We start from the raw sequence: 57,671 nt of genomic DNA on the forward strand, positions 1-57,671 counted from the left end.
GCGGGAACGCATCTTTATACATAGAGGCGCGGCCCGTGATCCGTCGTCCCGGCGAAGGCCGGGACCCGGCGACTTGAAGATCTCCAAAGACACTAGGTCCCGGCCTTCGCCGGGACGACGGATTTGGGCGAGTGCAATGTTCGGGAGCGTCAGCCTTCCATGTCATCGATAAGTGCGGCAGCTCTTCGGAGCGCATCGGCATGCTTGCCCGCGACAATTTGTAGCAACCGCAGAACTGCGCGCAGCATTCCGCACATCACAAATCCGTGACAGCCACAAACTGCGCACAGCGCGTATATCCTCGCAAATACTCATGTTTTTGCGCGCGAACAGCGCTGCTGCACGCGCTTCGCATACGCTGCACCCATCCTTGCCCCCTCTTGGCTCGCGGCCTATGATCGGAGCGTTCCAGGCACGCCGGACTTTTCATGATCGTGCTTCGACCAGCCCTCGGCGGCCTGCCGTGCGTGTTGTGGCTAAGGCCCAATCGCGTGCTCAGCCGGCGCGGTCTGCGTCGTTTGATCCTGGTGCTGGCTACCCTGGCGTTGATAACGGCAGGTCTGGGAGCGTGGCAGGGCAATGTGTTTGCCCCGCTGTTCGCCCTGATCGAGGCTTCCGCGGTAGCTATCGCCTTGAGCGTGGCTTGGCGGGCCGGCGACCGCAGCGAACGCATCACCCTCGACGCGGAGTCGCTGGAGGTGCAAACCCTGCCGGGACGCCGTTGCATGCGCTTCCAGCCCTATTGGGTGCGCGTGCTGCTGGAATCAGGGGAGGGGCGTTACCGATTGTTGTTGTCGTCGCATGGACGCAGGCTGGAAGTTGGGGCTTTCCTCGCGGAGGAGGAACGCGCCGAGCTGTTCCGGAAACTCAGGGTGCTGCTGTCGGATGTTCAATCCCAGTCGCGCAGGTAGGTTCAACAAAGGTGCAAACATGAGAGCTGGCGGCATCGGGAAGCACGGCATCAAGTTCAAGGCGAAACACGCAGTCGTGGCATTGGGGTTGGGGGCCCTTGGTATGTTTGGCGGCACCGTCCAGGCGAATCCGCAGCCCGGGCAGTTGAATCTCACGCCAGGCGTGACGACGTATTCCCATGTGCCCTACATGCTCAACAACGTCGCGTTGGGCGTGTGCGTGGTGATCGGCATCCTGGTGTTCGGTGCGATGTTCATCGCCATGTTCCGCTTCCGCAAATCGCGCGGCGCGGTGGCGGAGAAGTGGTCGCACAACACCACGGTCGAAATCATCTGGACCATCATCCCGATTCTTATCCTTATTACGCTGGCGTGGCTGGCGACTGATGGCCTGCGCCAGTTCTCCGACACCACTGGCGCGCAGATGACGGTGAAAGTCACCGGCTATCAGTGGAAGTGGCGTTATGACTACGTCGACTACCAGGGCAAGGCCCTCGACCACGTTGGCTTCATGTCCAAGCTGGATGACCAGAGCAACCAGGTACGTCAGCTCAATTCCGGCCTCGACCCTTGGTCGGTGAAGGCCGATGGCGAGCAAACCTACCTGCTGAATGTGGACCACCCGCTGGTGGTGCCAATCCATACCAAGATCCGTTTCGTGATCACCGCCGACGACGTCATCCATTCCTGGTTCGTGCCCGCGCTAGGCTGGAAGATGGATGCGATCCCGGGCGTGGTGAACGCGGCGTGGACCAATATCAATACGCCAGGCATCTATCGCGGCCAGTGCGCCGAGTTGTGCGGCCAGGATCATGGCTTCATGCCGATCGTGGTGAAGGCTGTGTCGCAGGAGGATTTCGCCAAGTGGCTGGCCGAACAGCAGAAACCTGCTGCAGCGCCGGCGCCGGCCTCCACCGCGGCAGCACCTGCACAGGCGACAGCACAAGTAGCGCCGGCACACGTAACACAAGGTTGATCATTCGGCTGCTTTCGTACCGCAGTTCACGTAAACGCATTCATTTAGGTAGAGGTTCAAGGCTATGGCCCAGGCAGCCACCCACGACCACCACGATGAGCATCACGACGAACACCACGAGCACCAGAACTTCTTTCAGCGCTGGGTGATGTCCACCAATCACAAGGACATCGGCACGCTGTATCTAATCTTCTCGCTACTGATGTTCTTCATTGGCGGCAGCTTCGCCATGGTGATCCGTGCCGAGCTGTTCCAGCCGGGCATGCAGCTGGTGCAGCCGTACTTCTTCAACGAAATGACCACCATGCATGCGCTGGTGATGATCTTCGGCGCGGTGATGCCGGCCTTCGTGGGTCTGGGCAACTGGATGATCCCGATGATGGTCGGTGCGCCGGATATGGCGCTGCCGCGCATGAACAATCTTTCGTTCTGGATTCTGCCGTTTGCCTTCGCGCTGATGCTGTCCACGTTATTCCTGCCGGGCGGCGGCCCCGCCGGTGGTTGGACCATGTATCCGCCGCTGTCGCTGCAGAGCGCCTCGCTGGCCTATGTGGTGTTCGCCGTGCACTTGATGGGTATCAGCTCGATCATGGGCGCGATCAACATCATCGCCACCATCCTCAACATGCGCGCGCCGGGCATGGATCTGCTGAAGATGCCGGTGTTCGTGTGGAGCTGGCTGATCACGGCGTTCCTGCTGATTGCGGTGATGCCGGTGTTGGCGGGCGCAGTGACCATGCTGCTCACCGATAAGTACTTCAATACCCACTTCTTCGATGCCGCCGGTGGTGGTGATCCGATCCTGTTCCAGCATGTGTTCTGGTTCTTCGGTCACCCCGAGGTGTACATCATGATCCTGCCGGCGTTCGGGATCATTTCGGAAATCATTCCGACCTTCTCGCGCAAGCCGATCTTCGGCTACAAGGCGATGGTGTTCGCGATCGCCTCGATCGCCTTCCTGTCGTTCATCGTGTGGGCGCACCACATGTTCGCGGTGGGTCTGCCGCTGGGCGCCGAAATCTTCTTCATGTACGCCACCATGCTGATTGCGGTGCCAACGGGTGTGAAGGTGTTCAACTGGGTCGCCACCATGTGGGGTGGCTCGATGACTTTTGAAACGCCGATGTTGTTCGCTATCGCGTTCGTCATCCTGTTTACCATCGGTGGCTTTTCCGGCCTGATGCTGGCGCTGGTGCCGGCGGACTTCCAGTACCACGACACCTACTTCGTGGTGGCGCACTTCCACTACGTGCTGGTGACGGGTGCGATCTTCGCGATCATGGCCGCGACGTATTACTGGATTCCGAAGTGGACCGGTCATATGTACAGCGAGTTCTGGGGCAAAGTGCACTTCTGGAACTCGGTGGTGTGGGTGAACGTGTTGTTCTTCCCGCAGCACTTCCTGGGATTGGCCGGCATGCCGCGCCGTATTCCGGATTACAACGTGGCCTTCGCCAACTTCAACATGATCAGCTCGATCGGCGGCTTCCTGTTCGGCGCCTCGCAGCTGATCTTCCTTGGTGTGATCATCCATTGCGTGTGGTTCTCCAAGAAGAAAGCCACCGATCGCGTGTGGGAAGGTGCCAGGGGGTTGGAGTGGACGTTGTCGTCGCCGCCGCCGCATCACTCGTTCTCGGTCGCGCCGGTGATTCATGACGAAGAACTGGCGCACGGCCATGTCGAGGATTGATCGATGAAGCTGGATAACCAGACCCTCGACAGCGGACAGACGCAAAGACTGCGTCGTGCACGTCGCACTGCCGCGGTTGTGGGTGCAATTGCCTTTGTGGTGTTTGCCGTATCGATCGCGCAGATGTTCTGGCTTCAGCATCATCCGCAGTTGCATCAACGTGCAGAGGTTGAGGCGCTGTCGCAGTAGGTATTAGAAAGACTCGAAAGCATCCGTACGGATTGTTTTTCGAGGTGTCGCAGCAAGTTGTTGTGCACGTAGGTCACCAGGAACATCTACGGAATACACATCATGAGTCAGCAGCACGACATTTATTACGTACCGAGCAAGAGCCAGTGGCCGATCGTGGCCGCTGTGGTCATGTTCCTCACCGTATTCGGCGCGGCGCACTGGCTCAATGCCGAGCCTGGCGAGAGTGGCTTCGGCAAGACACTGCTGCTGATCGGCTTCGTCGGCATCCTGCTCATGTTCTTCGGCTGGTTCCGCTCGGTAATCCACGAGTCGATGGCCGGGCGCTACAACAGCCAGGTGGATCGCTCGTTCCGCATGGGGATGATGTGGTTCATCTTCTCCGAGGTGATGTTCTTCGGCGCCTTCTTCGGTGCGCTGTTCTACATCCGCATGTTCTCGGTGCCGTGGCTGGGTGGTTATGGCCATGGCGTGCTGACACACCAGTTCCTGTGGAGTGACTACGCCGCTTCGTGGGGCTCGGGTGGCGGCAACGGTCCGGCGCATGTGGGTGGTGCGTTCGAGACGGTGGCGCCGTGGGGCCTTCCGCTGCTCAATACCCTGATCCTGCTCAGCTCCAGCGTTACCGTCACGATTGCGCATCACGCCCTGAAGGCAGGTCATCGTGGCAAGGTGCTGGCGTTCCTGGGCGTGACGGTGTTGCTGGGTGCCAGCTTCCTGTATTGCCAAGCTCATGAATACATGGAGGCGTACAAGGAACTGAACCTCACGCTCGGCTCGGGCGTGTATGGCTGTACCTTCTTCATGCTTACCGGTTTCCACGGCCTGCACGTGACGCTGGGTACGATCATGCTGGCGATCATCTGGCTGCGTGTGCTGGCTGGTCACTTCAGCAAGGAGCACCATTTCGGCTTCGAGGCGGTGGCCTGGTATTGGCACTTTGTGGATGTGGTGTGGCTGGGGCTTTTCATGTTTGTGTACATCCTCTGAGCGCTATCCTGCTTCCATGCAAAAGCCCGCCGAAAGGCGGGCTTTTGCGTTCCTCATGGTGCGAAGTGCCTCGGATCTTTAGTGCCAGGTACGCACGCATCTCACCGTCATTCCGGCGTAGGCCGGAATCCATTTGGAGTCTCGCGCGAAGCACAGGAATGTCGATGGAGCGTCCCATGCGATTCTGTGGAAATAGATTCCGGCCTGCGCCGGAATGACGGTGAGGCGGGATTGAGATTTGTGGCGAGGAGTTCCTGCCCTAAACGTCGCAGCTCACGAGCCGGGGCAGGACGCCCGTTACAATTACTGTCCAACCCCATGCGGGTGAATCCACCCCATCTTGATGCCGACAATGACCATCGCAATCAGCACCAGCGAAAAGCTGATGCGTCGGGTCAGCGCCCATACGGTGCGCTTACCGCCGTCTTTGTCGGTCATCATGAAATACAGCGCCTGGCCGAGGTTGAACACCACCACCAGGAACATGATCACCAGCACGACTTTGTAGATGGTTTCCACGTGATTGACCTGAGCAGGCGCGACATGGCCAGTATAGCCGTCTCATCCGGAGTCACTGCATGAGCTTGATGCGTCGGCCGGCGTGGTGGTCTGTGTTGCTGGTGGTGGCCGGAGTGCTTATTTTTGTGCGCCTGGGCATCTGGCAATTGCATCGCGCTGATGACAAGGAAGAACTTCTGCGACGGTATGCCGCAGCGGCCAGTGCATCGCCACAGGACTTCGCTGTCGTGACAACTAGTCCGCCGGAAGATGTGTATCCGCGCGTGCGTGTGGAAGGGCATTACCTCGCTGATCGGCTGTATCTGCTCGACAACCCCAAGCATGACGAGATGGGTGGTGTCGAAGTGTATGTACCGTTCCAGCCGGAGCATGCTGGCAGACTGCTGCTGGTCGACCTTGGGTTCCTGCCTGGCAATGGCACGGGCAAGGCGCCGCAGCTGCCGCCGTTGCCGACGACTCAGCTGGCGTTGCAGGGCATCTACCAGCCGCCACCCGAACACGGGTTCGAAATGGGTGGCAATGCGCTGGCACAGCAGACGCAGTGGCCGAAAACGTCGATCTATCTCGATATGAACCAGATGGCGGCAGACTTGCACGCTACGCTTTATCCGCGCGTACTGGTGTTGGATGCGGATCCGGCAGCGATCTATGTGCGTGTGCACACGCTGGATCTTTCATCGATGCCGCCAGCACGGCACAGGGCGTATGCGTTTCAGTGGTTCGCGTTTGCTGTCGCAGCAGTGGTGATGTTCGTGGTTTTGCATCGCAAACGCCGCAGGCGAGACAAGTAAATGCAAATGTCGACGCCTCGATACCGTCATTCCCGCTTTCGCGGGGATGATGGTGAGGCAACATGAAGCTCCTCAGGGACAGGTATGAATAGTTCGATTTCTTCTAATCACCGCGCCAGCCGCCTTAAATTCCTATTGGTGGTCTTCATCTTCGCCGCCCCTGTCATCGCGGCGGCCTTGCTCAACCTCAGCGGCTGGCAACCGACCGGTCATGGCTATGGCGAGCCGATCATGCCGCAACGCAATTTCGATCAGGAACACGTACAGATACGACTGGCCAATGGCCAGGACTGGGTTTGGCGCGATACGTCCCCGCGCTTGACCCTGATCGCCCTGGCTGGTCCGGACTGCGCAGCGCATTGCATGGAGGCACTCACCAAGATGGCCGCCGCGCGCATCACCCTCAACAATAATGCGGACCGTCTGCGCCTGCTCTACGTTGGCCAGCCGCCCGCGGACGCCGCCGCCAATGGCATGGAGAACTATTGGAGCCTCGGCAGCGACGTGAACAGCAGCCTCGCCACCTATCGTCCGGCTGCCCCGGATAGCGTCAGCGCGCTGCTGGTGGAATCGGACGGCACGGCGCTGACGCGGTATCCTGCGGGATTCGATCCGAGCGGTTTGCGCAAGGATCTGCAAAAGGTTATTCGGTAATGTCTTTGCGTATTCGGAAAATCGCGCCATATCTGGCCGTACTGGCGGCTGTCTTCGCCTTTGGCCTGGTGATGTTCGGCGCGTTTGTGCGGCTTTCCAATGCGGGTCTGTCCTGTCCTGACTGGCCCACCTGCTATGGCAAGGCCACCTGGCCGCAGCATGCGCAAGCCGTGGCGCAAGCCAATCAGGCCTTCCCGGATCGCCCCTATGAATCGGACAAGGCCTGGCGCGAGCAAGTGCATCGCATGCTGGCCGGCACGCTAGGCGTGCTGGTGGTGTTGCTGGCCCTGATGGCTGCGCGGCGAGATCGCCTCGTGCAATGGGCGATCATCATTAGCGCGGCGCTGGCCGCAGGTGGTGTCACGCTTTACTTGCATGGCGAGCACGAATGGTCGTCGGGTCTGGCCTTGCTCGCGATCCTGCTGCCGATGACCGGCGCACTGTGGCTGCGTGAGCATGCCGCACTCAAGATGAGCGTGCTGGCATTGGCGGTAATCATCTTTCAAGCCATGCTCGGCATGTGGACGGTGACCTTGCTGCTCAAGCCCATCGTCGTGATGGGGCACTTGCTGGGCGGCTTGACCACCTTCGGGCTGCTTGCCTATGTCGCCTTGCGCTACAACGGCGTCGGCGCGCAGGGCAATCACGATGCGTCATTGCGCAGGCTTGTCGTGTTTGGCATCGTGCTGCTTGCATTGCAGATCGCACTCGGCGGGTGGACTTCCGCCAACTATGCGGCGTTGGCTTGCGGTACCGATTTCCCGACCTGCTTGGGACAATGGGCGCCGCCCACCGATTTTCATCAGGGTTTCGTGCTGTGGCGCGAGATTGGTGTGAACTATGAAGGCGGCATTCTCGACATGGCTGCACGTAGCGCCATCCAGATTACGCATCGGATTGGCGCGCTGGTGGTGTTCTGTTATCTGAGCTGGCTGTCGTACCGCTTGGTGCACGGTGGATTTCGACTGGGCGGTATCGCAGTGTTGTTAGCATTGATTCTTCAAGTGGCACTAGGCATCAGCAATGTGCATTTCGGCTTGCCGCTGGCCGTCGCGACGATGCACAACGGTGGTGCGGCACTGCTGCTCTTTGTGTTGCTGGCAAATTTCACGCGTTTGCAACCATGGCGGAATGACGTCGCGGATGTGCTCGCATGAATTTGGTTCGCGAATATATGCAGCTGACCAAGCCGCGCGTCGTGGCGCTGCTGGTGTTCTGTTCGGTAATCGGCATGTTTCTCGCGGTACCCGGCATTCCGCCGTGGCGTGCACTGGTGTTTGGGACGCTCGGCATCTGGATGGCCTCCGGTTCAGCGGCGGCTTTCAATCACCTGATCGATGAGCGCATCGACAAGCTGATGGCGCGCACCGCGCGTCGTCCGCTGGCTACTGGCACACTCAAGCCGCGGCAAGTGCTGCTTTTCGCCATTGTGCTCGGCATCGTCTCGATGCTGGTGCTGGCTTTGCTGGTGAACGGCCTGACCGCATGGCTCACCTTTGGCGGCCTGATCGGCTATGCACTGGTCTATACCGCCTACCTGAAACGCGCCACGCCACAGAACATCGTGATCGGCGGGCTGGCCGGCGCGATTCCGCCGGTGCTGGGCTGGACCGCTGTCACCGACGCGCTACACCCCTTCGCCTTGCAGTTATGCCTGATCATCTTCGTCTGGACACCGCCGCACTTCTGGGCGCTGGCGATCTTCCGTCGTGACGACTACGCCCGCGCCGAAATCCCCATGCTGCCCGTCACCCACGGCGTGCGCTACACCCGCTGGAACATCCTGCTCTACACCATCCTGTTGGTCATCGTAAGTTTGCTGCCAGCTTTCACCGGTTACAGCGGCATGATCTATTTCGGTGGCGCCGCCGTGCTGGGCGTGGGGTTCCTGTATTACGCCTTCCGCATGATGAATCCGCCGGATGAATACTTCGCCATGCGTACGTTCAAGTATTCGATCATCTATTTGATGGCGTTGTTTGCGTTCCTGTTGGCCGATCACTGGATCACCGATACGCACATAGGTGCGAGTCTCGCCATTTGAATCGCTGAATAGGGAAGGTCATTCGTAATGATTTGCGAAGGCCTTCACCCGCTTCTGACGCTCGATTAGAATCGGTGACGCACATTCAGGGGGAATGATTATGTACGCAAGGCTATTGGGCGCAGCACTTGGACTGTGCTGCTTTTCTGCGTATGCGCAATCGGTTGAAGCGCCGGATTTGAAGGCAGGTGACAGTTGGGTGGTCGCCGATACCATCGAGCAAGGCACGCAAGGCTGGGTGCATAAAAATCAAGACATAACCGTCGAGCGCATTCAAAGCGATGGCATGTTGATTGCGACCAAAGAGGAAGGTTCTAACCAGCCGCCGATTGAGAGAATCACCGGCTTGGATTGGAGCCGGTCGCGCGATATCAATGGCAAGCAGGAAGTCGTCAACCGTCCCTTCAATTTTCCGCTGAAACCCGGCAAGAAATGGACGGTCGAGTACACCGAACTCAATCCCAATCAGCGGCATTCAAGCGAAACCCTGCATTGCGATTATGTCGTGACGGGCTGGGAAGACGTGCAGGTTGCCGCGGGCAGCTTTAAGGCCATCAAGGTTGAATGTGATGGCCAGTGGACAGCGGTGATGGCTCCCGCGGTTGCTGCGGGGAGTCGTGCGCTGGTGAACGCGAACGGTGTGACGACAGTGACGCAGACTCAGCGTGTCACGCCGCGTACCTTCAGCGGTCGATTGTACGATGCATTCTGGTATGTGCCCTCACAGAAGCGCTTCGTGAAGTCAGTCGAGGAGTACTACAGCAGCAATGGCGTGCGATCGCAGCGTTTCTCGGAGGAGTTGGTGTCCTCCAAGGTTGCGAACTGACAAAAAGCGCTTTTGATGCAAGGCACTTGATCGTCTGACGGAAAAGACTGCGCGATTTTCCTCATACCTATGACATTTGCGCGGCTGTAAGGAAGATTCCTTTCTTAGGAACGTGCAAATGCTGCGTGCGAATAAAGTGCCCATGGTGGCGGCTGTGATGCTTTTGCTGGCGGTGGCGAATATCGCGATCGCCGATGACGACGCCACTGATGCTTCCAAAGCTCCCGACGCAGCGCTGCTGCACGAACGGATACTTCATGTGGCCAGTGATCCTGGCGATCCGGTGACGCTGGTGATGACGGTCTATACACCGGATGGCCCGGGTCCTTTCCCGCTGGCCGTGATGAATCACGGTTCTACATCGGACATGCCGCCTGCCGAGCAGCCTCGCTATCACCTCACGTTCTCGGCCTATTATTTTCTTTCGCGTGGCTACGCGGTGGCTTTGCCGATGATGCGCGGTTACGCCGGGTCGGGTGGGCATCTGCATGCACATGGTTGTGACGATGCGGCAATGGGTCTTGAGGCTGCCAAAGACATCCGTGCGGTGATCGGATACCTCAAGCAACAGCCGTATATCGACGGCTCACAAATTGTGGTCGCGGGTCAGAGTTTTGGAGGCTGGAACACGTTGGCATTTGGAACTTTGGACGAGCCGGGAGTCAAGGGCCTGGTCAGCTTTGCCGGTGGCATGAAAGCGTCCGATTGCAACGATCCGGACGATGCATTGATAAAGGCTGCCGGCGCACTGGGCTCGCGCACCTCCACGCCATCGATATGGTTTTTCGGCGATAACGACGCACTGTTCGCAACGCCCGTGTGGCATGCGATGTTTGACCATTACACCGCAGAAGGCGCACCCGGCGAACTTGTTGCGTACGGGAATTTCGAAAGCAACTCGCACAATCTGCTCGGCTCCGGCGCGGGGCTGAGTCTTTGGGTGCCAAAGTTGGATGCCTTTCTGGCGAAAGTGAATTTGCCCAACAAACTTTTGCACCCGGAATATCTGCCCACGCCGGCACCGCCGCCCAGCCATTACGCGGCCTTGGATGATGTGCAGGCACTCCCCTATCTGGGTGTGCATGAAGACCAGGCTGCAGCCTTCTATCAGAGGTTCCTCGCCAAACCATTGCCGAGAGCCCTGGCTATCGGCACCCGAAGTGCTGACGATGAGTTTGGCGGGTTTGATCCGGCCGCGCGGGCGCTGGAACGTTGCAGTGAGCGCAGCCCGAACTGCCAGCTCTACGCAGTGGATAACGACGTGGTGTGGACGCGGCCGACACCGGTTCCGCCCCCGTCTCATTTTGCGGCGCTTACAGATGAGAGCGCTGTGCCCTATCTCGATGCGCGAGGGCGCGCCGGGTATGAGGCTTTCTTGGCCATGCATCTGCCGCGTGCTTTCGTTGTCTCTGCCGATGGCGGATGGGATGCCGCGTCGCTGGGGGCCGATCCAGTGGCCAATGCCCTGGCCAGATGCAACGCAAAGCACCAAGGTTGCCGCCTTTACGCCGTGGACCGTGACGTGGTTTGGCAACACTAGGCTCAATCAAGGCGGGTTGAACGGGGTGATTGGCTCCGCAAAAAGTTTGTGACCAAGGGTTGACAGTTCTGCATCGCAGCACGACAATTGCCGCGCCCACCGGCGCATCTTGTGGCTGGCCGGGCCTCTGTCCGAACTAACCAAGGCATATGGACGTTTACCCTAGTCGCAACGTCGACATCCGCGAGCATCGGGTGCCGGCATTGCATAACAAGCTGATCGTTCGCGGCAACCGCCAGCGGTTGGCCGGCGCTTTCCTCGACTAGGGAAGTCCGGCCCGCTCCTAACGGTGCCGTGAGCACCGTTTTAAAGGAGATGGGCCAATGAAGCTCCTTCGCGATTTCTTTCGTCTGCGCACCGCGGGTCGTTTTCCCCTGACCGGCCGCCGTGAGGCCGTGCGTGTTCCCCTGACCGTGACCGTTCCCCAGCCGCTGAATAAGCCGGTCGAGCGCGCGCCGATCGATATGCATTGGCAGATCGAGGCCGCCCAGGGCCGTCCGCTGTCCCGTTGGCATGAGCATCAGGTGGATGCTCTGCGTACGTCCCGTCATCTTCATCTGGTATCTAGCCACTGATGCGCCATTGCGAACTGCGCAAGGGGTGGCCCCCTCCCTGGCCGGTGGCAATCCGGCTCGGGTGGTGTGACCCCGTGCGCGGGTTGCGATAGCGGAAGCAAGTCGTTCCAGACGCTCGCCTCCGAACCGCATGCGACACCTTTCCACGGAAGCGAGACATGATGAAGCAATCCTCCCAGGCTGTGATGGCCAAGGCTGCTGCTAAAACCGCCGCGGCTCCTCCGCGCGTGGCTGCGGCGCAGGATGCGTTCAAGGAGAACGAGGCCCTGCTGATCAGCCTGGACACCAGCCTGGCTGGCCTCAATGAAGAACAGATCACCGAGCGCCTGTCGCGCGATGGTGTAAACGAGGTTTCGCACGAGAAGCCGCCACACTGGACGGTCCAGTTGCTGCGCGCGTTCAAGAACCCGTTCATCATCGTGCTGCTGATCTTGGCGGTGGTGCAGATCTTCCTGACGCCGGATGATCTGTCGGGCCCAATCATCATCGGGGTGATGGTGGGCATCAGCGTACTGCTCAGCTTCACCCAGGAGTACCGCTCCTCGCAGGCGGCAGAGAAGCTGAAGGCGATGGTGCGCAACACTGCCACCGTCACGCGCCGCGCTTCGGATGGCCATAGCGAGCGCATCGAAGTACCGGTGGGTGAGTTGGTGGTGGGCGACATCGTGCATCTGGCTGCGGGGGACATGGTGCCCGCCGACCTGCGTCTGCTGACTGCGAAGGACCTGTTCATCAGCCAAGCCATCCTCACCGGTGAATCGCTGCCGGTGGAAAAGGCCGGCCCGGCGCAGGCACACGTGGTCGAAGGCGGTGCTCAGGGCGTGCAGCAGGGCAATCCGCTGGATCTGCCCACCATCTGCTACATGGGCACCAACGTGGTGAGCGGCACGGCGACGGCGGTGGCAGCGGCGACCGGTTCGCGCACCTACCTGGGTTCGCTGGCGCGCAGCATCGTGGGCGAGCGCGTGCAGACCAGTTTCGATCGCGGTGTCAGCAGCGTGAGCTGGCTGTTGATCCGCTTCATGCTGGTGATGGTGCCGATTGTGCTGGGCATCCAGTGGTACAAGCACGGCTTCCTCGATGCGCTGATGTTCGCGCTGTCGGTGGCGGTAGGTCTGACCCCGGAGATGTTGCCGTTGATCGTCACCGCCAACCTGGCCAAGGGCGCGATGGCGATGTCCAAGCGCAAGGTGGTGGTGAAGCGCCTCAACGCGATCCAGAATTTCGGCGCGATGGACGTGCTGTGCACGGACAAGACCGGCACGCTCACGCTCGACAAAATCGTGCTGGAACGCCATCTCGATCTGGATGGTGAAGATTCGGAAGACGCGCTGGAATACGGTTACCTCAACAGTCACTTCCAGACTGGCCTGAAGAACCTGATGGACAAGGCTGTGCTGGCGCATCGCGATCTCGAACCGATCGTCGCGCGCTACCGCGTGGTGGACGAAATTCCGTTCGATTTCCAGCGTCGGCGCATGTCGGTGGTGCTGGGCAATGGCGACGGTCATGACCTGCTGGTGTGCAAGGGCGCGGTGGAGGAAATGCTCTCCATCTGTGCCACCGAGCGCCGTGGCGACGAGATCGTGCCGATGACCGACGAGCGCCGTCGCGAAATCAAGGCGATGACGCGTCACCTCAACGAAGACGGCCTGCGCGTGCTGGTGGTGGCGATCAAGCAGGAGGAGCCGCACAACCGCGCTTATGGTGTGGCCGATGAAGCCGGTTTGACCGCGGTAGGTTGTTTGGCCTTCCTCGATCCGCCGAAGGACACGGCAGCCACCGCGATCGCCGCGCTGCATCACCACGGCGTCGAAGTGAAGGTGATCACCGGCGACAACGAAGCGGTGACGCGCAAGATCTGCCGTGAGGTGGGCCTGGACGTGGAGCACTCTGCACAGGGCCGCGATATCGAGCCGCTGGATGACACGGCGCTCGACGAGCTGGTCAAGCGCACCACCGTGTTCGCCAAGATGTCGCCGCTGCAGAAGGCGCGCGTGGTGAAGTCGCTGCAGCGTCAGGGTCATACCGTTGGCTTCCTCGGCGACGGCATCAACGATGCACCGGCGCTGCGCGAAGCCGATGTCGGGATTTCGGTGGATACCGCTACCGATATCGCCAAGGAATCGGCCGACATCATCCTGCTGGAAAAGAACCTGATGGTGCTGGAAGAAGGCGTGCTTGAAGGGCGCCTCACCTTCGGCAACATCATCAAGTACATCAAGATGACGGCCAGCTCGAACTTCGGCAACGTGTTCAGCATGGTGATCGCCAGCTTCTTCCTGCCGTTCCTGCCGATGCTGCCGCTGCAGGTGCTGGTGTTGAACTTGCTCTACGACATCTCGCAGTTGTCGATTCCATTCGACCGCATGGATGAGGAATACCTGCGCAAGCCGCGCAAGTGGAATGCCAGCGACATTGGCCGTTTCATGGTGTGGATCGGGCCGACCAGCTCGGTGTTCGATATCACCACCTTCGCTTTGCTGTGGTACGTGTTCGGCGCGAATGGCCCGGATCATCAGTCGCTGTTCCAGTCCGGCTGGTTCATCGAGAGCCTGCTGACCCAGACCCTGGTGGTACACATGATCCGCACGCGCAAGATCCCGTTCTTGCAGAGCGTGGCGGCGGCGCCGGTGCTGGGCCTTACCACGGCGATCATCGTGATCGGCATGTTCATTCCGTTCACGGCGGTGGGCACCAAGATCGGCATGGTGCATCTGCCCGGCGCATACTTCGGCTGGCTGGCCGCGACCGTGATCGCTTACTGCATGCTGACGCAGGTGGCGAAGCTGGTTTATATCCGCCGTTACGGGCACTGGCTCTGAGCTGGCGTCGCGGCTGATCGAATAAGTCATATCCCTCCTTCATCGGGAAGGAGGGAGGGATGAAGGGCAGCGGCATGCCGGCTGGTATGCCAAATGACGGTTTGTCCGTTAACGTGCCCCGTGCCGCTTTCTTTCCGGAAGAGGGAAGATGTAAGTGTTGTCCTGCCTAATGAAAATAAGAGCAGGCGTAGAAAGCATTTGTTTTTTTGGAGTTGCCGAGATGAAAGGCACGTTCGCTTTATTCGACATCGCCGGCTACGTCGCCCTGCTGCTGTGGGGTACGCATATGGTCACCAGCGGCGTGCTGCGTGGCTACGGAAGCGCATTGCGTCGTTCGCTGGGCCGTTTCCTCGGCCGTCGCCCGGCTGCATTTATGTTTGGCGTGTGCATCACGGCGTTGCTGCAGAGCAGTACCGCGACCGGCATGATGGCAACGTCTTTTGCCGCCAACGGCTTTCTCGGCCTTGCGCCGGGTTTGACCGTGATGCTGGGCGCGAATGTCGGTACCACGCTGATCGTGCAGGTGATGTCGTTCAACATCGCGCTGATTGCGCCGGTGCTGATCCTGTTCGGCACCGCTTTGCATCGGCGTAGCGACGATGTGCGCTACGAAAACCTCGGTCGCGTCGGCATCGGTCTCGGGCTGATGCTGTTGTCGCTGCACCTGCTGGTGCTGACCATGGCGCCGATGGAAAACGCGCAGTTGCTGAAGGAAGGCATGCAGGCATTGGCGGGCGAGCCGGTCATCGCCATGCTGGTCGCTGCGGCATTGACCTGGCTGTGCCATTCCAGCGTGGCAGTGGTGTTGTTGATCGTGTCACTGGCGACGGGTGGTGTGATCGATGCACCCGGCGCACTGGCGCTGGTACTCGGTGCGAATCTGGGCGGTACGCTGCCGGCTTTGCTGGAAGCGCATACCCCGGTCGCACGTCGTCTGCCGTTGGGCAATTTGCTGGTGCGCGCGTTTGGCTGCGTCATCTGTCTGCCTTTGCTGCACCCTCTGGCGCATTGGCTGGCAGCACTGGGTGATTCGCCGGCGCGCATTGCGGTGAATTTCCACACCGCGTTCAACCTTGTGTTGGCCATCATCTTCATTTTCCCGATCCAGAAGCTGGCGCAGCTGCTGGTGCGTCTGCTGCCCGAGCCGCCGCGTCCTGCTGATCAGGGCCTGCCTCTTTACCTCGATGAGGCTGCGCTGGAAAGCGCCGGTGTGGCGCTGGTGAATGCCACCCGCGAATCGATGCGCATGGCCGATATGGTCGAAGGTATGTTGAAGGGTCTGGTCGAGATTTTCGGCAAAGACGACACCTCGCGCGCAGCCGCCATCAGCAAGATGGATCCGTTCCTCGATCGCCTCGGCGTCGCCATTCGCCAATACCTGGCCGATCTCGTCGGCGAAGCATTGAATGAAGAGGATGGTGAGCGCAGCCAGGAAATTCATGCGTTCGTGATCAACATCGAGCACATCGGTGATATCACTGCGAACAACCTGATGGAATTTGCCGCCAAGAAGGCCGAACGCGGACAGGATTTTTCGGCAGATGACATCCAGGATCTTGCGGCCATGCACAGCCAGTTGATGGAGAGCCTACGTCTGGCCATTGCGGTTTTCATGCGTGGTGACCTGCGCGCGGCGCAGCATCTGATGGAGCGCAAGGAATTGCTATGGCGTCTCGAAAACGACGCATCTGACCGACATGTGCGCGACCTGCGCCAGCAGCGTGACGGTGGTGGCGGCGACGTGTATCTGCGCATTTTGCGCGATCTGCGCCGGATTCATTCGCACCTTGCTGCGATCGCGTATCTGCCGCTGGAGCGGGCCGGTCTGCTGCAGGGCCGGCTGGTACAACCTCATGCCAACACCCTTGTAGAGGGAAAAGTCTGAAATTGGACAGTCACACGCAAGCCGAACCACCCAGTATTAGCCCGCCTTATTGACCCTGACCCTGCGGTCCCGTGTGCTCCATCAGGAGCCTGCCCGGATGCGGTGGTTTTGGGCGGCCAAACCGCGGTCCGGGGATATGCCTAACAGTCATTTCATGCACTGGAAGGCCTCCCTTCACCGTATTGCAACAGCTCTGTGGCCTCGTGGTCGTGGGGAACGCATTCGAGCGCCAAGCCGAAGGGAAAATTTTTATGTTTCATCAGCTGATCAAAAATGGGTCACGTCTGTCCGTAGCGATTGCCGTCGCATTGAGCATGGCCGCCTGCTCGCACGGAGGAGACGAAACCGGCACGCCGCCTCCCGCCTTCACCGCTGATCATGGTGTTTACAAAGTCCCCGATGGCTCGCCGCTGCGCAAAGAGCTGGTGGTGCAACCGGTAGAGATGCACCAGGCGCCCCACGCCAAGATTTTCCCCGCCAATGTAGAAGCCGATCCGACGCGCACCGCTAACGTGTTACCGCCGCTGACTGGCAAGGTGATGGAATTGAAGGTGGGGCTGGGTGATCACGTGACCCGCGGTCAGCTGCTGGCGGTGATCGATTCGGGCGATCTGGCCCAGGCCTATGCGGACGTCTACAAGGCCAAGGACGCGCTCGATCTCGCCAAGAAGACGCTCGACCGTGCCCGTGCCGTGAAGGCCGCCGGCGGCAATGCGGTGAAGGATCTGGAAGCCGCGCAGAGCGGCTACAACCAGGCACTTTACGAGTTCAATCGTGCGCAGACGCGCCTGCCGGCAGTCGGTGGCACGCAGGGTGCCGAAGCCACGCGTCCAATGCAGATCACGGCGCCGGCCACCGGCTACATCACGGCATTGACGGTAGCGCCGGGCACGTATGTCAACGATCCGACCGCTTCCATGATGACCATCTCGGACCTCAGTTCGGTATGGATCACCTCGAACGTGCCGGAGAGCGATGTTGCCCAAGTCACCAAGGGCGAAAAGATGAGCGCGGTGTTGACGGCTTATCCGAACGAGGTATTTCACGGCAAGGTGACCTTCGTCAATCCGGTGATTCAACCCGATACGCGCCGCGACCTGGTGCGTGCCGTATTCGCCAATCCGGATGCGCGCCTGAAGCCCAACATGTACGCCAATGTCAGCATCGACACTCCGCAGCCGGACGAAGTGTTCGTGCCGCAGTCGGCGCTACTGATGAACAACGACAGCATTACGGTATTCGTCGAGGTGTCGCCATGGACGTTTGAGCGCCGCACCGTGGACCTGAGTTATGACGAAAACGACGGCACTCGCGTACTGAAGGGGTTGAAGGCGGGTGATCGCGTGATCGTCCGGGGCGGAGTGCTGCTCAATGATTAATCAGCTCTTCCGCTTCTGCTTTGAAAAGCGAACGCTATTCATCGTGGTGACGATTCTCGTCATCTGCTTCGGTTACTACTCATGGACCCAGCTGGCGATTGAAGCGTATCCGGAACTGACCGACGTAACCGCGCAGGTCACCACGCAGGTGCCGGGTTTGGCCGCTGAGGAGATCGAACAGGAGATCACGACGCCGCTCGAGCGTGGCTTGGCCGATACGCAGGGTCTGGTCAGCATGCGTTCGAGCAGTACCTTCGGTCTGTCGCTGATCACCCTGGTATTCAAAGACGGCTCGGACGACTATTGGGAACGTCAGCGCGTGATGGAACGCATCAGCCAGGTGACGCTGCCGACGGGCATCACGCCCGGGCTCGATCCGGTGACGGGTCCGGCCGGCGAGATCTATCGCTACACGCTGGAATCGAAAAGCAAGAACCTGATGGAGCTATCGGAGATCCAGAACTGGGTCGTGATTCCGGCACTGAATCAGGTGCCAGGCGTGATCAACGTCGACAACTTCGGCGGCTTCACCAAGGAATTCCAGCTGGAATTGGATCCGCAGCAACTGCTGCACTACGGCGTCAGCGTCAACCAGGTTACCGCAGCGATCTCCGCCAATACCTCCAATGCAGGTGGCGGGCGCATCACGCGCGGCGAGCAGTCGTACATTGTGCGCGGCATCGGCATGGTGCATTCGCTGAAGGACCTGGGCGATATCGTGGTGACGCAAAACAACGGCGTGCCGGTGCTGGTGAAAGACCTGGGCAAGCTGCGTTATGGCCATCAGGTGCGTGAGGGCATCCTGGGCAAGGACAATAACCCCGATACGATCGAAGGCATCTGTGACTTGCTGAAGTATGAAAATGCTTCCAAGGTGCTCGAGGGCATTCATGCCAAAGTTGCCGAGCTAAGCAAGCAACTTAACCCGCAGGACGTTTACATCGTTCCGTACATCGATCGCGACAACTTGGTCAACGCGACGAAGGAAAAAGTCTTCCACACCGTGATGGAAGGCATCGGCCTGGTCTGCATCGTGCTGATTCTGTTCCTCGGCAGTCCGCGTTCTGCGATGGTGGCCGCCGTGGCGATTCCCATGTCGCTGGTGACGGTGTTCATCCTGATGCAGTTCACGCACATGTCGGCGAATCTGTTCTCGCTGGGTGCGATCGACTTCGGCGTGATCGTGGACGGTGCGATCGTGATCACCGAGGCGATTCTGCACAAGCGTGAGCAAAAACCCACCGAAGTGCTGACCGAAGAAGACGTAATGACGGTGACGGGGCATGTCGGCCGCTCGATCTTCTTCGCCACCCTGATCATTGTTACCGCTTATGCGCCGCTGTTCGCCTTCGAGCACGCCGAGGGCAAACTATTCCGCCCGATGGCGTTCACCGTCGGCTACGCATTGCTTGCAGCGTTGCTTTGCACTGTGACGTTGACACCGGCGCTGGCTTATCTCGCCCTTCGCAAGCCGCGCAAGATCTTCCACAACAAGCCGCTTGAGAAGCTGCGGGCTTGGTACACGCATACGTTGGGAAGGCTGATACATAGGCTGCCGATCGTCTATACGACTACCATCGCAGCGTTTCTATGCGTGCTCGTACTGGGTGCGACCATCGGCCGCGAATTCCTGCCCGATCTGGACGAAGGTGCGCTGTGGCTGCAAGTGCAAATGCCCACGGGTCTGTCACTGGATAAAGCCAGCCAGATGACGGCGGAGCTGCGCAAAGTAGTCCGCGAGTTCCCGGAGGTGTCGTACATCGTGACGCAGATGGGTCGCAACGATACGGGTACCGATCCTTGGACGCCGTCGCATGTGGAATCGGCGGTGGGCCTTACGCCCTATAGCGAGTGGCATGGCGAGACCAAGGCGGAGTTCCTGCATAAGTTCAACGCACGCCTGCAACAGATTCCTGGCATCACGGTAGGCATCAGCCAGCCGATCATCGATGGCGAGAACGACATGATCGGCGGTGCGCATGCCCCGTTGGTATTGCGCATCTATGGCGATGACTTCCACGAGATGCGCCGTATCGGCAGCGAGATCGTCGACGTGCTGCATGGCATTCAAGGCACCGCCGATGCGTCGATTTTCCAGGAGCCACCGATTCCTCAGTTGTCGATTACGGCGAACCGTGACGCCGCTGCGCGTTACGGCGTCAACATCAGCGATATCACCAACCTGATCCAGACCGCCATCGGCGGCGCGCCGATCACCCAGGTGTATGTGGCCGATCGCATCTACAACGTCACGGCACGCGTTTCCAACGACGTGGCCAACAGCCTGCAGGCGGTGGGCGAGCTGCCGTTGACGACCACCAGCGGTGCACAGATTCCGCTTAAGGAAGTGGCGGATATCAAACTGGCCATGGGGGAAAGTACCATCGCGCACGAACATGGCAAGCGCGAGTTGACCATCCGCATCGATAACAGTGATCGCGCATTGTCCGAATACCTGGCCGACGCGCAGTCGCAAATCGATAAGAAGGTGCATTTCGACAAGCAGAAATATCAGCTGGAATGGGCCGGCAACTTCCAGAACGCACAGCGTGCGCAGGATCGTTTGATCGTGGTCATGGGCATGGTCATGGCGATCATGTTGGTGTTCCTGTTCTTCGAATTCGGCAAATTCCATCAGGCCGTGCTGGTGCTTGGTGTGGTGCCGTTGGCGACGGTGGGTGGCCTGATCGCATTGCACGTGCGCGGCGACACGCTGAATATCGCCACGGCCGTCGGTTTCATTGCCTTGTTCGGCGTCGCGGTACAGAACGGCATCATCATGGTGTCGAACATCAATCGCATGCGAAAAGAAGAAGGTTTGTCGCTCAACGAAGCCGTGCTGGTCGGTGCCACCGAACGATTCCGTCCGGTGTTGATGACCGCCACCGTGGCCAGCATCGGCATGTTGCCGGCAGCCATGGCGACCGGTGTCGGTACGGATGTGCAGCGCGGTTTGGCAACGGTGGTGGTGGGCGGTTTGCCGATCGCCACGCTGCTGACTCTGTTCATCCTGCCTGCGCTGTACTACGCGATGGAGAACTTCATCCAGAAACGTTGGGGCGTTGCACCGACGGGTGAGGAGATCTGACCATGTACGCTATCCAGATATTCGCATTCAAGCGCACCAGTTGCCGCCTGCTGACGCTCGGCATCGCGCTCGCACTTGGCGCTTGCGCGGTCGGCCCGGATTTCCACCGGCCCGCAGCGCCGGCCAGCCAGGATTACGCGCCGAACGGCACGCCTGCGTCTACTGCATCCACCGCAGGACCTGATGGGGGCGCCCAGCAGTTTGTGCGTGGTATGGATATTCCTGGCCAATGGTGGACGCTGTTCCATTCCGAGCCGCTGAATGCGTTGATTGACGACTCGATCAAGCACAACCCTGATGTGGCCGCCGCACAGGAAGCCTTGCGTTCGGCGATGGAGAACGTGCGCGCGCAGCAGGGCCAGTTCTTCCCGCAGGTGACCGCCAGCGTGGATCCCACCCGTCAGAAGACCGGCTCGGTAATCGCCAGCGGCGTGGTATCCAATGCCACGTTGTATAACCTGACCACGGCGCAGTTGAGCGTTTCCTACACACCGGACCTGTGGGGTGCGAATCGCCGTTCCGTGGAGTCGCTGGTGGCGCAAGCCGATGCGCAACGTTTCCAGCTGGAAGCGACCTACCTCACGCTTACCACCAACGTGGTGAACGCGGCAGTGACCGAAGCGGCATTGCGCGCGCAGATCGTCGCCACACAGGACATGATCGACAGTCAGCAGAAGATCCTCGATGCCAATCGCAAGCAGTTGGCACTGGGTGATATGGGCGATGTGGATATTGCCGCACAGGTCGCCACGCTGGAGCAGACGCGCGCCACCTTGCCACCGCTGCAAAAGCAACTTGCGCAACAGCGTGACTTGCTGGCTGTGCTGAGCGGGCGTACGCCGGATCAGGACATACAGGCGAAGTTTGAGTTGGAAGGCCTGCAACTGCCCGAGGATCTGCCGATGAGCCTCCCAGCTCGCTTGGTGGAACAGCGGCCGGATGTGCGCATGGCCGAAGCAAATCTGCATGCGGCCTGCGCGCAAGTCGGCGTGGCCTTTGCGGCACGCTTGCCAAATATCAGTATCTCGGCCAACGGTGGCAGCGCGGCCGATCAGATGCACGATTTGTTCGGTCACGGCACCAGCTTCTGGAATCTTGGTGCTGCAATCACCGCGCCGATTTTCGATGGCGGCACGCTCAAGCATCGTCAGCGCGCGGCCGAGGCTGCCTATCGGCAGGCGGCGGAGCAGTATCGCAGTACGGTGATGTCTGCTTTGCAGAACATGGCCGATTCGCTGCACGCGACGCAATCGGATGCGGATGCCCTGGTTGCCAGTTCGCGTGCCGAACGCGCTGCTGCCCGCAGCCTGGAGATCTCGCAGCGTCAGTACGCCGTGGGTGACATCAGTATGGTGGCCTTGCTCAATGCCCAGGTTACCTACCGGCAAGCTGAGCTGACTTTGATCCAGGCACGCCAGGCTCGTTATGCCGATAGCGTTGCCTTGTTCCAGGCGGTGGGTGGTGGTTGGTGGAATCGCCAGGACGTGGCGGCGTCGACCGGATTCAACGCCTCCAAATGAGTGTGCTTGGCTCCCTCCCTTGCACGGCAGGGGAGGGCTTGGGGCGGGGGTGCACTGCCTAGTGTTGAGGCCAGGGGACCGGTTCGTTGGGTTACGCTATACACATCCAACCCACCCCGTCGCTACGCAAGATGACGGGAGCAACATGTAAGGACACTGAGGGAACGATGATGTACTTGCTTGATCATCCGGCGGCGCTCTTTATAGCGACATGCGTTGTGTTGCTATTGATACACGAAATCGGCTTTCGCCTACGTGCGTTGGCGAAGGATCGTGACGAGAAAGAGTGGGAGAAGCAGGTCCATGAGACGCGTAACCAGATCGCGTTGCTGCTGAGCCTGCTGCTGGGATTTGCCATGACGATGGCCGTCAGCCGCTTCGACGAGCGCAAGAAACTGGTGATCGATGAAGCCAATGCCATTGGCACGGCTTATCTGCGCGCCACCATGCAAGCCGAACCGATTCGAAGTACGACGCCAGCTTTGCTGCGCGAATACGTCGATTCGCGCATCGCCATGTTCGGCAACGATAACGACGAGCACGCGCAGCAAGGCGCAGCCGAGCGTTCGAAGCAAATCCAGGATGAGCTGTGGAGTAGTGTTACCGCTGCTGCGCAGCAAACGCAGACACCCATCGTGGCGATCTATGTTCAGGCCTTGAACGATGTGATCGATCTGGATAGTGAGCGGGTTGCGGCGGTGCTCAATCGCATCCCCATCGACATCTGGGTGTTGCTGGCGCTGCTGTCGAGCTTGACGTCACTGGTGGTGGGTTATGGTCAGCGGCATCGTTCGATGCTCGCTACCTTCGTACCAGTGTTGATGGTCGCCATTGCAGTGAGCCTGATTGCCGACTTGGACACGCCGGCAAGTGGATTTATCCAGGTGAGTCAGCAGAGTTTGCAGAGTCTTAGCGCGGAGCTGCATATGCAGTTGGCTGGTGTGAAAAAACCGGCGCACTAGAGCACTCCTGGCTTGTGTATATCAGTACCGCCTCAGCGTCATCCCGGCCTTCGCCGGAAGGACGCCGAGGCATGGTGCGCGTCACGAATAGAGACAGGTTCGGTACTTCGTCAGCGACTTTGAACCTGCAGCTTGCGCTGACGTCGCCGCCACCACCACACCAGCAACACGACAAGCCCAATGCCGCCTAGCACCCATAGGCTGCTCTGCCCACGGTGCATCCACATCAACAGCCACTCGCGCCGATTTGCGCCGAAGTAACCCAGGTATACCCAGAACGGCACGCTGATCAGCGCCGCGAAACCATCAAGCAGCAGAAACCGCCAGAAGCTGACGCGGTGTGTCGCGCCGGCGGTGATATAGACCGCCGTGCGCATGCCAGGCAGAAAGCGTGCAAAGAACATCAGTCGATTGCCGTAGCGCTCGAATTTCTCCTGCATCTTTGCGTAGCGGCGTGGCGGCATCAGTAACGCAATCGGCTTCCATTGCAACATGTGTTCGCCGTAATGATGCCCAAGCAGGAACATGGCCGCGTCGCCGATCAGAACGCCTACCATGGTTACGGCAGCCATCGTGTGCACATTGGCGTAGCCGAGTCCGGCGATGACGCCGCCGGCGACGAGAGTGATGTCTTCCGGTAGCGGGATGCCCGCACCGCACAGCAGCAGGGCAATAAACACCGCTGCGTAGCCGTTCTCCGCGAACACCGTGATCAGGCGTTCAAGTAAATCCATGAGCCTTCCTTGTCATTAAACGCATTATGAGTGGCATCCTTTACAGATGACTCAATTGAGGGGAAATGCGGATGGCAAGCAGATCGCGCAGCTCCGCTTTTTCCTCTTCAGTCAGATGGCTTCGTTCCTTGGCCATCAATTCGGCTTTACGTTGAGTGAGCGCTTCGCGCTCCATTTTCGCCAGCGCATCGAAGAATTCCGTGCGCTGGACTTCCGGCTCGCCCACGATGGTGGCGGCCATCAGCTTTTGCAGTGAAGCGTATTCGGCGCGCTCGGCAAAGTGTTCGACCAGCATCGCCGGGTTGATGCCGGGGCGTGAGCGTGCCGTATCCAGCAACTCGGCCAGCAGTTCGACGCCCGGCTTCTGCAGGCGAAGAAAGCTGTAGGGCTTTTCGACCAGATCGGCAATGCCCGGTTGTGCCAGCAGCAGGGAAATGGCGCTGCGCACCAGCGAGCGCTGCACGGCGACCGGCCGCTGCACAGGACGCCGTGCGACGGGATCGGGTTCCAGTACGGCGCGTGCGCCGCTGCGTTTCTCCAACTCCTGCGCCATCAGATCGCGAAACGCGCCATCGGGGAGGCGGGCGATCAGCGGACGAGCGCGTTCGGCCAGGCGTGCGCGTCCGTCGATACTGCCCGTGTCGACATCGTGTGAGAGCTCGCCGAAAAAGTATTCCGACAAGGGCGTTGCCTCGCGTAGGCGCTTTTCGAAACCTTCCTTACTTTCCTTGCGCACCAGCGTGTCCGGATCTTCGCCTTCGGGCAGGAACAGGAAATAGGCCTGGCGCCCATCGCGCAGGCGGGGCAGGGCCGATTCCAGCGCTTTCCATGCTGCAGCGCGGCCGGCGCGGTCGCCGTCGAAACAGAACACGACATCCGGTGCGGCGCGGAACAGCACTTCAGTGTGTTCGGGTGTGGTCGCCGTGCCCAGTGTGGCTACCGCAATCGGCAGGCCGGCCTGATGCAGCGCGATCACGTCCATATAGCCTTCCACCACCACGATGCGCGCGAGGTTGCTGTTGGCTTGCTTAACCTGCCACAGCGCGAATAGTTCGCGCCCTTTGTGGAAGAGTGGCGTTTCGGGTGAGTTGAGGTATTTCGGACCTTGCTCCGATTGCAGTACACGCCCGCCGAAGGCAATGACGCGTCCGCGCCGATCGAGGATCGGAAACATCAACCGCTCACGGAAGCGATCGTATTTGTTGCCACGCTCGTTGCTGGCGACCATGCCGGCTTCGGTCAGCAACTGCATGCGACGTTCGCTGGTGCCGAGGCTGCGGATCACGCCGTCGAAACCGGCCGGTGCCCAGCCGATGCGGAAGCGCGCGATGGTATCGGCATCCAGGCCACGCTTGAGGCAGTAGGCCTTGGCTTCCACGCTTTTGGGCAGCTCACCTTCGTACCAGTGAGTAGCTGCATCGAGCATGGCGTAGAGGTCGGTTTTGTCCTCGCGTGGCGCGTTGTCGCGTGCGCCTTCGTAAGGCACCTTCAGCCCGACCGACTGTGCCAGTTCCTCAACAGCGTCCGGAAATTCCAGCCGCTCGTAATCCATCAGGAACTTGATCGCACTGCCATGCGCGCCGCAGCCGAAGCAATGAAAGAACTGCTTGGCCGGAGTGACGTAGAACGATGGGGTGCGTTCGTTGTGGAACGGGCAGCAGGCCGTCCACTCGCGTCCGGCTTTCTTCAACGGCACGCGTCGCTCGATCACGTCGACGATGTCGACGCGAGCAAGCAGTTCATCGATAAAGGTGTCAGGGATGCGGCCGCGCATGATCCGGTTAGTCTAGCCGGACAGCGGCATGAATCGAGTTTCCTGCGGCCGATATCGGACAGGCGCTACAAGATATGGATCAGCCCGATAACGGCGAGGATCACCAGCAGGAAGATCACCACGAAAATGGCGAATAGCACTTTGGCGATGGTGGCGGTGACGCCGGAGAGTGTGCCGAAACCCATCCAGCCGGAGATCAGCGAGACCAGGCCGAAGATGATGGCCCATTTGATCAGGTGCATGTGTTTTCCCGTTAACCACGGCGCGGATGCGTCGCGCCTAGCCTATCCAAACGGGAGGGCGGTGAACATGGCGTCCCGTTGCGGTGACGCCATGCAGGTTCCGTCGGCGGATCAGCCGCCGAGCTTGACCTTGATGAGAGCCGAGACCTGGCCCATGTCGGCGCGGCCGGCCACCTTGCCTTTCACCACGCCAACCACCTTGCCCATATCGCGCGCGCTGCTGGCGCCCGTCTCGGCGATAGCAGCCTCGATCAGGGCCTCGACTTCGGCGTCGGTGAGCTTGGCTGGCATGTAGGCTTCGATGACGACCATTTCGGCGCGTTCGACGTCCGCCAGATCCTCACGGCCGGCAGCGGCGTACTGGGTGACCGAATCCTTGCGCTGCTTGAGCATCTTTTCCAGCACGGCCAGGATCTGGGCGTCATCCAGCTGAATGCGCTCGTCCACCTCGCGCTGCTTGACGGCCGCCAGGATCAGGCGGATTACGCCCAGACGATCCTTGTCGCCGCCGCGCATGGCGGTCTTCATGTCGTCGGTGAGCTGTTGCTTGAGGCTCATGGGGAAACTCCTCCGGACCTTCGGAAAGCACAAAGCCGACGTTGCAGGGCAACGTCGGCCAGTGCAGGTACCTGCTGACTGGAGCGGCTGCGGGTGAACGCGCCCGGCTGCCAGCCCTTGAGAACCGTTCGGCGCGAGGCGCGCTCGAACCTGAGATCCGCCCAGGGCGGACCCGACTCAGTACAGGCGGGTCTTGCGGGAAACGTCGCGCGACAGACGGCGCAGGTGACGCTTCACGGCAGCAGCGCGCTTGCGCTTGCGCTCCTGGGTCGGCTTCTCGTAGAACTCGCGCTTGCGGGTCTCGGCGAGCACGCCGGCCTTTTCACAGGTGCGCTTGAAGCGACGCAGGGCGAGTTCGAACGGCTCGTTCTCGCGGACTTTTACGCTGGGCATGGAAACTCCGGAAAGGTAAACGGACCCGTTGAACCGGGCGAGCCGCAAAGTATAGCCTCAGACGTGGGGAAATTTCAAAGACTGGGAAGCCCGAAACGGGCGCCTCGGCGCATAGGGTATCGCGCAGTGGGGCTGTATCGGCAAAAATGAGCGTCTGCTACCGAAATCGGTGCGTCTCGATATGCCCTCTGTTTCCCGTTTCCTATCCTCCGTTCCCCGCCCCATCCTGGGCATCGAAACGTCCTGCGACGAGACAGGCGTCGCCCTGCTGCGCTGGGAACCACAGGCGCCGGGGCAGGGGCTGCTGGCGCACGCGCTGTACACCCAGATCAAGCTGCATGCGGATTACGGCGGCGTGGTACCGGAGCTGGCCAGCCGCGACCACGTGCGCAAGCTGTTGCCGCTGGTGCGCGAAGCGCTGTCCCAGGCCGGGCTGACACCGGCCGACCTCGGCGGGGTGGCCTATACCGCCGGTCCCGGCTTGGTGGGTGCCTTGCTGGTCGGTGCCGCCACGGGGCGGGCGATGGCCTGGGCGCTTGGGGTGCCTGCGATCGGCGTGCACCACATGGAAGGGCACCTGCTGGCCCCGCTGCTGGAAGACGATCCGCCGGAACCGCCCTTCGTGGCGCTGCTGGTGTCGGGTGGTCATTCGATGCTGGTGCAAGTAGAGGCCGTGGGCCGCTACCGCATCCTGGGCGACACCCTGGACGATGCCGCCGGCGAAGCCTTTGACAAGACCGCCAAGTTGATGGGCCTGCCTTATCCCGGCGGTCCCGCACTGGCTGCGCTGGCAGGGCAAGGTCGGCCGGGCGCGTTCCGTTTCTCACGGCCGATGACCGATCGCCCCGGCCTCGATTTCAGTTTTTCGGGACTGAAGACCCAGGTGCTGCTCGCTTGGCAGCAATCCGATCAAAGCGAACAGACACGTGCTGACATTGCGCGCGCGTTCGAAGAAGCCATCGTCGACACGCTGTTGATCAAATGCCGCCGAGCCCTGCAAGAAACGGGTGCGAAGCGACTGGTGATTGCAGGGGGCGTTGGTGCCAATCGCCGGCTGCGGGAAGAGCTGGCGGCAGCGGGCGTCAAAGATGGTTTCAAAACGTATTTCCCCCGGCTGCAGTTCTGCACTGACAACGGTGCGATGATCGCACTGGCTGGCGCCATCCGGCTTGCCCACGGTCAGCATCAGGACGAATCGGTGCAGGTGTTTCCCCGCTGGGACCTGCAAACGCTGCCGCCCGCCGCTTGATCGCATCACGGAACATTGCACGCATGGATATTGTTTTCATCGAAGACCTGCGCATCGACGCGGTGATCGGCATCTATGACTGGGAACGGCGCGTGCGCCAGACGCTTTCGCTGGATATCGAAATGGCGTTCGACAACACCGTGCCCGCCGCAAGCGATGACATCGCGCATACGCTCAATTACAAGGATGTATCGAAGCGGCTGATTGCCTACGTCGGCGAATCGCACTTCGGTCTGGTGGAGACGCTGGCCGAAGGCTGCGCCAGGATCATCCGCGAGGAATTCGGCGTGGCGTGGGTGCGCTTGAAGCTTTCCAAGCCCGGTGCCGTTCGCGGCGCCAAGGCAGTGGGTGTTCGTATCGAACGTGGGACTCGGCCCGACTGATGCCACGCGTCTATCTCAGCCTTGGCTCCAACCAGGAGTCGCACCGTTATTTGCGCGTGGCGCTGGATGAATTGCGTGCGCGCTTCGGCAAACTCGATATCTCGCCCGCGTATCGCAGCGCTGCGGTCGGTTTTGATGGCCCCGACTTCATCAATCTTGCCGTGGGCATGGATACCGATCTTTCGCCACCTGCCCTCAACGACTGGCTGCATGCGCTGGAAGATCGCCACGGCCGCCGTCGAGACGTACCTCGTTATGCGGATCGCACACTCGATGTGGATATCGTCCTTTATGACGATCTGGTGACCCAGGGCCCCGGGCATCTGGATATCCCGCGTAAGGAATTGAAGCACGCGTTCGTGCTCAAGCCGATGGTGGATATTGCACCGGAGCTACGGCATCCCGTGAATGGCCACTCGATGGCCGAGCTGTGGGCGGCGTTCCCGGTGGAAAGCGAGCCCTTGTCCGTAGAGCCGTTATAGGTGTCAGGCCGGCGCAGGTGTTGCGCCGCGCCCGCCGTGTGTTCAAGCTAGGGACAGGCAGGATCACAGGGGAGGGCTTGGAATGGCCGGTAAATTTGCACGTAGTTGGGCGTTGTTGAATGCGAGCGCGGATGTCTTGCGTTCGGACAAATCACTGCTGATGTTTCCATTGTTTTCGGGTATCTGCACCTTGCTGGTTGCGGCAACGTTTCTGACGCCGGTGGCTGTGGAGATTCTCGCTGACGAGCGGATACGGTCTTACGGCGTTGCGCATCACGTTTCGCCGCTGCATTACGTCTTTCTGTTCCTGTTTTATCTGGCGCAGTACACCGTCATCATCTTTTTCAACACAGCGTTGGCAGCGGTCGCGACGGCGCGGCTGCGTGGCGATGAGGCCACGGTGAAGGATGGTCTGGCGGTGGCGAGATCGCGCTTCGGCGCCATTCTTGGTTATGCGGTGATTGCCGCTACGGTAGGTATGCTGTTGCGTGCTTTGCAGGAGCGGTTGGGTTTTATCGGCCGTATCGTGGTCGGCATGATCGGCCTGGCCTGGACCGTGGCGACTTTTCTGGTCGTGCCAGTGCTGGCGAATGAAGAAGTAGGGCCGCTGGATGCGGTTCAACGCAGCGTGGATATGCTCAAGCGCACCTGGGGTGAAAACCTGATCGGCAATGCGGGCATTGGTCTGGCCTTCGGCGTGATTACGTTCGTTGCGATACTGGTGTCGGTGGTGCTGGTCGTCCTCGCCGTCGCCTCGCAGTCACTGCCGTTGATCGTGGCGATGGTGGCCATCGTGCTGATCGGTTTGGCGTTGCTCGGCATGATCCAGTCTTCGCTGCAAGGCGTGTACGCGGTGGCCCTTTATCGTTATGTGGATGAGGGCGAAGCGGGTGCCGGTTTCGATCAGGCAGCGTTGGAGCAAGCCTTTCGCAGCAAGTGATGAGTTCTTGCCGGCGCGCAGCGTCGGCGACTCAGTGAAAGTCACTCGGCCCCGGCGAAAGTCGGGGCCGAGTCTCAAGTTTCTCCAGATTTTTCGCTCGTCATCCCAGTGAAAGCCGGGATCTAGCGTCTTTGTTACATCGAAGTCACTGGATCCCAGCTTTCGCTGAGATGACGGTAAGGCGACATACGCATGCCCGGCTAGATGGACACAGAGCGGCCGCCATCTACGCGAATGATCTGCCCCGTGATAAAGGACGCATCGCGTAGCAGCCAGAGCACGGCGCCGGCAACGTCTTCCGGCGTACCGTCGCGGCCGAGTGGCGTGCGTGCCCGCATCGCTTGCTGATCGTCGTAAGGCTTACCCTCGCTGGGCCACATCACGGCACCCGGCGCGACGCCGTTGACGCGCACCTCGGGAGCCAGGTCGAGCGCCAAGGTGCGTGTCATGGCGGCGAGTGCGCCTTTGGCCATCACGTAGATCGGATGATCGGCAATGGCGCGTTCGGCGTAGATGTCCACGATATTGACGATCGCACCGTGTGCCGCGCGCAGCGCAGGTAATGCTGCTTGCGAGAGAAAGAACGGCGCCTGGGCGTTGGATGCGAACAGCTCGTCCCATTGCGCCGATGTGGCTGTACCGATGGGTGTGGCATAAAACGCCGAGGCATTGTTGACCAAGGCGTCGAGGCGTCCGTACTGCGACAGCGTATCCTCGACCAGCCGTGGCAACGCATGCGTGTCTGCCAGTTCGGCCTGCACGACGAGCACGCTTCCCGCTCGCTGTGCGGACAGTTCATCCGCCAATGCAGTGGCTTCACTCAGCGAGCGCCGGCAATGCAAGGCCAAGTCGTAACCGGCGGCATGTAAGGTGCGCGCGATCACTGCGCCGACGCGCTTGGCGCCACCGGTAATCAGGGCAACCGGACGCGGATGGAATGAACTCATGCGGCAGTTCCTGCAAAGTGACGGCAACGGCGCGCAGCTTGCCGCAAACGCTGCACGTCGTCACGTGAAACAGATTCAGTGCGGGCGCGTAGCGGGAACCTCTTGCGCGGTAGCCTGGATAGGCGTGTCATGATCTTCGGCCGTGCCGATTTCACTCTTCAGCATCGCTATGGTGGTGGCTGCAACCTGGCGCGTGTCGTAGTAGGCATAACCGCCAACGCCGATCGCGCCGATCACTGGCATCCAGCGTGACAGACCTTCGCCCAGCGCGCGTTGTGTGACCTTCACGCCAATCTGTTTGGCAACACGCTCGATCACGCTGTAGGACACGCGTCGGAAAATCAGTCGATCGCCGAGGCGTACCACCAGATCGCGAAACGCTTGCGCAGATGTGTGGCGGAACAGGCACCACAGCATCTGCTCGCGCCCAAGTTCGGCATGTCTGCCATAAGCCGCGGCGATGTCGCTGACCAGCTGTGCCTGGATTTTCCAGATCGAAATCAGCTCCGGCAGAATGGTCAGCCAGCCCAGCGGTCCCGGCGGCAACGCCAACGTGCCTGCGGTGATGGCGGCGCGTTGTGCAGCTCGCTTTGCCAGCCGTTTTGCTTCCGCTTCCGGATCGTCCTTGCTGTGCACCTTGCTGTCCGGGATGTGACTGATGAAGTCGAGGATCGCCCGGGTGACCCGGTTGCTGGCGTCGTCCTGGCCGATGACGGCAGGCAGGTTGGCGCCGGTTGGCACTGTCTGGTTGGGCTCGGTCATGCCTCGCTCCATGCTGATTCGTCTGCCGATCATAGGCCGGCAAGGTGTCGGGCTGATGAGGGCGGCATGAATCCGGGAATCGGCCCGCCTGAGCCGCCGATCACGGCGGGCATGACTTCTGGGAGGGGCGCGCGGATGTGAGGGAAATGTTATAACATTTCGGTCTTCGGCTCCGGCCGAACCACTAAATAACGATAACCCGGTACCCGTGCATGAAACTGTCTCCGCTTGCCCTTGGGCTCAGCATCGCCCTGTATGCCGCTGTTGGCTCTGCCGCAACCCCGACGATCGCTCCCGTCCCGGCGGATACGACCTCCACCACGGCTCCGGCCACTGCACCCACCCAGCAACCGGCCAACAGCAATACGGACGACTCGACGTCTGACGATGACTCGCAGGCCTCGCGCAACCGGCGCGCCAAGGAAGCCAAGCAGCTTGGGACGGTAAGTGTGACCGCAGCGCTCGATCAGGCCCGCAACAGCCTTTCGCCGGATACGGGCAGCAGCGAGTACGTCATCACGGCACAGGACATCCAGGCTTTGCCGCTGGGCGCTTCCACGCCGATGAACCAGCTGCTGCTGCAGGCGCCAGGCGTGGCGCAGGATTCCTATGGCCAGGTGCATGTGCGTGGTAATCACGCCAACCTGGAATATCGCATTGATGGCGTGATGATCCCCGAGTCGATCTCCGGTTTCGGTCAGACGCTGGATCCGCGCGTGATCCAGAGCGTATCGCTGCTCGACGGCTCCTTGCCCGCGCAGTACGGCGAGCGCACTGCGGCCGTGGTCAACATGACCACCAAGAGCGGCGCCGACCTTGAGAACGGCGGCAGTGTCGGCATTACCGGTGGTTCGTTCGGTACGGTCAATCCTTATGCGTCGTTCTGGGGCCACTCCGGCAACTGGAGCTATTTCTTCACTGCCAACTACCTGGAAAACAACGTCGGCATCGAAAACCCGACTGCGAGCCGCGATCCGATCCACGACCATACCAACCAGGTCAAGACGTTTGGCGATGTGTCGTATCTGATCAACAGCGATATGCGCCTGACCCTGATGTTCGGTACCACCGACAACCGCTTTCAGCTTCCCAATAATCCGGGCTTGAGCCCGCAGTTCGGCTATCTGGATATCACCAACTTCAACTCCGCGGATTTGAACGAGCGCCAGGACGAACAGACGCGTTTCGGTGCGTTGGCATTGCAAGGCAAGTTCGGTGACACGGCGTATCAGGTGTCGGTGGGGCAGCGTTACAGTGGCTTGCAGTATTACCCCGATGAAATTGGCGACCTGATGTTCAATGGCGTCGCCGGCCAGATCAACCAGGGCGACCGCGCCAGCACCCTGCAAGCCGACTTCTCGATGCCGTGGGCCACCGACCACACCTTGCGCTATGGCTTGTACGGCGAGTTTGATCGCTCGTACACCAACAACTATTCGGAAACCTTCCCGGCGATTGATGGCCAGCAGAGCAGCACCACGCCGATCAGCGTCTTCACAGGCGATCGCATCCTGGCCAAGACGATGGCGGCCTACGTCCAGGATGAGTGGCAGATCAGCGACGCTTGGACCGTCAATTACGGCCTGCGTGGTGATCGCTACGAGGCATTTCGCGAAGAAAGCCAGCTCAGTCCGCGCGTGGGCGTGGTCTGGCAGGCCACCGACAGCACCACGGTGCACGCCGGCTATTCGCGCTACTTCACGCCGCCGCAGACCGAGCTGATTTCCACGGAAAACATCGAAGCGTTTGCCAACACCACCAACGCGGTGAAGAACTACGGCAACAACACGCCGCTGGCCGAGCGCTCCAACTATTACGACCTTGGTGTCTCGCAGAACATCGGTGACCACTGGACCATTGGCCTCGATAACTACTACGAGCAGGCGAGTCGCCTGCAGGACGAAGGTCAGTTCGGCACAGCGCTGATCTATTCCACCTTCAACTACAAGTACGGCAAAGTTCGCGGCAACGAATTGACCCTTACCTACAAGAACGGTCCGTGGTCTGGCTATTTCAACTTCGCCTTCAACCGCGCGATGGGCAAGGAAGTGATTACCAGCCAGTACAACTTCCCGCCGGAGCAGTTGGCTTATATCGCTGACAACTGGATCCATCTGGACCACGATCAGAAATACACTTCATCCGGTGGCCTGGACTACGCCATTACCAGCAACACCAAGGTGGGCGCCGATTATTTGTTCGGCACCGGCCTGCGCGAAGATGGTTTGACGCCGAACGGCGTATCGCTGCCCGATTACTTCCAGCTCAATCTCAGCGTCTCGCACGATTTCAACTTCGACAGCTTTGGCGATCTGCATACCAAGCTCGCGTTGATCAATGCGCTTGACCGGACCTTCGAGTTGCGCAGTGGCACGGGCGTGGGCGTGGGTGCGCCGCAGTTCGGGCCGCGTCGCGGCGTGTATCTGACGTTGGAAAAGGATTTCTGAGTAGCTTGAGACCGACACCCTCTCCCCAAAGGCGAGAGGGTGTTGATGCGCGAGCTGACGATCAGTTCGCGGTGGCCGCAGGTACGCCAGCGTCGTGGCGCAAGGCCAACCCCTTCAAAATGTTCAACGCCTGCGACAACGCATAGTCACTGGTCGCCAGCTTGGCGTTTTCCGCGCTGCCATCATTGTTGATGCTGCCGCCGGAGGTGGAGGCTTCGTTGGCCAGGTGATGCGGCAGATCTGCTTCGGAACTGATCGGTTCCTGGGAGTCATCCACCTTCGCGACGGTCAGATCGGCCAGCGCGATATCCGGCTTGATGCCTTCGGCCTGGATCGAGGTGCCATTCGGGGTGTAGTAGCGCGCTGTGGTCAGTTTCACCGCGTGATCGGCATCCAGTGGCAGCACGGTCTGCACCACGCCTTTGCCGAAGGTGCGACGGCCGACGATCAAGGCGCGGTGGTTGTCCTTGAGTGCACCGGAAACGATCTCTGCCGCAGATGCGGTGCCGTTATCGGCCAGCAGCACCATCGGTGCGCCGTTCAGCAGGTCCCCGCCCGCGTGGGCGGTGAAGGTGAGATTGGAATCGGGCAGGCGGCCGCGCGTAGTGACGATGGTGCCGGAGTTAAGGAAGTCGTTGCTCACGCCCACCGCCGCGGTCAGCAAGCCGCCGGGGTTGGAGCGCAGGTCAAGGACGGCGCCTTTTTGCGATCCGTTCTTCTTGATCAGGTCGCCCAGCTTTTTTTCCAGATCGCTGGTGGTGTCATCCTGGAACTGGCTGATGCGGATATAGGCGTAGCCGGGCTCCAGTTCGCGCACCTTGACGCTGGTCATGGAGATACGTTCGCGGGTCATGGTCAGGGTGACCGGCTGATCGGCTTTTTCGTGCAGGATGCCAAGGGTGATCTTGGTGCCCGGATCGCCGCGCAGGGCGTCGAACATATCGTCGATGTTGTCGGTGGTGACAGCCTTGCCATTCACTGCGGTGATGACATCGCCCGGCTTGATGCCAGCGCGTGAGGCGGGGGTATCGTCGATCGGGGAGACGATGCGCAGCAGGCCATTGTCTTCCATCACCTCGATACCCAGGCCGCCGTACTGGCCGGTGGTGTCTTCGTTGAGTTCCTGCAGGCCGTCCTTGTCGAGGTAGGCACTATGCGGGTCCAGGCCTGACAGCATGCCCTTGATCGCATCGTTCATCAGGGTTTTGTTGTCCACCTTTTCCACATAGGCCTGGCGGATGATCTGGTACACGTGCGCAAAGTTGCGCACATCATCCAGGTCGACCTGATCCGACGCTGCAGCGCTGCTGGACGCTTTGGCCGGGCTGTCGCTGTCGGCGGTTGCTGCTGCGTCTGTGCCGTTGTCGGGCGCTGTTTGCGCATGCAGTAACGGTGCCGCCAACAGCAGGGCGAGCAGGCAATGGCGGGGGAAATGCATGGTGCAAACTCCACAGGAAATGATGTGACGGCGACGTTTGGACCATTCGGCGCCGTCTGAATTCAATGCTCAAAGAATACGCCGATCTCGGTTGCCGGAGTGTTGTCCAGAAGGTGGGGAGATGAGAACCCGGGCTGCAAGTTCACCGATTTCCCGGTGAACAGCCGGCGCGGCCTGCGTCCGGATTGCACGTTTCTTTAACGTCGCTGGCTCAGCCAGCTGCGCGGATCGACCGGCTGGCCATTGTGGCGAAGTTCGAAATAGACCCCGTTGCTGTCACTGGTAGACAGCATCGCGGTGCCCAGTGCCTCGCCGGCCGCCACGTCGTCGCCCACGCCGTGCAACAAGGTTTCATTGTTGCCGTACATGCTGAGCCAGCCGTTGCCGTGACTGAGGATGATCAGCTGACCATAGCCGCGCATGAAGTGCGCGTAGACCACCCGCCCGCTGGCCACGGCATGCACTTCGCTGCCGCGTGGGGAAGCGATCAGCACGCCATTGCCGAAGGTATGCACCGGGCCGACGGCCGGCCATGGCAGATTTCCGCGGATATTGGCCAGCGCCTTGCTCGGGCCGCCGCTGGGGACGGTTGGGTTGGCGCGCGCCCTGCGCTCCGCTTCGCGTGCGGCCTCATCGATGGCTTTCTGCAATTTGACCAGCAGATCATCGAGCGATTGCTCGTTCTGCTTCATCGCCGCAAGTTTCTGTGCCTGGTTCTTGTACTGCGCGTCGATCTGGCTGGCCATCTGCTGCTGCGACTTGCGCTGCTGCTCCAGCGTGCTGGCCTGCTGGGCACGCTGCGCACGTGTCGCCTGCAGGGCTTGCTGCTCGGCGGTGATCTGGGTTTCCAGGTCCTGCAGCTTGGTCAGCTGGGTCATCAGATCCTGTACTTTCTGTACGCGATCCTGCTGGAAATATTTGGAGTAGGCGAGCGAGCGGGCGATACGGGCAATGTCTTCGTCGCCGAGCAGCAGTCGCATGTCCGAGCCCTGGCCGATGGCGTAGGTGGCGCGCAGCAGATCAGCGATGGCCGCGCGTTGGCTGTCCAGACTCTGGCTCAATGTATTTCGTTGCGTTTGCAACTGATCCAGTTCTTGTTGTTTGGCGGCGATCTGCGTATCGGTATCGCGCACGGCCTTCGCTGCACTGGCGACCGCATCGGACTGTTTGGCCAGCGTGGCGTTGGCGCTGTCGCGGCGGGCCGCTGTGTCGGCCTGTTCCTTGGTCAGGGCCTGCATTTTCGCCTGCAGGTCGGTGAGCTGCTGCTTGGCCTCGGCTTGCTGGGTTTCGGCTTTGTTGTCCTGTGCCGCCTGGACGGGTGTGAATACGTTGGCGGAAAGGGTGACCGCACAGGCGATCAGGGGAGCCAGGAGTGGGCGGAAGGTGCGGGAATGTGTCGGCATAGGCGGATTATTGCAGGGATACTCGCGTCTGTGAGGCCCGTCCAAGACAGGCCGGATGTCGATTGGCTTCTTCCGCCGAGGAGGCACAGATGGCGCTCTGGCGCGGCTTCGCGAAGATCGGCACAAGAGTGGTCTGTTAGCGCGTGCGCTAACGATTTACTTCGAATTTTCATTTGGACGTCTAGAAGGCTTTGACGCGACGCACAAGTTGTGCGTAAAGTCGAGGTGCAAGCCTCACCGCATCCGCTTGCCGTTCACGGAACGGCAGGCGTTTTGCGCCCCTGCGAGCCTTGAGGATGGGGTAGGGCATCCTTCGCCAAAGAGGAAACAAGTTATGCCGGTTGAGCCGCGTTTGTACGACGCCAGCTTCGAACACGATAGCTGCGGCTTCGGTCTGGTCGCCCAGATTGATGGCCGTGCCAGCAAATGGGTGGTCGATACGGCGTTTGCGGCACTGGCCAAACTTTCCCACCGCGGCGGCGTGAATGCCGATGGCATCAGCGGCGACGGCTGCGGTGTGCTGATCCATCATCCCCAGGCATGGTTGCGTGCGCTCGCGGTGGAAGCAGGTATTGCCCTGAGCGAACGCTTTGCGGCGGGGCTGGTTTTCCTCGATACGTCAGGCGAGGACGCAGCCCGGGTGCTGGAGCAGCACATCGCTGCGGAAGGCCTGCGCGTTGCCGGCTGGCGCGATGTGGCGGTGAATCCGGACGCCTGCGGGCCGCTGGCGGCGGCAGCCAGGCCACATGTCCGGCAGATCTTCGTCAACGCCGCAGGCGATATGGACGATGCCGCCTTCGATCGTGCGCTGTTCCGTGCACGCCGCCGCGCCGAGACAGCGCTGAGCGACGATCCTCAGTTCTATGTGGTGTCGCTGTCGGCACAGGTGATCGGCTACAAAGCGATGGCCGCACCGGGGCATCTGCGCAATGTATTCGACGATCTGCATCACCCGGCGCTCGTTGCCGATGCCGTGGTGTTCCACCAGCGCTTCTCCACCAACACCACGCCGCAATGGCGTCTGGCGCAACCGTTCCGCCTGCTGGCGCACAACGGCGAAATCAACACTATCCGCGCCAACCGCCGCTGGATGCAGACGCGTGCGGAAATCTGGCGCTCGCAGCTGGTGGAGCTGGGAGATATCGGTCCGTTCGTACGCCAGACCGGTTCGGATTCCGAGAGCCTCGACAACGCGTTGGAATTGCTGCTGGCCGGCGGTCTGGACTTGATTGCCGCCATGCGCGTGCTGGTGCCACCGGCTTTCGCCGCGCGGGAAGGCATCGACGAAGACCTGGCAGCGTTCTACGAGTACTACGCGCTGCACATGGAGCCGTGGGACGGTCCGGCTGGGCTGGTCATGTGTGATGGCCGTTATGCCGCCTGCACGCTGGACCGCAACGGTCTTCGTCCCGCGCGCTGGGCGTTGTCCGATGACAACCATCTGATCGTGGCGTCCGAAGCCGGTCTATGGGATGTGCCCAGTGCACGGGTGATCGCCAAGGGTCGCCTCGCGCCCGGCGAAATGATCGCCGTCGACTTTGCGACGCATCGCTTGCTGCGCGATGCCGATATCGACCAGATCAACCGCAAGCGCGCACCGTATCGCGACTGGTTGCGTGCGGGTGTCAGCTATCTCGAATCCGATCTGATCGATCCGTCGCTGGCTGCCGAACCACTGCCAGCGGACGAATTGCGCTGTTACCAGAAGCTCTATGGCCTTTCGCGTGAAGAACGCGAGACCGTGCTGAAAGTGATCGCCGAGCTGGAAGCTGAAGCCACCGGCTCAATGGGCGACGACACACCCATCGCGGCGATGTCACGCCAGGTGCGTCCGCTATTCGACCGTTTCCGTCAGGCGTTCGCCCAGGTTACCAATCCGCCGATCGATCCACTGCGCGAAAAGCTGGTGATGTCGCTGGTGACTCAGATCGGGCCCGAAGGCAACGTGTTCGAGCTGAAGCCGGAGAACGCGCAGCAGATCCTGATCAATTCGCCGATTCTTTCGCAGCGCAAGCTGCGCCAGTTGCTGGCGATGCCGCAGTACCGGGACGCGCAGCGTTTCGATCTGATGTATGCAGCCGAAGAAGGGCTTGAAGCGGCACTGCGCCGCCTGTGCCGTGAAGTCGCGCAGACGGTGCGCGATGGCTGCTCGCTGGTGTTCATCAGCGACCGTTATCCGCAGCGCGATCGCCTGCCGATTCAATCTCTGCTCGCCACGGGCGCGATCCACGCCTACCTGATCGATCAGGGACTGCGCTGTCAGTGCAACATTGTTGTGGAGACCGCCGCGCCGCGCGATCCGCACCAGTTCGCTTGCCTGATCGGTTTCGGTGCGACGGCCATCTACCCATGGCTCGCGTACCAAAGTCTGTTCGAGCTAGGCCGCGAAGGCCATATCGAAGGCGACCGGCAGGAGATCGGCCGCAGCTACCGGCGCGGCATCCGCAAAGGCCTGCTGAAGATTCTTTCCAAGATGGGCATTTCCACCGTCGCGGGGTATCGCGGCGCGCAGCTGTTCGAGATCGTCGGCCTGGCGCCTGAAGTGGTGGAATTGTGCTTCCCGGGAACACCATCGCGCATCGGCGGCGCAGGTTTTGCCGAACTGGAACACGAACAGCGTCTGCTGGCGGCCGAGGCCTGGAACGAAGCGTTGCCCCTGCGCGCCGGTGGTCTCTATAAATACGTGCACGGCGGCGAGTACCACATGTACAACCCCGACGTGATCGCCAGCCTGCAAAAGGCGGTGCGTACCGGCAATGCCGCCGATTATCGCGTCTACGCCGACTTCGTCGATCGGCGCCCGTCATCCGCGCTGCGCGATCTGCTGGGTGTGAAGCCCGCCGCCGAATCGCTTTCGCTGGAGGCGGTCGAGCCGGTCGAATCCATTCTCAAGCGCTTCGATTCCGCGGGCATGTCGCTCGGTGCGTTGTCGCCCGAGGCGCACGAAGCGCTCGCGATTGCGATGAATCGTCTCGGCGCGCGCAGCAATTCCGGCGAAGGTGGCGAAGATCCCGCGCGTTACGGCACCGAGCGCGCGTCGAAGATCAAGCAGGTGGCGTCAGGGCGCTTCGGCGTCACGCCGGCTTATCTGGTCAACGCCGAAGTACTGCAGATCAAGATTGCGCAGGGCGCAAAGCCGGGCGAGGGCGGTCAGCTGCCGGGCCACAAGGTGGATAGCACCATTGCACGCCTGCGTTACGCCAAACCGGGTATCGGCCTGATTTCGCCGCCGCCGCATCACGATATCTATTCCATCGAAGACCTGGCCGAACTGATTCACGACCTGAAGGAAGTGAATCCCGACGCGTTGGTGTCGGTAAAACTGGTTTCCCATGCGGGCGTCGGCACGGTCGCGGCGGGTGTGGTGAAGGCTGGTGCGGATCTGATCACCGTCAGTGGTCATGATGGCGGCACGGGTGCGAGCCCACTTACCTCGATCAAGTATGCGGGCACACCGTGGGAACTGGGCTTGGCGGAAACACAGCAGACCTTGCGCCGTAACGACCTGCGCGGCCGCGTGCGCCTGCAGACCGACGGTGGTTTGAAAACCGGCCTGGATGTGATCAAGGCTGCGCTGCTTGGCGCGGAAAGCTTCGGCTTCGGCACCGGGCCGATGGTGGCGCTGGGCTGCAAGTACCTGCGCATCTGCCATTTGAACAACTGCGCCACGGGTGTAGCGACTCAGCATCCGGTGTTGCGCAAGGATCACTTCATCGGCTTGCCCGAGATGGTGATGAACTACTTCACCTTCGTCGCGCAGGATGTGCGCCAGCATCTGGCGCAACTCGGTGTAAGCAGTCTGGGCGAGATCGTCGGACGCACCGACCTGCTAGAGCAGCTCGAAGGCGGAACGCCGGTGCAGCACAAGCTGGACCTGACGCCGCTGATCGATGGCACGGGCCTGAGTGCCAGCAGCGATGTGGCATGCACATTGGCGCGCAATCCGATGCGTGACGAGGCCGAACTCGCATCGCGCATTGCCACGGATACCTTGTTCGCCGTAGCAAATAAGGCAGGTGGCAGCTTCAGCTATCCCATCGTCAATACCGATCGCGCCATCGGTGCGCGATTGTCTGGTGAGGTAGCGCGCCGTCATGGTGATCACGGCATGGATGTGCACCCGATCGAGCTGAAACTGGAAGGCGCGGCAGGCCAGAGCCTTGGCGCATGGAATGCCGGCGGCGTGCATATCGAATTGATTGGCGAGGCCAACGACGGCGTCGGCAAAGGCATGGCCGGTGGCCGCATCGTGGTGCGTCCGCCTGCGGATGCACCGTATGCCAGCCAGGATGCCGCGATCATCGGCAACACCTGCCTGTATGGCGCCACCGATGGCGAGCTGTACGCAGCGGGCCGTGCGGGCGAACGCTTCGCCGTGCGCAATTCCGGTGCACTGGCCGTGGTGGAAGGCGCGGGTGATCACTGCTGTGAATACATGACCGGTGGCGTGGTCGCCGTGCTCGGCAAGGTCGGCTTGAATTTCGGTGCTGGCATGACCGGTGGCTTTGCCTACGTGCTCGATCTGGAGCGCGATTTCGTCGACTGCTACAACCACGAACTGGTCGACATCCTGCGTATCTCACCCGAGGGGATGGAAAATTACATGCAGCATCTGCGCCGACTCGTGACGCGTCATGTTGAATTGACCGGCAGCGATTGGGGGCGGCAGATCCTGCGTGATTTCCGCGGGCTGCAATACAAATTCTGGTTAGTGAAACCGAAAGCCGCGAACCTTGCTGTGCTGGCCGAAGAACTGCGGAGAGCAGCATGAGCGCAAAGCTTTTTCAATTCCTCGATGTCCCCCGACAGCCGCCGCGCACCGTCCCGGTGGCGGTGCGCGTGCTGGGTTACGGAGAAATCGGCGGCGACTTTGCATCGCCACAGGCCGCTACGCAGGCGGAACGCTGCATCGATTGCGGCAATCCGTATTGTGAACACGCCTGCCCGGTCCACAACTACATTCCCAACTGGCTGAAGCTGGTGCAGCAAGGGCGCATTCTCGAAGCGGCCACCTTGATGCACGAAACCAATCCGCTGCCGGAAATCTGCGGCCGCGTGTGCCCTCAGGATCGCCTTTGCGAAGGTGCCTGCACCTTGGAGCAGACCGAGTTTGGTTCGGTCACCATTGGCAGCATCGAGCGTTGGGTGACGGATGAAGCCTTGCGACAAGGTTGGCGTCCGGATCTTTCCAAAGTGCGCGAAACCGGACATCGCGTCGCCGTGATCGGCGCGGGTCCGGCGGGTCTTGCGTGTGCAGATCGTTTGCGCCGTGCGGGCATCGCTGTCGATGTCTACGATCGCCAGCGTGACATCGGTGGCCTGCTCACGTTTGGTATTCCGCCTTTCAAGCTCGACAAGGGCGTAGTGAGTACGCGGCGCGCAGTGCTCGAAGACATGGGTGTGCGTTTCCTGCTTGAGAAGGACGTCGGTCGCGACGTCGAATTTGGCACGTTGTTGGACGATTACGATGCCGTCTTTATCGGCACCGGTGCTTACACTTTCGTCGATGGCCAGCTGCCCGGACGCGAGTTGCAGGGCGTGCATGATGCCTTGCCATTCCTGATCGCCAATACGGAGCGTTTGCTGCGTGATGAACCCGCTTCCGTATTCGATTTTCGCGACAAGCATGTGGTGGTGCTGGGCGGTGGCGATACCGGCATGGATTGCAATCGCACCGCGATCCGTCTTGGTGCTGCATCGGTGACGTGCGTCTATCGTCGTGATGAAGCGAGCATGCCGGGCTCGGCACGCGAAGTGAATTACAGCCGCGAAGAAGGCGTCACGTTCCTGTTCCACCGTCAGCCCGTTGCGATTCTCGATAACGGACACGGCCAGGTGCGTGGCGTGCGTGTCGTTGAAACGCGTCTGGTCGACAGCGGTGATGGACGTTCGCGTCCGCAAAACGTGCCTGGCACCGAGTCGGAAGTGGTTGCCGATGTGGTGATTCAATCCTTCGGTTTTCTTCCCAGTCCGCCGAGTTGGCTTGCTGCGCATGGCGTCGAATTGTCGCCGTCCGGCAAGGTGATCACCGGCGCCAACGGACGCTTGCCGCAGCAGACCAGCCACCCCCGGATTTTTGCCGGTGGCGACAATGTCCGCGGTGCCGATCTGGTGGTCCGGGCGGTCTATGACGGTCGTGAAGCAGGGGACAGCATTGCCGCTTTGCTGGCGCAAAAGTCAGCGCTTGGAGTTGCTTCGGCAGGTTAAGCCGTCGTCACATGTATTTCGCAATAAATTACGAATCTATTACACGCCGGTAATATCTGTTACTGGCCTTTTTTTATAAAGACTTTTTTTATCAGCTAAGTAGCGGCGTTATTATCAAGTAAGATCTTATAAATCGATTACGTAATATATTACGTTTTGTTAAGGGCTTGTCGAATTAGTTCGGGGTGTGGAACACTCCGGCGGTGTCCCCACACACCCAACGCCCCATTCCCCCCCGGATTCCCTCGTTGGGTTAATCGAAAAATTAGTTGTCCCTTGGAGGGTATGAAAAATGACTCGTAATAAGCTTGCGCTTTCGTTGGCGGGCTTGCTGCTGGCTCCGATTGCCGGCACCGCATTTGCCCAGAGCGCACCGGCCCAAGATCAGTCGCAACAGCCGACTGCCAGCCAGAGCAATCCCCAACAGTTGCAGACCATCACGGTGACCGGTTCGGCGCTCCCCCGCGTGGATACGGAAACCCCCTCGCCGGTGACGGTGATTACGTCGCAACAGATTGCTCGCAGTGGTTTCACCACCATTTCCGACGTCGTCCGTTCGATCTCCGCCGACAACAGCGGTTCGATTCCTAACGCTTTCACCGGTGGTTTCGCTGCTGGCGCCTCGGGTGTCGCGCTGCGCGGCCTGACCGTGAATTCCACCGTGGTGCTGATCGACGGCCATCGCTCCGCCAGCTACCCGGTTTCCGATGACGGCGAGCGTTCGTTCGTCGATCTGAACACCATTCCGCTTGCTGCTGTCGAGCGCATCGAAGTGCTGAAAGACGGCGCTTCCTCGCTGTACGGCGCTGACGCCATCGCCGGCGTCGTCAACATCATCCTCAAGCCCGGCTACCAGGGCGTGGAAGGCACGGCCGATATCGGCAACTCGCAGCACGGCGGCGGCTTCACCAAGAAGGCCTCCTTCCTGGCGGGCGGCGGCGATCTCGACACCGACCACTACAACGCCTATTTCAGCGCGCAGTACGAGATGGACAACCCCATCTTCAACCGCACGCGCGATTACCCGTATAACACGCACGATCTGAGCGGCATTGGCGGTCCTAACGGCGCGTGGGGCAATCCGACCACGTTCAACGGCTCCACCGTTGGCGCGGTGGCGCCGGGTACGGTGGCTGCAGGCGCCAATCCGTTCACCGGCGCATCGCAGGTGGGTCCCTGGCAGCCGCTCGGCGCATGCGTCGGTGGCATGAACCAGGTGAACACGCCGAACTTGGGCGGCGTCCCGGGCGTGAGCAGCTACTGCCAGCAGAACCAGGTCGCGCAATACGATGAAGTTCAGCCGCAGACCGAGCAAGGTGGCCTGTACGGCCGTGTCACGTTCAAGATCAACGACACCACCAAAGCTTACCTCTCGGTGAGCTATATGGAGTCGAAGATGTGGGCGCAGCTCCCGCCCAGCCAGATTCAGAACTCCACGCCGAACAACACCAACAACATCGCACTGCCGCCGATCCTCACCACCGGTCCGAACGCAGGCAAGCTCAACCCGAACGACCCGTTCGCGGCGCAAGGCGAGTACGCGCTGATCAACTATGCGTTCGGCGACATTCCGCAGAACAACACCTACAACAACCACAACGCACGCGTCGTGGGTGATATCGCAGGTGTGGTCGGCGAGTGGAACTATGACGCGGCCGTGGTCTTGAACCATGACTGGCTCGACACGCAGCAGACGGGTTTCATCAGCTATCCCGCGCTGCTGAACGCGATCACCAGCGGCTCGTACAACTTCATCACGCCGTCGGCGAACAGCGCCGCGGAATTGGCCGCTCTGTCGCCCAACCTGTCCAAGCAGTCGACCTCTGACATGGATTCGTTGGACCTGAGCGCCAACCGCTCGCTGTTTGACCTGCCCGGCGGCTCGGCTGGCCTGGCCGTGGGCGCTCAGTTCCGTTACGAAGCGCAGAACGATCCGGCACTCAACCCGGACGATCTGTACCAGGGCCTGGGCATCGCTCAGACCAAGGGCAATCGCAACGTCAGCGGCGCTTACGCGGAATTCGATCTGCCGCTGCTGGATTCGCTGGAAGTGGATGCCTCCGGCCGCTTCGACCACTACAGCGACGTCGGCAACAACTTCGCGCCGAAAGTGGGCTTCAAGTGGAAGCCGCTTGACTGGGTAGCCATCCGCGGTACGTACTCGAAGGGCTTCCGCGCCCCGAGCTTTGCTGAAAACGGTTCGAGCTCGGCGGAAGGCTTCACCGAGATCAACCCGTCGCAGTATCCGAGCTTCGTGGCGGCACACAACGGCAGTGCCTACTCCACCGTTCCGTACAGCCTGGCCCAGTACACGCTCGCCAACCCGAACATCAAGCCGGAGAAGGCCACCAACTTCACCTTCGGTGTGGTGGTGCAGCCGACCAGCTGGCTGAATGCGTCGTTGGACTACTACGACATCAAGAAGACCAACGTGATCACCGGCCCGAACTTCGGCCAGGCGATTGCCAACTACTTCGCCACCGGCGCGACGGGCGTTCCGGGCGTGACCGTGATCCCCGATGTGGCCGACCCGTCTGCACCCAACGCCCTGGCACGTCCGGCTGAGTTCATTGGCGAGTACATCAATGCCAACTCGCTCAAGACCGATGGTGTCGATCTGGACCTGCAAGGTCATTGGGACTTCGGCAACGGCATCCACTACGTCAGCGAAATTTCGGGCACCGAAATCTTCAACTGGCGCATGGTGCTGCCGAACGGCCAGGTTGAATCCTTTGCGGGTACGCAGGGTCCGTTCAACCTGTCCTCCGGTGCAGGTACGCCTCGTCTGAAGGGTTCGTGGTCGAACACGGTGTCGTATGGTCCGTTGTCGGTCACCGGCACGATCTACTACACCAGTGGCTACGCTGAAATCGCGGAAGACTACGGCGTGTTCCCGGGTTCGTGCTTGGCCTACAACGCGGCAGGTACGCAATTCCTGCCGTCGAATTGCCGCATCGGTTCGTTCACCGATGTCGACCTGACGGCCAGCTACGCGATCAACAACCACGTCAGCATCACGGCCTCGATCATGAACGCGCTGGACCGCCAGCCGCCCTTCGATCCGGCCAACTACGCTGGTGTGAACTACAACCCGACGTACTCCTACTCGGGCATTGTGGGTCGCTTCTACAACCTGGGCGTGAAGGTGAAGTTCTAAGCCCTTTAACGAGCTTGCCGCAGCAATACATGGCTGCGGCAGTTCGGTCCGAGGCTTCGAACCAAGCATTCAAGGCGGCGTGCCGGCTATCCGGTGCGCCGCTTTTTTTATGCGCACTGCGTGGGGCGTTGGCGAGCAGCGTCGTTGTGGCTGACAATGCGGTCATGTCCGTTCGAACTTCCGACATTTTCCGCGCATGCTGAGCCGCCTGTGGTTTGGCCTGTTCATGGTTGCCACGTTGGCGGCGCTGGCGCGCTGGCTGATCGGTGGCGATGAAACAGTGTTTGCCGCGATCGTCGGCTCGTTGTTCGAGATGGCTGATTTGTCAGTGAAGCTCATGCTGATGCTGTTCGGCACGCTGACCCTGTGGCTGGGCTTTCTTGGTATTGCCGAAAGGGCGGGGTTGGTGGATGGTCTGGCGCGCCTCCTCGGGCCGTTATTTGCGCGGTTGATGCCGGAAGTGCCACGTGGGCATCCGGCGATTGGCCTGATCACGCTGAATTTCGCCGCCAATGCGCTGGGGTTGGACAATGCCGCCACGCCGATCGGGCTGCGTGCGATGCGCGAATTGCAGACACTCAATCCCTCCGACACCACAGCCAGCAACGCGCAGATCCTGTTCCTGGTGATGAACGCCTCGTCGCTGACACTCTTGCCGGTGATGGTGTTCATGTATCGCGCGCAGGCCGGTGCGCACGATCCTACGCTGGTGTTCTTACCGATCCTGCTGGCGCACTTTGCATCCAATCTCGTCGGGCTTTTATCCGTTGCTTATATGCAGCGGTTGCGGCTTTGGGATCCGGTGGTGCTGGCGTGGTTGCTCGGCGGCGGTCTGGTGCTGGCCGGTTTTCTTGCCTTCCTCGCCTCGTTGACGGCAGCGGCGCTTGCCTCGCTTTCTTCTTTGCTCGGCAATTTGGCCTTGTTCGGCATCATCATCGTGTTTCTCTGTGCAGGCGCGTACAAGCGCGTGCCGTTGTTCGAGAGCTTTATCGACGGAGCCAAGCAGGGTTTTGATGTTTCCAAGGACATACTGCCTTATCTGGTGGCGATGCTTTGCATGGTCGGTGTGCTGCGCGCATCCGGCGCGCTGGATTTCGCACTGGACGGGATACGCTGGCTGGCGCTGCACGCGGGTTTGGATACACGCTTTGTCGATGCCTTGCCCACCGCGCTGGTGAAGCCATTTTCTGGAAGCGCCGCGCGAGCGATGCTGATCGAAACCATGCATCATTCCGGTGTCGACAGTTTCCCGGCGCTGGTCGCTGCGACGGTGCAAGGCAGTACCGAAACGACGTTCTACGTGGTAGCCGTCTATTTCGGTGCGGTGGGTATCCGGCGCGTGCGTCATACCGTCGGTTGCGCGCTATTGGCCGATCTGACGGGCGTACTTGCCTCGATCGGTGTGTGTTATTGGTTCTTCGGTTAATCATCGTCACAGGGGATACGCATGCGCATGGGTCTGGCCGCCAACGCGATTCATCACGATCACGATGATGCGGCGTTGTTCCGCTGGTTGAGAGCGAGTGAGCGCGGCATCAGAGAGTTGAATCTGAGTCTGCACGCGGTGGGACGCACCTACGCGGCGATCGAACGTGTCGGGCTGCTGGCCGGTTATGCCGGCTTAGTGCGTTATCCCTATGGCCACGAAGGCGGCCTGATGAAGCTGGTGGCCGAGGTGGTGGGCATGCCGCAGCCGGAGCGCGTGCTGGATGGTGCGATTTATCTGATCAATCCGGTCGATCCCTCGTCGACCTTTCCGGAGGCGGTGGCGCTCAAGCGCCAGTGCGTCATTCACCAGAAGCCGTTTATTTCCACGGTCGCCTCGGCGCGGGATTGGATCGAGTGCGAGCGCATTCACGCAGGTTTTGCGCCTGATCCGGGTGCCGATAGTTTGTTCGCGCTGGAAGATCAGACGATTGCACTGATCGCCCACGACGCCATGAAGCCGCAGATGCTGGCCTACGCCACCGATCACTTCGAGCTGCTGTCGCGCTTTGCGCGCCGTGTCGGCACTGGCACCACCGGACAGCATTTGAACGAACTGGCGTGGAGCCGTGGCTGGCCGCAGGACAAGCCATGGGTGGAGCGCTACCAGAGTGGCCCGATGGGTGGTGACGCACAAATTGCCGACATGGTGCTTGAACGTCGCTGTCAACGCGCGATCTTCTTCGAAGATCCACATGTTGCACGCCAGCACGAAGCGGATATTCAGCTGCTGGAGCGCGCTGTCACCACGGTTACGGATGAAACGGTCTGCATGACAGCACCGCGCGTGGCCAATCGCTGGGCGGAGGCCGTGCGGCGGCGTTCGGCGTGGCGATGAGCTAAGATCATAGGCCCTATGTGCCTGATCGCCTTCGCCTGGCAAATCCATCCACGCTGGCGTTTATTGCTGGCTGGCAACCGCGATGAATTTCATGCGCGGCCAAGCGCCCCTTTGGCGCGTTGGAACGATCTGCCCATCATCGGCGGCCGTGATCTGGAAGCCGGTGGCACTTGGCTCGGTATTACCGAAACCGGGCGATGCTGTGTCGTGACCAACGTGCGTGATCCGCGCGATCCGCAGCAGGGTGCCTCGCGTGGGCTGTTGGCGACGGATTTCCTTGCTGGTGTGAACGACGCTCCCACGCATGCACAGTCGCTGCTTGCTACCGCGACAGACTATCGCCCGTTCAACTTGCTGACCTTCGATACCGATCATGGCTTCTATATCGGCAATCGTCCCGAAGCGCGGGCGCAGCTTATCGAGCCGGGTGTGCATGGCTTGTCCAACGCCGATTTCAACACGCCATGGCCCAAGACCAAGGCGCTGATGAATCGTCTGCAAGCGTGGCTGGATGCAGGTCACGAAGTCGATTTCGCGCCGCTGTTTCGCGCCTTGGCCAACGAGGAGCGCGCACCGGATGAAGTGTTGCCAGATACGGGCGTAGGCGTCGAGCGCGAACGCTGGCTTTCCTCTGCATTTATCCGCGGCGAACAGTACGGTACGCGCGCCAGCACCATCGTGGCGATCGGTTATGACGGCAGAGCGTTGATCGTCGAGCAGCGCTTTGGCCCGAACGGCCGCTTTCAGGGGCAGACGGAGCTCCCCGTAGGTTGGGTCAGCGCGGCGTAACTTGACGAATCTGCACGTTGTCCGGCCCCCTATGGCCGTCATTCCCGCGAAAGCGGGAATCCATCTTGCTTTCAGGCATTGAAAAATGGATTCCCGCTTTCGCGGGAATGATGGTCATGGGCGTTGAGGATTCAGTTTTCCGGAAACTGCCCATCCAGGTAATACCAGCGTCCCTGCTCGCGCAGGAAACGGCTGATCTCATGCATGCGCTGCGCCTTGCCGCCGCCATAGCGAAGCCGGGCAATAAATTCCACCGTGGCGTGCGCGCCGTTTTCCTCATGCCGTTTCACATCCAGGCCCAACCAGCTTGGGGCGGGCTGCTGTGCTGCCAGCTTCAAACTCACCGGGCGGGTGCTGGGATGCCAGGTGGCCAGCAGATAGTCCTCGCGTTTCAGCACATAAGCACTGTAGCGCGAGCGCATCAGTGCTTCGGCAGTCACGGCCGTGCCGCCTTCGTGCAATAGGCCGCAACAGCGTGCGTAGCCGGCGTTGTTGCCACAGGGGCAGGGGGTGAGTGTGTCGATGGCTTGCAAGGCTTCATCCGAGGCGTACGAGTCACGCTTTCATCCTGCGCCTGTGAGCCGCAAATGCAAGAGGGTCTGGGGTGCTCCGATCAATTCTGCGCAGGCGTCACCGGCTCTGTCCGTCCGCATCCCTAGGCAAAAAGTCATGCATGGCTTTTCGCGCGGATCGCTTAAAGTCTCCATGCTGCCGGGAGAGCAGCTTTTCCAGACATCGATGGCACCCGCCGTTCCGGGTATGGGCGGCCGTTGCGGAGATCCCCATGTATCCGATCCGTTCCCTGTTTTCCGCCACTGCGCTTGCGGTGGCCTTGTCTGCGGCTGGCCTTCACGCCCAGACCGCGCCGCTGACACCGGACATTCCGCCCAACTTCACGGCGCCGACCACGGCGAACGATTACATCAAGCGCGTGGTGATGATCCCCATGCGCGATGGCGTGAAACTGCATACAGTCATTGTGATACCGAAGGGTGCACATGACGCCCCCATCCTGCTGACCCGCACGCCGTACAACGCCGATGGGCGCACCGAACGCACCAACTCGCCGCACATGCTCGACCTGCTGCCGCAAGGTGACGAGGTGTTCGTGAAGGCCGGTTACATCCGCGTGTTCCAGGATATCCGCGGCAAGTACGGCTCCGAAGGCAATTATGTGATGACCTTGCCGCTGCGTGGGCCGCTCAACGATGGCAAGGTGGATGAATCCACCGATGCCTACGACACCATTGAATGGTTGTCGAAGAATATTCCGGAGTCGAACGGCAAGATCGGCATGCTCGGTTCTTCGTATGAAGGTTTCACCGTGGTGATGGCGCTGATCAATCCGAATCCCGCGCTGAAAGTGGCGGCGCCCGAGAGCCCGATGGTCGATGGCTGGATGGGGGATGACTGGTTCCACTATGGCGCGTTCCGCCAGAACAATCTGGACTACATCACTTTCCAGACCACGCAGAAGGGCACGGGTTACATGATCCCGCGCGATGGATTGGACGATTACACCAACTTGCTACGCGCAGGTTCGGCGGGCGATTTTGCGCGTGCCAACGGGCTGGATGCGTTGCCCTTCTGGCGCAAGATCCACGAACACCCCGCCTACGATGCGTTCTGGCAGAACCAGGCGCTGGACAAGATCCTTGCCGATCAGCCGCTTAAAGTGCCCACCATGTGGGAACAGGGTCTGTGGGATCAGGAGGACATGTGGGGCGCCATTCATAGCTACGAAGTGATGGAGCCCAAAGACACCACCCACACCATGAATTACCTGGTGATGGGCCCGTGGCGTCACAGCCAGGTGAACTACGATGGCAGCACGCTGGGACCGATGAAATGGGACGGTGACACCGCGCTGCAATTCCGCCGCGACGTGTTGCTGCCGTTCTTCAATCAATACTTGAAGGATGGTGCGCCCAAGGCGAATACGCCGCCGGTGCTGATCTACAACACGGGTGAAAATCATTGGGATCGTTTCACGCATTGGCCTCTGTCGTGCGCGAAGGGCTGCGATTCCAAATCCAAGCCGCTTTATCTGGAAGCGAATGGCCGCTTGTCGTTCGACGCGCCCACGGCCAGCGAAGCCAAGTACGACGAATACGTTTCCGATCCCGCCAAGCCGGTGCCTTATATACCGCGCCCGGTGGTCGCATCCGATCATGAAGCGTGGACGCACTGGTTGCTCGACGATCAGCGCTTTGTCGATGGGCGTCCCGATGTGCTCACTTACGTGAGCGAGCCGCTGACGTCACCGCTGCGCCTGAGCGGTGCACCGCAGGTGAATCTGGTTGCGTCGACCAGTGGCACTGACAGCGACTGGGTGGTGAAGGTGATCGACGTCTATCCGGATTCGGTGCCTTCCAATCCGAGCATGGGCGGTTATGAACTCCCGATCTCGCTGGATATCTTCCGCGGCCGCTACCGCACCAGCTTTGAACATCCGCAGGCCATTGAAGCCAATGCGCCGCTGCTCTACAGCTTTGGTTTGCCGACGGTGAATCATGTCTTCGAACCAGGGCATCGCATCATGGTGCAGGTGCAGTCCAGTTTGTTCCCGCTGTACGACCGCAATCCGCAAACCTTTGTGTCGAATATCTTCGACGCAAAACCAGCGGATTACGTAAAAGCTACACAGCGCGTGTGGCATACGCCGGATCACGCGAGTTCTATCAGCTTGCCGGTGGTATCGGGGCAGTAATCTTGCGAATTCCTTGTCACATCCGCTTGCACGATGGATGAAAAGGTTGTTCGTCGTCCCGGCGCAGGCCGGGACCCAGTGTCTTTAGCTTCGGCTTTGATGGTGCAGTATTGCTCCTTATCCAGAAGCAAAGTCGCTGGGTCCCGGCCTACGCCGGGACGACGATGTCATGAGACTTATCTAAGACACTTCACTTCGCCTGCGCCATAACCGAAGCCGATTATTCGCAGGCATGGGAACATCTTCGACCAGATTGAAACCGGCCGTGGTAGCTAGCGCATCTACCTCGGCGACATCACGAATACCCATGTGCGCAGCGCGCATCTTCAAGTCACGATCGAATGCTGCATTGCTTTCGCTGGTGAACTGGCCGTCGATATTGAACGGCCCGTAGATCGCCACACAAGCATCATCCGTCGTGATGTCGGGCAGCGATGCGAACAAGCTTTCCACTTCATGCCACGCCATGATGTGCAAGGTATTGGCACTGAAAATGGCGTCGTAACGCCATGGTGGCCATGCTCCCGCTACATCGAGTTCGAGCGGCGCCGGTGTATTGGGCAGTCTGGCGTCGTCGAGCCAAAGACGTATGCCCGGAAGATGTTCCGCACGATCCGAGCTTTGCCAGATCAATTGCGGCATCGCTGCGGCGAAATGCACGGCGTGCTGGCCCGTGCCGCTGCCGATTTCCAGCACGTGGCGCCGATCTGCAAACCATTCGTGCAGCAAGGCCAGGATCGGCTCGCGATTACGCTCGCTCGCTGCGGAGTAGGGCTTATTGATCAAGCCGGACGGCCGCGCAACACGCGGGCCGGCAGCATCAGCATCGCGCCAAGGAGCGAAAACACGGCCGTGACAGTGATGCCCAGCAGGCGGAATGGCAGCAACACCAGCCACACGATGGGATAAAGCATCAGGGCCAGCAGCGCGAGCGGCCAGCAGACCACCAGCAACAACAACCAGAGCAAAAAGCCGACCATCATTTCACCCTCGCAGAGGTTCCATGCGTGGACTTTAGCGCATGCAAGCTATCGGGCGTAGATGACTGCCGACACCCCGATTCAGGTCAACGGATTCACCCCGATCAGCAGGCTATGCAGCCAGAAGGCGAACAGCGCCCAGACCACCACGCCAATTACCACCGCGATCGCATCGCCCTTGAGAGTTCCCGCCGGATAGACCGTGCCATCGCGGCGATCACGCCGGCGCGAAACGATAAACAGCACGATCGCCCAGATCAGAAACGGCACGAACAGCACCAGATCGTGCAGCATGCCCGTTGCCAGCAGATGGCCAAACGACCAGGTCTTCACCGCCAGCACCTGCGGATGGCCGAACTTTGCTTTGATATGGTTGCGGGGCACGCGTGCGGCGGCAAAGAAGATCAGCGAGACCAGTATGAACAGTCCGTTGAGGTGCCGCAGCCACAATGGTGGCAGGTAGATCACCACCGGATGCTGCCGAGCCAGCCCGAAACCCCAGATGATCAGCAGCAGACCGATGATCGCCACCACACTGTAGATGCTTTTGTACCGATTGCCCATGCGCGCCATTTGCCGGCTGCGCCAATCATCGGCAACGATGCGGATGGAGTGAAGGCCGAGAAAGATAATCAGACCGAGGACCAGCACGAGCATGATGGGAACCTCTTGGCGATGATGTAAGTCGCTCCCTCTCCACGGGTGAAGAGGGAGCTGAGAAGTCGGCGAGCGGCAACGCTCTCGCTAGTTAATTTCCGCTCGATTCCACCCGCACCACAAGTGCCAATGTGTCGGGATCCAGCGTGACACGACCGATCGAACGCACGGGAATCCAGGCATCTCCTGCCTGCAGGCGCCCGTCCGACGTATCCACGTGACCTTGCGCGCAATAGATCAGCGCTACGGCAACGTCCACCACCTGCCGGCCGGGTTCGTCCCACACCACCAGTTCACCGCGGACTTTCGCGCGGCGCAACATCAGGTTGAAATCGCGCGTTGGCCCGTCCTGCAAGGCCACATTGACCTGTGCTTCCCCGGGAAAGGCAAAAGGCGAGAAGGGTGTGGTGAGCGCATGTGTTCGTTCGTCATCGAGCGTCATGGTGAAGCCCGCGCCTTCCAGCAGCGCGATATAACGATCGATGCCGGGAAAAGCAGAAAACGGCGCTGCGCTGTCCACTTCCGCGACGCTCACGCGCCAGATGAAATCATCCATGCCCGCACCAGCGGGATGTACGGCGAGTTCGCGTGTGCGACCCATGCCGTTTTTCCAAGGTGTTGCCCGGCAGTCGCGTAGGCGGATGATACTCATGCGGTACGCTCGATCACGCGTTGAAAGGGTGGCAAGGCTTTTAGCATCTGACTCCCGTATTGCCGCGTGACGACACGGCGGTCCAACAATACGATGCGTCCGCGATCTGTCTCGCTACGGATGAGGCGGCCGCAGTACTGGGTGAGCAAGCGTGTCGCTTCCGGCACTGCGACTTCGATAAACGGATTGCGTCCGCGCGATTCCAGCCATTCGGCGTAGGTGGCGCCGACCGGATCCGTGGGTACGGCGAACGGCAATTGTGTAATGACGACGGTCTCGCACAATTTGCCAGGCAGATCGAGGCCTTCGCCGAAGGAAGCCAGTCCGAACAAGGTGCTGCCCTTGCCGGCTTCGATCGCGGCCGTGTGCTCGGCAATCAACTGCGTTTTGCCCAACGAGCCTTGCGCGCGTACCTTGCGCACCTTGTCGATCGGCAGGCGTTGCAGCACGCGTTCAAGCTTTGCACGCGAGGTGAACAGCACCAGGTTGCCGGCATCCCAATCCAGATGATCCGCCAGCCAGTCCGTCACCTCCTGCGCATGTTGTTCGCGTGCATCGGGCAGTGCGGACAACGCAGGCACCTCCAGACGTGCCTGCGTAGTCAAATCAAAGGGCGAAGGCAGGCTGATGGTGATGGCGTCGTCCGGCAGGCCTACGGCATCGGCAAAGCCGCGAAAATTGCCGCCGGCACTCAATGTGGCCGACGTCATCACCGCCGCGCTGGCGTTATCCCAGAGGATATTACGCAGCAGTGCACCCGCGGAAACGGCCGAAGCATGACAAACCAGTTGTTGATCGGGCGACATCGTCACCCAGCGTGCCAGTGGTGGTGCATGTTCGGGATCATCGCTGGACCATGCGCGCCATGTGCGTACCTGGCGGTCGATGCGTTCCAGCGCCATGCCCAGTTCGCGCGACAACGCCTCCTGAGTCGGGCCGCCTTCGCTCATTTCGGTAACGGTGCGGCGCACAGCCGTCAGCCAGCGCTGAATTTCCGAGCTGGCGACATACAGCATGGTGGCGTGATGCACCCAGTTGTCCGGCAACTGTCCTAGCGAACCGCGATACATCGGTTCGGTTTCACCCGGATCGGGCAGCCAGGACTGACGGATTTCTTTCTCCAGCGCTTCGAGTGAATCGCTGAGTTCTTGCAGTTTTTCATCGCCCACATCGAGTGTGAGCTTGCCGATCACTTCCTTGTCAGTCAGCGAATACGCGGCGTGCACTTGTCGACCGAGACGGCTGATTTGGCGGACGGCAAAGCCCAGTGCCACATCCGAGGCGCCACGGTCGATGGTCTTGCCCGGCATGTGGTGGGCTTCGTCGAACACATAAAGTGTTTCTTCCGGCTTGGGCAGAAACACGCCGCCCCAGCTTTCCTCGCCGCTGGACAGCGTGAGATCGGAAAGCACCAGATCCTGGTTCGCGACGATAATGTCCGCATCCGCCACGGCGCGCCGCGCCGCGAAGAATGGGCAGATCATGAAATGTCCGCAGCGGCGTCCGGTGCAGCCGCCCGCACTGGTAGTGATCATTGCGCGCAACATATCGCCGGGTGTTTCCGGCGCGGCGTCCATGTCGCCATTCCATTCATTGCGATCGAAGGCGTCGGTGAGCTTGCGCATCACCTGCTTGTCGCGCTCAGCGGGCGGTTTGCTCCATAGCGCGAGGTCTGCGTCGAAGCCCAGTCCCATTTGGCCGCTGTCGCCCAGGCTGCCGGCCGCCATGCGCAGGTTGCGCGGGCAGAGATAACGCCCGCGTCCCTTGGCGAGCGCCACTTTCGCTTCGCCGCCATTGAGCTTCAGATAAAGCGGAATATCGCGTTCGACCAACTGTTCTTGCAGCGCAACGGTAGCCGTGGCGATCAACAGTTTCTTTTTGAGCGCTTTTGCGACTTCGACGCCAGCAATCAAGTACGCCATCGATTTGCCGGTGCCGGTCGGCGCTTCGATCACCGCAGCACCCGCGGGTTGTGCCAGTGCCTTGGTGACTTCGGCAATCATGCGCAATTGCGCTGGGCGCGCGCGAAAACCCGGCAAGCCATCCTTGACCTTCGCGTAAGAGTCGCGCACGTTGCCCTTGAGTGCATCAGTAAGCATGAGCTGCCTGATATGCACCGGCAATGCTTAATGCCACGGCTTCCGCTACGCGAATGCCGTCGACACCGGCGGACAGAATGCCGCCCGCATAGCCAGCGCCTTCACCAGCCGGAAACAGGCCACGCGTGTTGAGGCTTTGACAATCATCATCGCGGCGCACGCGTACCGGTGACGAAGTGCGTGTCTCGACACCGGTGAAAATAGCATCCGGTCTGCCGAAACCTTTGATCTTGCGATCGAACGCCGGCATGGCTTCGCGGATCGCCTCGATGGCGTAATCAGGTAGCGCTGTAGCGAGATCAGTGAGATGAACGCCGGGCTTGTAGGAAGGCATGACATCCCCGAACACGGTCGAAGCCTGTCCTGCCAGAAAATCGCCAACCAGCTGTCCAGGCGCTTCATAGGTGCCGCCGCCAAGCTCAAAGGCGCGGCTTTCCCAAAAGCGCTGCAAGGCAATGCCTGCCAGCGGACTGCCGCTGCCGTCGTAGGGCGTGAAATCGCTTGGTTCGATGCCCACGACGATGGCCGCGTTCGCGTTGCGTTCGTTGCGCGAATACTGGCTCATGCCATTGGTGACTACGCGGCCCGGTTCGCTGGTTGCCGCCACCACGGTGCCGCCGGGACACATGCAGAAGCTGTAGACCGAACGACCGTTGCGGCAGTGATGCACCAGTTTGTAGTCAGCGGCGCCGAGCAACGGATGTCCTGCCTGCGGGCCGAAGCGCGCGCGGTCGATGATCGATTGCGGGTGCTCGACGCGAAAGCCGATCGAGAACGGTTTGGCTTCCAGATACACGCCGCGTTTGTGCAGCATCTCGAAGGTATCGCGCGCGCTGTGGCCCAGTGCGAGCACGACGTGATCAGTGCGAAGCTGCTCGCCGCTCGCCAGCGCTACGCCGCGGATGTGGCGAGTGCCTTGCGCATCGGTTTCGATCAGCAAGTCATCGGCACGCTGTTCGAAGCGGATTTCGCCACCCA

Annotated in this window: 47 protein-coding genes (1 of these 47 running past the window's edge); 30 read left to right on the plus strand and 17 right to left on the minus strand. The window is 60.6% G+C overall.

Translation table 11 applies throughout. From position 1 onward, the window contains the following. Positions 1-428: 428 nt before the first annotated feature. The 5 genes from ISN74_RS01240 to ISN74_RS01260 all read left to right on the plus strand — a co-directional run bounded on the left by ISN74_RS01240 (position 429) and on the right by ISN74_RS01260 (position 4,756). Positions 429-911, plus strand: a complete 483-nt coding sequence (locus ISN74_RS01240) for a DUF2244 domain-containing protein (RefSeq protein ID WP_229678928.1) — start codon at positions 429-431, stop codon at positions 909-911. A gap of 19 nt (positions 912-930) precedes the next feature. Beyond that, positions 931-1,887 carry a cytochrome c oxidase subunit II gene (gene coxB / locus ISN74_RS01245; protein ID WP_188796613.1) on the plus strand — a complete coding sequence of 319 codons (957 nt, stop codon included), beginning with the start codon at positions 931-933 and terminating at the stop codon, positions 1,885-1,887. A 64-nt stretch (positions 1,888-1,951) separates the two neighbouring features. Continuing rightward, entirely contained in the window at positions 1,952-3,577 is a 1,626-nt protein-coding gene (ctaD, locus tag ISN74_RS01250) for a cytochrome c oxidase subunit I (RefSeq protein ID WP_188796615.1), read from the plus strand. A 3-nt stretch (positions 3,578-3,580) separates the two neighbouring features. Beyond that, complete coding sequence (locus ISN74_RS01255) at positions 3,581-3,766, plus strand: hypothetical protein (protein WP_188796618.1); 186 nt, start codon at positions 3,581-3,583, stop codon at positions 3,764-3,766. Between the two features lie 102 nt (positions 3,767-3,868). Further along, complete coding sequence (locus tag ISN74_RS01260) at positions 3,869-4,756, plus strand: cytochrome c oxidase subunit 3 (RefSeq protein ID WP_188796620.1); 888 nt, start codon at positions 3,869-3,871, stop codon at positions 4,754-4,756. 303 nt (positions 4,757-5,059) lie between these two features. Here ISN74_RS01260 and ISN74_RS01265 read toward each other — a convergent pair whose 3' ends face one another. Then, positions 5,060-5,275, minus strand: coding sequence for a twin transmembrane helix small protein (locus ISN74_RS01265; RefSeq protein WP_188796622.1), 216 nt, complete (start codon positions 5,273-5,275; stop codon positions 5,060-5,062). A 59-nt stretch (positions 5,276-5,334) separates the two neighbouring features. Here ISN74_RS01265 and ISN74_RS01270 point away from each other — a divergent pair, with 59 nt between their 5' ends. The 13 genes from ISN74_RS01270 (at position 5,335) to ISN74_RS01330 (ending at position 23,364) form a co-directional block, all read left to right on the plus strand. Then, positions 5,335-6,066: an SURF1 family protein gene (locus ISN74_RS01270; RefSeq protein ID WP_188796623.1), complete on the plus strand. Its 732-nt coding sequence runs from the start codon at positions 5,335-5,337 to the stop codon at positions 6,064-6,066. Positions 6,067-6,150: 84 nt separating this feature from the next. Continuing rightward, positions 6,151-6,720: a hypothetical protein gene (locus tag ISN74_RS01275; RefSeq protein WP_188796624.1), complete on the plus strand. Its 570-nt coding sequence runs from the start codon at positions 6,151-6,153 to the stop codon at positions 6,718-6,720. After that, complete coding sequence (locus ISN74_RS01280; protein ID WP_188796626.1) at positions 6,720-7,877, plus strand: COX15/CtaA family protein; 1,158 nt, start codon at positions 6,720-6,722, stop codon at positions 7,875-7,877. Before ISN74_RS01275 ends, ISN74_RS01280 begins: the two co-directional genes overlap by 1 nt. After that, positions 7,874-8,764, plus strand: coding sequence for a heme o synthase (gene cyoE, locus ISN74_RS01285; RefSeq protein ID WP_188796627.1), 891 nt, complete (start codon positions 7,874-7,876; stop codon positions 8,762-8,764). The genes ISN74_RS01280 and cyoE overlap by 4 nt, the downstream gene beginning before the upstream one ends. Positions 8,765-8,864: 100 nt before the next feature. Continuing rightward, positions 8,865-9,590 carry a hypothetical protein gene (locus ISN74_RS01290; protein ID WP_229678929.1) on the plus strand — a complete coding sequence of 242 codons (726 nt, stop codon included), beginning with the start codon at positions 8,865-8,867 and terminating at the stop codon, positions 9,588-9,590. Between the two features lie 118 nt (positions 9,591-9,708). Continuing rightward, positions 9,709-11,130: an alpha/beta hydrolase family protein gene (locus ISN74_RS01295; RefSeq protein ID WP_203546682.1), complete on the plus strand. Its 1,422-nt coding sequence runs from the start codon at positions 9,709-9,711 to the stop codon at positions 11,128-11,130. Positions 11,131-11,453: 323 nt separating this feature from the next. Beyond that, entirely contained in the window at positions 11,454-11,705 is a 252-nt protein-coding gene (locus ISN74_RS01300) for a hypothetical protein (RefSeq protein WP_188796629.1), read from the plus strand. Between the two features lie 158 nt (positions 11,706-11,863). Then, positions 11,864-14,530: a magnesium-translocating P-type ATPase gene (gene mgtA / locus ISN74_RS01305; protein WP_188796631.1), complete on the plus strand. Its 2,667-nt coding sequence runs from the start codon at positions 11,864-11,866 to the stop codon at positions 14,528-14,530. A 220-nt stretch (positions 14,531-14,750) separates the two neighbouring features. Then, a complete protein-coding gene (locus ISN74_RS01310) occupies positions 14,751-16,415 on the plus strand; it encodes a Na/Pi cotransporter family protein (RefSeq protein ID WP_188796633.1) in 1,665 nt (554 codons plus the stop codon). A 251-nt stretch (positions 16,416-16,666) separates the two neighbouring features. Next, positions 16,667-17,794, plus strand: a complete 1,128-nt coding sequence (locus tag ISN74_RS01315; protein ID WP_188796634.1) for an efflux RND transporter periplasmic adaptor subunit — start codon at positions 16,667-16,669, stop codon at positions 17,792-17,794. Continuing rightward, entirely contained in the window at positions 17,787-20,882 is a 3,096-nt protein-coding gene (locus tag ISN74_RS01320) for an efflux RND transporter permease subunit (protein ID WP_188796635.1), read from the plus strand. The genes ISN74_RS01315 and ISN74_RS01320 overlap by 8 nt, the downstream gene beginning before the upstream one ends. A gap of 2 nt (positions 20,883-20,884) precedes the next feature. Further along, the gene (locus tag ISN74_RS01325; protein WP_188796637.1) at positions 20,885-22,402 is read left to right on the plus strand and encodes an efflux transporter outer membrane subunit; all 1,518 of its coding nucleotides are present in this window, start codon (positions 20,885-20,887) and stop codon (positions 22,400-22,402) included. A 167-nt stretch (positions 22,403-22,569) separates the two neighbouring features. Next, the gene (locus ISN74_RS01330) at positions 22,570-23,364 is read left to right on the plus strand and encodes a bestrophin-like domain (RefSeq protein ID WP_188796639.1); all 795 of its coding nucleotides are present in this window, start codon (positions 22,570-22,572) and stop codon (positions 23,362-23,364) included. A gap of 110 nt (positions 23,365-23,474) precedes the next feature. On the opposite strand, the gene ISN74_RS01335 is transcribed toward ISN74_RS01330, so the two are convergent. The 5 genes from ISN74_RS01335 to rpsU form a co-directional block, all read right to left on the minus strand. After that, positions 23,475-24,098 carry a DedA family protein gene (locus tag ISN74_RS01335; RefSeq protein ID WP_188796642.1) on the minus strand — a complete coding sequence of 208 codons (624 nt, stop codon included), beginning with the start codon at positions 24,096-24,098 and terminating at the stop codon, positions 23,475-23,477. A gap of 40 nt (positions 24,099-24,138) precedes the next feature. Further along, positions 24,139-25,872, minus strand: a complete 1,734-nt coding sequence (gene dnaG, locus ISN74_RS01340; RefSeq protein WP_188796643.1) for a DNA primase — start codon at positions 25,870-25,872, stop codon at positions 24,139-24,141. A gap of 65 nt (positions 25,873-25,937) precedes the next feature. Continuing rightward, complete coding sequence (locus ISN74_RS01345; protein WP_188799441.1) at positions 25,938-26,108, minus strand: DUF1328 domain-containing protein; 171 nt, start codon at positions 26,106-26,108, stop codon at positions 25,938-25,940. Positions 26,109-26,225: 117 nt separating this feature from the next. Then, complete coding sequence (locus ISN74_RS01350) at positions 26,226-26,672, minus strand: GatB/YqeY domain-containing protein (protein ID WP_188796645.1); 447 nt, start codon at positions 26,670-26,672, stop codon at positions 26,226-26,228. 177 nt (positions 26,673-26,849) lie between these two features. Further along, positions 26,850-27,065 (minus strand): 30S ribosomal protein S21, encoded by a 216-nt coding sequence (gene rpsU / locus ISN74_RS01355; RefSeq protein WP_115477777.1) that lies wholly within the window; start codon positions 27,063-27,065, stop codon positions 26,850-26,852. Positions 27,066-27,246: 181 nt separating this feature from the next. Here rpsU and tsaD point away from each other — a divergent pair, with 181 nt between their 5' ends. The 4 genes from tsaD to ISN74_RS01375 all read left to right on the plus strand — a co-directional run bounded on the left by tsaD (position 27,247) and on the right by ISN74_RS01375 (position 30,119). Next, complete coding sequence (gene tsaD / locus ISN74_RS01360; RefSeq protein ID WP_188796647.1) at positions 27,247-28,314, plus strand: tRNA (adenosine(37)-N6)-threonylcarbamoyltransferase complex transferase subunit TsaD; 1,068 nt, start codon at positions 27,247-27,249, stop codon at positions 28,312-28,314. A gap of 23 nt (positions 28,315-28,337) precedes the next feature. Further along, positions 28,338-28,697: a dihydroneopterin aldolase gene (gene folB, locus ISN74_RS01365; RefSeq protein ID WP_188796649.1), complete on the plus strand. Its 360-nt coding sequence runs from the start codon at positions 28,338-28,340 to the stop codon at positions 28,695-28,697. Beyond that, entirely contained in the window at positions 28,697-29,179 is a 483-nt protein-coding gene (gene folK / locus ISN74_RS01370; RefSeq protein ID WP_188796651.1) for a 2-amino-4-hydroxy-6-hydroxymethyldihydropteridine diphosphokinase, read from the plus strand. Before folB ends, folK begins: the two co-directional genes overlap by 1 nt. A gap of 82 nt (positions 29,180-29,261) precedes the next feature. Beyond that, complete coding sequence (locus ISN74_RS01375; RefSeq protein ID WP_188796653.1) at positions 29,262-30,119, plus strand: DUF6159 family protein; 858 nt, start codon at positions 29,262-29,264, stop codon at positions 30,117-30,119. Positions 30,120-30,319: 200 nt separating this feature from the next. On the opposite strand, the gene ISN74_RS01380 is transcribed toward ISN74_RS01375, so the two are convergent. Then, positions 30,320-31,066 carry a pteridine reductase gene (locus ISN74_RS01380; RefSeq protein WP_188796655.1) on the minus strand — a complete coding sequence of 249 codons (747 nt, stop codon included), beginning with the start codon at positions 31,064-31,066 and terminating at the stop codon, positions 30,320-30,322. A gap of 75 nt (positions 31,067-31,141) precedes the next feature. After that, the gene (locus ISN74_RS01385) at positions 31,142-31,828 is read right to left on the minus strand and encodes a hypothetical protein (protein WP_188796657.1); all 687 of its coding nucleotides are present in this window, start codon (positions 31,826-31,828) and stop codon (positions 31,142-31,144) included. A gap of 212 nt (positions 31,829-32,040) precedes the next feature. On the opposite strand from ISN74_RS01385, the gene ISN74_RS01390 reads away from it, so the two are divergent. Beyond that, positions 32,041-34,275 carry a TonB-dependent receptor gene (locus ISN74_RS01390; protein ID WP_188796659.1) on the plus strand — a complete coding sequence of 745 codons (2,235 nt, stop codon included), beginning with the start codon at positions 32,041-32,043 and terminating at the stop codon, positions 34,273-34,275. A gap of 61 nt (positions 34,276-34,336) precedes the next feature. Here ISN74_RS01390 and ISN74_RS01395 read toward each other — a convergent pair whose 3' ends face one another. Together ISN74_RS01395 and ISN74_RS01400 are read right to left on the minus strand one after the other, a co-directional pair. Continuing rightward, complete coding sequence (locus ISN74_RS01395; RefSeq protein ID WP_188796661.1) at positions 34,337-35,713, minus strand: S41 family peptidase; 1,377 nt, start codon at positions 35,711-35,713, stop codon at positions 34,337-34,339. A gap of 197 nt (positions 35,714-35,910) precedes the next feature. After that, a complete protein-coding gene (locus ISN74_RS01400; RefSeq protein WP_188796663.1) occupies positions 35,911-37,116 on the minus strand; it encodes a murein hydrolase activator EnvC family protein in 1,206 nt (401 codons plus the stop codon). Positions 37,117-37,450: 334 nt separating this feature from the next. On the opposite strand from ISN74_RS01400, the gene gltB reads away from it, so the two are divergent. The 6 genes from gltB to ISN74_RS01430 all read left to right on the plus strand — a co-directional run bounded on the left by gltB (position 37,451) and on the right by ISN74_RS01430 (position 49,595). Beyond that, positions 37,451-41,887, plus strand: coding sequence for a glutamate synthase large subunit (gltB, locus tag ISN74_RS01405; RefSeq protein WP_188796665.1), 4,437 nt, complete (start codon positions 37,451-37,453; stop codon positions 41,885-41,887). After that, on the plus strand, positions 41,884-43,323 hold the full coding sequence (locus ISN74_RS01410) for an FAD-dependent oxidoreductase (RefSeq protein WP_188796667.1): 1,440 nt from the start codon (positions 41,884-41,886) through the stop codon (positions 43,321-43,323). The genes gltB and ISN74_RS01410 overlap by 4 nt, the downstream gene beginning before the upstream one ends. A 292-nt stretch (positions 43,324-43,615) precedes the next feature. Beyond that, on the plus strand, positions 43,616-46,480 hold the full coding sequence (locus ISN74_RS21210) for a TonB-dependent receptor (RefSeq protein WP_188796669.1): 2,865 nt from the start codon (positions 43,616-43,618) through the stop codon (positions 46,478-46,480). A gap of 196 nt (positions 46,481-46,676) precedes the next feature. Then, positions 46,677-47,906, plus strand: a complete 1,230-nt coding sequence (locus tag ISN74_RS01420; RefSeq protein WP_188796671.1) for a nucleoside recognition domain-containing protein — start codon at positions 46,677-46,679, stop codon at positions 47,904-47,906. A 21-nt stretch (positions 47,907-47,927) separates the two neighbouring features. Next, a complete protein-coding gene (locus ISN74_RS01425; protein WP_188796673.1) occupies positions 47,928-48,803 on the plus strand; it encodes a methylglyoxal synthase in 876 nt (291 codons plus the stop codon). A gap of 18 nt (positions 48,804-48,821) precedes the next feature. Continuing rightward, positions 48,822-49,595, plus strand: coding sequence for an NRDE family protein (locus ISN74_RS01430; protein WP_188796674.1), 774 nt, complete (start codon positions 48,822-48,824; stop codon positions 49,593-49,595). A gap of 131 nt (positions 49,596-49,726) precedes the next feature. On the opposite strand, the gene ISN74_RS01435 is transcribed toward ISN74_RS01430, so the two are convergent. Further along, positions 49,727-50,128 (minus strand): YchJ family protein, encoded by a 402-nt coding sequence (locus tag ISN74_RS01435; RefSeq protein ID WP_188796675.1) that lies wholly within the window; start codon positions 50,126-50,128, stop codon positions 49,727-49,729. 251 nt (positions 50,129-50,379) lie between these two features. Here ISN74_RS01435 and ISN74_RS01440 point away from each other — a divergent pair, with 251 nt between their 5' ends. Further along, complete coding sequence (locus ISN74_RS01440) at positions 50,380-52,305, plus strand: CocE/NonD family hydrolase (protein WP_188796677.1); 1,926 nt, start codon at positions 50,380-50,382, stop codon at positions 52,303-52,305. A 180-nt stretch (positions 52,306-52,485) separates the two neighbouring features. Here the strand turns inward: ISN74_RS01440 and ISN74_RS01445 are convergent, their stop codons facing one another. The 6 genes from ISN74_RS01445 to ISN74_RS01470 all read right to left on the minus strand — a co-directional run. Further along, positions 52,486-53,088 carry a DUF938 domain-containing protein gene (locus tag ISN74_RS01445; RefSeq protein WP_188799442.1) on the minus strand — a complete coding sequence of 201 codons (603 nt, stop codon included), beginning with the start codon at positions 53,086-53,088 and terminating at the stop codon, positions 52,486-52,488. After that, the gene (locus tag ISN74_RS01450) at positions 53,088-53,285 is read right to left on the minus strand and encodes a hypothetical protein (RefSeq protein ID WP_188799443.1); all 198 of its coding nucleotides are present in this window, start codon (positions 53,283-53,285) and stop codon (positions 53,088-53,090) included. The genes ISN74_RS01445 and ISN74_RS01450 overlap by 1 nt, the downstream gene beginning before the upstream one ends. 81 nt (positions 53,286-53,366) lie before the next feature. After that, complete coding sequence (locus ISN74_RS01455; protein ID WP_188796679.1) at positions 53,367-53,942, minus strand: NnrU family protein; 576 nt, start codon at positions 53,940-53,942, stop codon at positions 53,367-53,369. A 91-nt stretch (positions 53,943-54,033) separates the two neighbouring features. Next, positions 54,034-54,594 carry a HutD/Ves family protein gene (locus tag ISN74_RS01460; protein ID WP_188796681.1) on the minus strand — a complete coding sequence of 187 codons (561 nt, stop codon included), beginning with the start codon at positions 54,592-54,594 and terminating at the stop codon, positions 54,034-54,036. After that, entirely contained in the window at positions 54,591-56,693 is a 2,103-nt protein-coding gene (dinG, locus tag ISN74_RS01465; protein ID WP_188796683.1) for an ATP-dependent DNA helicase DinG, read from the minus strand. The genes ISN74_RS01460 and dinG overlap by 4 nt, the downstream gene beginning before the upstream one ends. Then, positions 56,683-57,671: the 3' portion of an NAD(P)/FAD-dependent oxidoreductase gene (locus ISN74_RS01470; RefSeq protein WP_188799444.1), read on the minus strand. 664 nt of this gene lie beyond the right edge of the window; only the last 989 of its 1,653 coding nucleotides appear in the window; its start codon lies off the right edge, out of view; it ends in the stop codon at positions 56,683-56,685. The genes dinG and ISN74_RS01470 overlap by 11 nt, the downstream gene beginning before the upstream one ends.

Source organism: Dyella caseinilytica (assembly GCF_016865235.1).
GTDB classification, from domain to species: Bacteria; Pseudomonadota; Gammaproteobacteria; order Xanthomonadales; family Rhodanobacteraceae; genus Dyella_B; species Dyella_B caseinilytica.

Excerpts from the sequence above, each read along its gene's own strand:
- ISN74_RS01390 (WP_188796659.1), top strand. The coding sequence starts at position 32,041 with ATGAAACTGTCTCCGCTTGCCCTTGGGCTCAGCATCGCCCTGTATGCC.
- cyoE (WP_188796627.1), top strand. The coding sequence starts at position 7,874 with ATGAATTTGGTTCGCGAATATATGCAGCTGACCAAGCCGCGCGTCGTG.
- ISN74_RS01450 (WP_188799443.1), bottom strand. The coding sequence starts at position 53,285 with ATGGTCGGCTTTTTGCTCTGGTTGTTGTTGCTGGTGGTCTGCTGGCCG.
- ISN74_RS01455 (WP_188796679.1), bottom strand. The coding sequence starts at position 53,942 with ATGCTCGTGCTGGTCCTCGGTCTGATTATCTTTCTCGGCCTTCACTCC.
- folB (WP_188796649.1), top strand. The coding sequence starts at position 28,338 with ATGGATATTGTTTTCATCGAAGACCTGCGCATCGACGCGGTGATCGGC.
- ISN74_RS01375 (WP_188796653.1), top strand. The coding sequence starts at position 29,262 with ATGGCCGGTAAATTTGCACGTAGTTGGGCGTTGTTGAATGCGAGCGCG.
- ISN74_RS01270 (WP_188796623.1), top strand. The coding sequence starts at position 5,335 with ATGAGCTTGATGCGTCGGCCGGCGTGGTGGTCTGTGTTGCTGGTGGTG.
- ISN74_RS01425 (WP_188796673.1), top strand. The coding sequence starts at position 47,928 with ATGCGCATGGGTCTGGCCGCCAACGCGATTCATCACGATCACGATGAT.
- ISN74_RS01335 (WP_188796642.1), bottom strand. The coding sequence starts at position 24,098 with ATGGATTTACTTGAACGCCTGATCACGGTGTTCGCGGAGAACGGCTAC.
- rpsU (WP_115477777.1), bottom strand. The coding sequence starts at position 27,065 with ATGCCCAGCGTAAAAGTCCGCGAGAACGAGCCGTTCGAACTCGCCCTG.
- ISN74_RS01255 (WP_188796618.1), top strand. The coding sequence starts at position 3,581 with ATGAAGCTGGATAACCAGACCCTCGACAGCGGACAGACGCAAAGACTG.
- ISN74_RS01385 (WP_188796657.1), bottom strand. The coding sequence starts at position 31,828 with ATGACCGAGCCCAACCAGACAGTGCCAACCGGCGCCAACCTGCCTGCC.
- ISN74_RS01290 (WP_229678929.1), top strand. The coding sequence starts at position 8,865 with ATGTACGCAAGGCTATTGGGCGCAGCACTTGGACTGTGCTGCTTTTCT.
- ISN74_RS01350 (WP_188796645.1), bottom strand. The coding sequence starts at position 26,672 with ATGAGCCTCAAGCAACAGCTCACCGACGACATGAAGACCGCCATGCGC.
- ISN74_RS01320 (WP_188796635.1), top strand. The coding sequence starts at position 17,787 with ATGATTAATCAGCTCTTCCGCTTCTGCTTTGAAAAGCGAACGCTATTC.
- tsaD (WP_188796647.1), top strand. The coding sequence starts at position 27,247 with ATGCCCTCTGTTTCCCGTTTCCTATCCTCCGTTCCCCGCCCCATCCTG.
- ISN74_RS01310 (WP_188796633.1), top strand. The coding sequence starts at position 14,751 with ATGAAAGGCACGTTCGCTTTATTCGACATCGCCGGCTACGTCGCCCTG.
- ISN74_RS01325 (WP_188796637.1), top strand. The coding sequence starts at position 20,885 with ATGTACGCTATCCAGATATTCGCATTCAAGCGCACCAGTTGCCGCCTG.
- ISN74_RS01395 (WP_188796661.1), bottom strand. The coding sequence starts at position 35,713 with ATGCATTTCCCCCGCCATTGCCTGCTCGCCCTGCTGTTGGCGGCACCG.
- ISN74_RS01380 (WP_188796655.1), bottom strand. The coding sequence starts at position 31,066 with ATGAGTTCATTCCATCCGCGTCCGGTTGCCCTGATTACCGGTGGCGCC.
- ISN74_RS21210 (WP_188796669.1), top strand. The coding sequence starts at position 43,616 with ATGACTCGTAATAAGCTTGCGCTTTCGTTGGCGGGCTTGCTGCTGGCT.
- ISN74_RS01240 (WP_229678928.1), top strand. The coding sequence starts at position 429 with ATGATCGTGCTTCGACCAGCCCTCGGCGGCCTGCCGTGCGTGTTGTGG.
- ISN74_RS01420 (WP_188796671.1), top strand. The coding sequence starts at position 46,677 with ATGCTGAGCCGCCTGTGGTTTGGCCTGTTCATGGTTGCCACGTTGGCG.
- ISN74_RS01280 (WP_188796626.1), top strand. The coding sequence starts at position 6,720 with ATGTCTTTGCGTATTCGGAAAATCGCGCCATATCTGGCCGTACTGGCG.
- ctaD (WP_188796615.1), top strand. The coding sequence starts at position 1,952 with ATGGCCCAGGCAGCCACCCACGACCACCACGATGAGCATCACGACGAA.
- ISN74_RS01440 (WP_188796677.1), top strand. The coding sequence starts at position 50,380 with ATGTATCCGATCCGTTCCCTGTTTTCCGCCACTGCGCTTGCGGTGGCC.
- ISN74_RS01300 (WP_188796629.1), top strand. The coding sequence starts at position 11,454 with ATGAAGCTCCTTCGCGATTTCTTTCGTCTGCGCACCGCGGGTCGTTTT.
- ISN74_RS01330 (WP_188796639.1), top strand. The coding sequence starts at position 22,570 with ATGATGTACTTGCTTGATCATCCGGCGGCGCTCTTTATAGCGACATGC.
- ISN74_RS01295 (WP_203546682.1), top strand. The coding sequence starts at position 9,709 with ATGCTGCGTGCGAATAAAGTGCCCATGGTGGCGGCTGTGATGCTTTTG.
- dinG (WP_188796683.1), bottom strand. The coding sequence starts at position 56,693 with ATGCTTACTGATGCACTCAAGGGCAACGTGCGCGACTCTTACGCGAAG.
- folK (WP_188796651.1), top strand. The coding sequence starts at position 28,697 with ATGCCACGCGTCTATCTCAGCCTTGGCTCCAACCAGGAGTCGCACCGT.
- dnaG (WP_188796643.1), bottom strand. The coding sequence starts at position 25,872 with ATGCGCGGCCGCATCCCTGACACCTTTATCGATGAACTGCTTGCTCGC.
- ISN74_RS01410 (WP_188796667.1), top strand. The coding sequence starts at position 41,884 with ATGAGCGCAAAGCTTTTTCAATTCCTCGATGTCCCCCGACAGCCGCCG.
- ISN74_RS01400 (WP_188796663.1), bottom strand. The coding sequence starts at position 37,116 with ATGCCGACACATTCCCGCACCTTCCGCCCACTCCTGGCTCCCCTGATC.
- mgtA (WP_188796631.1), top strand. The coding sequence starts at position 11,864 with ATGATGAAGCAATCCTCCCAGGCTGTGATGGCCAAGGCTGCTGCTAAA.
- ISN74_RS01315 (WP_188796634.1), top strand. The coding sequence starts at position 16,667 with ATGTTTCATCAGCTGATCAAAAATGGGTCACGTCTGTCCGTAGCGATT.
- coxB (WP_188796613.1), top strand. The coding sequence starts at position 931 with ATGAGAGCTGGCGGCATCGGGAAGCACGGCATCAAGTTCAAGGCGAAA.
- ISN74_RS01260 (WP_188796620.1), top strand. The coding sequence starts at position 3,869 with ATGAGTCAGCAGCACGACATTTATTACGTACCGAGCAAGAGCCAGTGG.
- ISN74_RS01430 (WP_188796674.1), top strand. The coding sequence starts at position 48,822 with ATGTGCCTGATCGCCTTCGCCTGGCAAATCCATCCACGCTGGCGTTTA.
- gltB (WP_188796665.1), top strand. The coding sequence starts at position 37,451 with ATGCCGGTTGAGCCGCGTTTGTACGACGCCAGCTTCGAACACGATAGC.
- ISN74_RS01460 (WP_188796681.1), bottom strand. The coding sequence starts at position 54,594 with ATGAGTATCATCCGCCTACGCGACTGCCGGGCAACACCTTGGAAAAAC.
- ISN74_RS01275 (WP_188796624.1), top strand. The coding sequence starts at position 6,151 with ATGAATAGTTCGATTTCTTCTAATCACCGCGCCAGCCGCCTTAAATTC.